This window comes from Salinimicrobium sp. TH3, from assembly GCF_026676115.1.
Classification (GTDB): Bacteria; Bacteroidota; Bacteroidia; order Flavobacteriales; family Flavobacteriaceae; genus Salinimicrobium.
The window spans coordinates 576,717-634,387 of the sequence record NZ_JAPONB010000001.1 but is presented as its reverse complement, the minus strand read 5'-3'; the positions used below and the strand labels follow the sequence as shown (position 1 = coordinate 634,387).

The following is a 57,671-nucleotide window of genomic DNA, read 5'->3' as shown; positions in this document are numbered from 1 at the left end:
ATTCTCCTTTTGGAAAAAAGCTGTTGTAGAATTAGCGATGACGGGCAGGTTGATCTCAAGGCCTTCTTTTTGCTGAAGTGATTCCCGGGCCTGCAAAATTTGATTTACAAGGATACTTCCTACGTTACCGGTTCCAAAGAGAACTATATTTATTTTCTTCATTTTGTGTTTTATTTTGATTAAAAATGGATTCTAAAATTTGTGATAACTGCTCGTATTCAATAAGAAAAGCATCATGGCCATGTATGGATTTGATCTCGTGGTAACTCACATTTTCCTTTACTTCGGAAAGTTCACCATAGGTTCCCCTTATTTCCTCCGGAAGAAAAAACAGATCGCTATCGATCCCCACCAAATGTATATTCCCGCTGATCTTTTTGGCAGCTGCTGAAGGTTCCCCGTTCCCTCCCGAAACATCTATGGTAGTAAGCAAATGGTTCATTAGTTTATAGGCTGCCAGATCAAATCTGTTCTCCAGTTTACGCCCGTGATAGCTTAGCCAGTTCGCCACTTCAAACTGGAAATTGAGTTCATTCTTTTTCCTGCGGAATTTTGCTGAAAAGGAAGCCGGAGTACGATAAAAAGTCATCGCGTGCATGCGGGCATCGTGAATGGGATCTACCGAATTGTTGAGGATCTGGTCCTGTACCTTGCACTGCCCCAGCACCCAGTCGGTGGCCTTAAGATCGGTCGCAATTGGAATTAGGTTTTGTATGAGGTTTGGCTTTAGCACTGCCAGATGCCAGGCAAGAGCTCCCCCGATTGACCCACCTATAGCTGCAAAAAGACTATCAATCTTCAGCTTCTCAAGAACAGTGGAAAAGATCCTGGCGACATCATGTACTGTAAATTCTGTGTAATTGTGCAACAGATGCTCCCTATTCCCACTTGCACCATTGCCGGGAACGTTGATCCCCAGGACGCAAAACCTGTTGGTGTCGATACATTTTTGGGGGCCAACAAGTTCCTTCCACCAGCCTTTCTCACCGGTAACATCGGCATCCCCGGTAAGAGAATGGTTTACCAGCACCACAGGTGCGGTTCCCGCTTCCCTCCCAAAAAAGCGAAAGAACACATGGATTTTCTGAAGGCTTCCGGCGGAATTCTCAAAGTCGGGAAGTATGATTTCCTGTAACATAAATTATTATTTTACCGGAACAGCAGACAATATTTCAGCTATTCCGGATTGGGTTCTTATGCTGTTTTAACTGCTTTCTTATTGGAAATTTGCGCCAGGGCCTGTTCCAGGTCTGCTTTAAGATCTTCCAGGTCTTCCAAACCAACAGAAAGTCTTACCAGGTCCTTTGTTACTCCGGTTGATTCCTGCTGCTGGTCATTTAGCTGCTGATGGGTAGTGCTGGCGGGGTGAATGATCAAAGATTTAGTATCCCCAATATTGGCAAGCAAAGAGAAAAGTTTTGTTTCGTCCACTAACACTTTTGCAGCTTCATAGCCGCCTTTCACTCCAAAAGTCACCACTCCGCTTTGCCCTTTTGGAAGATATTTTTGTGCCAGTTCATAATAAGCACTGCTCTCCAGCCCGGGATAGTTCACCCAGCTCACCTCTTCTTTTTGCTCCAGCCATTTTGCCAGGGCTAATGCATTTTCGCTGTGCTTTTTGATCCTTACCTCCAGAGTCTCCAGCCCCTGAATAATCTGAAAAGCATTGAACGGGCTTAGGGCAGCTCCCAGATCTCTTAAGCCTTCGATTCTTACTTTGGCTATAAAGGCTGCTTCTTTTAAAGCATCATGATAAACGAGTCCGTGGTAACCAGGAGACGGCTCGGTGAATTCCGGAAATTTGCCATTGGCCCAATCAAATCTTTCCGCGTCGATAATGACACCGCCGAGAGAAGTACCATTGCCGGCGATGTATTTTGTGAGGGAGTGGATCACCAGGTCGGCACCATGATCTATAGGTTTGACCAAAGCAGAAGTTGCTACTGTATTATCCACTATAAATGGCACTTTATGTTTCTTAGCCACTTTGGAAATCGCCTGCAGGTCCAGCACATCGAGCTTTGGGTTTCCAAGTGACTCAACAAAGACCGCACGTGTATTCTCTTTTACAGCATCAGAGAAATTTTTAGGATCTGTAGGATCTACAAAAGTGGTCGTGATGCCGAGCCTGGGTAAAGTAACGCCCAGTAGATTGTAAGTTCCGCCGTAAAGACTGCTGGAAGCGACGATATGATCTCCGGTTTTTAGCAGGGTGAGCAGCGTTGTGCTTATGGCCGCCGTTCCAGATGCTGTTACTACAGCAGCGATCCCGCCTTCCAGTGCTGCCAATCGCTGTTCCAGCACATCATTTGTCGGGTTGTTGAGTCGGGTGTAGATGAATCCGGGTTCTGCAAGAGAAAACAGGTTCGCCGCGTGATCTGAATTTTTGAAGACGTAAGAAGTTGTTTGGTAAATGGGAACTGCCCGGGTCCCGCCGTTTGCTGCTACGTCATGCCCCGCGTGAAGGGCGTTGGTCGAGAAATTGTTTGTTGTACTCATCTTTTCAAGGTTTAAGGTTTAAGGTTTAATTGTTTGTTGTTTCGGGCTTATGGTTACGGTTCTCAGTTCTCGGTTGTCGGTTGTCGGTTGTCGGCTGTCATCTCGACAGAGCATTTTCTTTCGGAGAAAGGAGATGCGACGAGAGATCTCATCCTGTTTTGTACTTCTACCATATTGCCTTTGTTTCTTGTCTAGTTTTAAATGTTTCCCTGTGCGGGTTGCGTGTTGCGTGTTAAAAAATTGTTCCGATTTCACAACTATTTTCAAAGTCTTCACTCTTTTCCCGAATTATTATTTGGTGCTTGATGCTTTTAATTTTTTGTTCTTGGTTAACGGTTATCAGTTGTCGGTTGTCTGATTTTTTATTGTCATCTCGACAGAGCATTTTCTTTCGGAGAAAGGAAATGCGCCGAGAGATCTCATCCGGGTTTCCTCTGTTGTTGTCTTTTACTCATTGGTGACTGATTATTGTTCATTGCTAATTGATAATTGTTGATTGTAAAAAAGGGTTGTCGTAAAAGAAAAAATCCCTTTGACTCGCTTGCCAAAGGGATTTTAGTAACTGAATATATAACTAACTTAGATCCTCATCTTTTGGCAATAGCGATTTCCTGCGCACATCATGCACATCATACAACACATCATCATTGCTGTTACCGGGTTAATTCTCATTTTTTCTGCTTTAGCTGTCATCAGCTTTAGTTTGTAAAGGGTCTTAAAAATGGCATTTTTGGCGCCTCTTGTTTTATACCTAAAAACAAAAAAGCCGCTGCGGTGGCAGCGGCTTTTTGCAAATTTATCTCCTCTGGATCATGCAATAGGACGCGCTGCGGACTTTCTCCACATCATGCACATCATATTACAAATTACCTGTTTCATTTCCTGTTTTGTATTAGGCAAAGTTAACGACAGAAAACTTTAAGGAACAAATAAACTTGAAAATAATTTGATTTTTTCAGGAAATTCAAATGTTTGCAGGGGATTTCTTTTAAATATTAACTTGAAGAACAACATTCTTCGTAAGAGTGTAGGAATTTGCGAATTCTCCTAATAAAAATTCGTGAATTGGCACTTAAAAAGTATTAAAAATTACCATTTAAACACTTGGTTGTTAGTAATTTATACATAATAACAATCCCCCCTAAACCTTAAAAATAACAGTTATGAAAAAAATTTTACTTCTATCGACTTTGATGATTTTTGGATTCACCCATATTTCCCATGGGCAATTGCAGGAAGGAAATTTTATGCTAGGGGCCGACATTGGAAGTGGTCTTAGCACTACTTCTACCAACGGACTCTTCGGAATTAACATTGGGTTAAATGAAGATTCGGGATACAACATCGGGATAAGTCCAAAGGCCGGATATTTCTTCACCGATACCTTTGTCGCAGGAGCAATTGTGAACCTGGGGTATAACAATTCTGAAGGACCCGATGATGAATCTGTCAATACCTTCGTGTATGGTGTCCAGGCCTTAGCAAGATTTTATGTGGCACCCTCAGACATCAATCTGGGCAATAAAATACCTACCGGTTATTTCTTTTTGGAAACTCATGCAGGTATTGCCGGTGTAAATGTGGAAGACGGTCCATCCACCAATGGTTTTGCCTTTGGATTTGGTCCGGGATATTCCCTGTTCCTCAACCAATACGTGGCTCTTGAGGCGAGCGTAAAATATAATGGTCTGGTGGGTGGAGGAAACACAGACTTCCAGCATTCTTTAGGTATTAACCTGGGGATACAGATTTTCCTGTCTCGTGCTGAGGCAGAAAATACTGCTGAAAAGTTCTAATATTCGGTCTTCAAATTTTAAAAAAGGCTTTTCACGGAATCTCCCCATGAAAAGCCTTTTTTTTCATAAAGGATATCCATTGTTGTAGTGCCTTGCGCTAAGGATAGAGCGGCTGTTGGAGCTCTCCCGCTGCCCGGAGGGAGCGGGAAGCGACCCGCGAAAGCCTGCCGGGACGGCCGGGAGGACGGGGCGGAGCGCCCAAACCATTCTAAAATTGAATATAGCATTCTCATTTAAATCAAATTCCATACATTTGCTGCTGAAAAATTACAGGGAAAAATTTGACTGATTGCAACCCTTAAAAATGCTAAAGCAGTGAAAACTCCTCTAGCGCTTCCACGTCAAATTTCTCCCGGAATAATAAAAACTACGAAGCATGCCATACTTATTTACTTCAGAAAGTGTATCTGAAGGCCACCCCGATAAAGTTGCAGACCAGATTAGTGATACCCTGTTAGATAATTTCCTTGCTTTTGATCCCGAATCTAAAGTTGCCTGTGAAACCCTCGTTACTACAGGGCAGGTGGTACTTGCCGGCGAGGTGAAAAGCGATACTTACCTCGATGTTCAAACCATTGCAAGAGAGGTGATCAACGACATTGGTTATACTAAGGGCGCGTATAAATTTAGCGGGGATTCCTGCGGGGTTATTTCCCTTATCCATGAACAGTCGCAGGACATCAACCAGGGCGTAGATCGCGGTAACAAGGAGGAACAAGGTGCAGGTGACCAGGGAATGATGTTTGGTTACGCGACCAAAGAAACTGAAAATTATATGCCCCTCGCGCTTGATATTTCTCACAAGATCCTTATCGAACTCGCAAAATTACGCCGGGAAAATGATGAGATCACTTACCTGCGCCCCGATTCCAAGAGCCAGGTCACAATTGAATACAGTGATGACAATGTACCGCAACGTATAGTTGCCATCGTAGTCTCTACACAGCATGACGAGTTTGACGAGAATGATAACCGCATGCTCGAAAAGATCAAAAAAGACATCCTTGAAATTCTTATTCCGCGGGTGCAGGCACAGCTGCCGGAATATGTTCAGAAATTATTCAATGATAAGATCAAATACCATATCAATCCTACCGGAAAGTTCGTCATTGGGGGACCTCATGGGGATACCGGGCTCACCGGAAGAAAAATTATTGTAGATACCTACGGCGGAAAAGGAGCTCACGGCGGGGGTGCATTTTCAGGAAAGGATCCAAGTAAAGTGGATCGCTCTGCTGCATATGCTGCACGACACATCGCCAAGAACCTTGTAGCTGCCGGTGTGGCCGACGAGGTCCTGGTGCAGGTATCTTACGCTATTGGAGTTGTGGAGCCTACGTCCATTCTCGTGGAAACTTACGGATCTAAGAAAGTTGATCTTTCTCAAGGGGAGATCGCGCAGAAGGTGCTCAAGATTTTTGACATGAGACCGTCGGCCATTGAAGAACGGTTGAGTCTTAGAAATCCTATTTACCGGGAGACTTCGGCGTACGGTCACTTCGGAAAAGAACCCCGTACCGAAAGAAAAGTATTCAAGAGTCCATACAATGGAGAAAAAACTTTGGAGGTAAAATTATTTACCTGGGAGGAACTTGATTATGTGGACAAAGTGAAAGAAGAGTTTGGAATATAACTTTTCAAAAACAGCAAAAAACGCTTCTCTTTCGGGAAGCGTTTTTTGTTTGATCAGGTTTTAACTGATACCCATCTTTCAAAACTTATAAATAAACCTCAGCAAAAATTCATCCTCGGAGCTCTTAAAGCTGAGCTGCATATGTTCCTGCTGATAAGGAGTGGTGAATAAAAAGCTACTTCCGATGCCTACCACTGCCCCTGCAAGAACATCATATCCATCATGACGTGTGGCATTTATGCGACTATAGCCGGTCCAGCCGGCAAGTAAATATCCCGGAATACTGTATTTAAAGCCATACCTCCTGTGGATAAAGGATGCTGCCTGAAATGTAATGGATGTATGTCCCGAGGGAAAGGCCTGCCCCCCATCATTGAAAGGCCTTCGCTTATTGATAGTATATTTTAATGCGCCTGTAATAGCAATATTAGTCGCAAAACTTTTGGTGAACTGCCAAAACCCCTTTTTGTCCTTCATTACTATAGTGCTAAGGGCAGCCGATGCAGGCAAAGCCAAAAGTATGATATCGCCGCTGGTTTCGACAGCTTCGCTGTTCGGCTCGATGAGTTGTGCCTGCAAAGTTGCAGGCATACTAAGTGTAAAGCTTAAAAACAGGATGAAAAAGATCCTGTAAAACCGGGAAAAGAAGACTTCCCCTTCAGTTGAACGGTCTGCGGTAAATCTGGACATTCCTTTAATTTGAAAAGTGCAAAAATAAACTAAATTGTTGGTCTTCCTCCCGTCACCTGGACGGTAGAGCCGATCATATAACTTGAACCTTCCGAGGCCAATAGTACAAAAGGCGCCGCAAATTCAGACGGTTGTCCCGGCCTGCCAAGGGGAGTATCTTTCCCGAAAGTTTCTACCTCATCCATGGGCATGGTAGACGGGATCAATGGCGTCCAAACCGGACCCGGAGCTACACAGTTTGCACGAATTCCTTTTGGTGCTAAAATTTGCCCGAGATTGGCTGTAAAGTTTTGAATAGCCCCTTTTGTGGCAGCATAGGCCAGCAGTTGCGGATGTGGCTTATATGCGTTGATAGAAGTAGTATTAATTATTGTACTCCCGGGTTTCATGTGAGGTTCGGCAGCTTTCACCAGGTAGAACATGGAATAGATATTGGTTTTAAAAGTCTTATCCCACTCATCGCTCGGAATGTCCTGTATCTTTTCTCTTGCCATTTGAAAGGCTGCATTATTAACAAGTATATCGATCTGCCCAAACTCATCTACAGCCTTTTGGACGATCTTGCTGCAATGCTCTTCTTCACTTACATCTCCTGGCACCAAAACTGCCTTTTTCCCAGCCTTTATTACCCATTTGGCAGTTTCTTTGGCATCATCGTGTTCTTCCAGGTAAGAAATCAGGACATTCGCTCCTTCTCTTGCAAAGGCTATGGCCACCGCGCGACCAATTCCGGAATCACCTCCTGTAATGATGGCATTCTTCCCTTCCAGCTTACCCGAGCCTTTATAAGATTCCTCGCCGTGATCGACTCTGGGATGCATTTTCTTTTCTTTACCCGGCGTAGCCTGCTGCCGTTCCTGATTTTCAAAAGGGGGTTGTGCTTCTTTCTTTTGTGGGTCCTTCATTTCTTTGTTGTCATCTTTCATAGCTCAAACTTTTTTTTGAAGAGGTTCCAAAAATGCCATTTTTGACACCTCAGGATTTCCCATTAATTTAAATAAAGTGAAGCCGACGAAGGAAAGAAAGCAACTAAAGTTTTGCTAAAAGTCTACCTTAAAACATGTTGTGCCAGGATTTTCTGCACTTCATACACGTTCACAGATTTATTAAACTTCCTGCTTATACTTGGTTGCTGTTCAGCCGAAATCCATATTTTCAATTCCGCATCAAGATCAAAAGTTCCTGCTGTTTCTACACTAAAGCGGGAAATACTTTTATAGCTTACCGAGAGATATTGTGTCTTGCTTCCGGTCAATCCCTGCTTATCCACCAAAATCAATCTTCTATTGGTGAAAATAAAGGTGTCTCTAAAAATTTTAAAACCTGCTTCAATAGTTTCAGATTCAAAAAGCAACTGCCCGTAATCATTCTGTAAGTTTTGATTGTCAACTGCACCGGCATTGCCCATTAATGATGAAAAAATTCCCATAAATATTGTTTTACAGGTAATTTATAACATTTTATTGGATCAACCGGCAGCACCTGGAGTTGTGGGTTTGAGAAAGCTTTAACAAGATGCTTCTTCTTTAATCCCTATTTTTAGAAAAACCTAAACCTATGGCCTTTTTCGGAAAAGTTAGAAACACCATCAATCTTTTAAAGAACATCGATCTTGATCAACTGGCGAAGATCAATAAACAGATCGATCTTTCGGAAGCTATGCAAACCCTTGGTCAGCTGGACGATAATCAACTTAAAGGGCTCATGAAAATGCTAAAGACCAAACGGCGCAAAGGTCAGCACGATCTTCCACCAATTGACGGGGATTTCTATAATCTTGACCTGAAATTGACCGAAGAACAGCGCGAACTGCAGTTAAGGGTGCGGAACTTTATGGAAGATGAAGTGCGGCCACTGGTCAACGATCACTGGAACCGTGCAAAATTCCCTCATGAGATCATCGATAAGTTTAAAAAACTCAATATTACAGGAGTGCCTTATGAAGGCTACGGCTGCCCTAATTTGCCATTTTTGATGGAAGGTATCATTGCGCAGGAGATCGCCAGGGTGGATGTTTCAATTTCCACCTTTTTTGGAGTCCATAGCGGGCTTGCAATGGGCTCTATTTATCTCTGCGGAAGCGAGGAACAAAAAGAAGAATGGCTTCCAAAAATGCAGCGCCTTGAGGCCATTGGGGCTTTTGGCCTCACCGAACCCAATGTGGGAAGCGGCGTTGCCGGCGGACTGGAAACTACCTGTAAGTTTGATGGCGAGCACTGGGTACTTAACGGACAGAAAAAATGGATTGGAAATGCCACTTTTGCCGATGTAATAGTGATATGGGCCAGGGATGAAGATTCCAATCAGGTAAAAGGTTTTTTAGTTAGAAAAGACAACCCCGGTTTTAAAGCTGAAAAAATGGAAGATAAGATGGCGCTGCGTATTGTACAAAACGCCCTTATCACCCTTACCGACTGCAAAATCGATGAGAAAGACAGGCTTCAAAAAGCGGAATCTTTTAAAGACACTGCAAAGGTACTGAGGATGACACGTGCCGGGGTAGCCTGGCAGGCCGTGGGCTGCGCCCGCGGGGCTTATGAAAGCGCATTGAAATACACCAAGAAAAGAGAACAATTTGGAAGGCCTATAGCTTCGTACCAATTGATCCAAAACCACCTGGTGGAGATGATCGCCAATCTCACCTCGATGCAAACGCTCTGTTTCAGGTTATCTGAACTACAGGATCAGGACCTGCTAAAAGATGAACATGCCTCCCTGGCAAAAGTCTATACGAGCATGAGGATGCGCGATGTTGTGAGCAGGGCTAGGGAAGTCATGGGCGGCAATGGAATTCTGCTGGAATACGACGTAGCACGATTTGTCGCAGATGCCGAAGCTATCTATAGTTACGAAGGAACCAAGGAGATCAACTCCCTTATTGTAGGAAGAGCGATCACGGGGTATAGTGCGTTTGTGAGTTAGAGGCTAGACCGCTCCGCTGCTAGAACCAAGAGCCAAGACGGAGTTGACAGTGGTAAGTGGTCAGTGGTCAGTGGTCATAAAATTATAGGAAAAGCAAATAAAAAATTCCAGGTTCTAGTTTCCAGCATCTAGTTTTTTAACCAGAAAATTAACTAACAAATGTCATTCCTTATCATCACTTCCCATAAAGATTCAAAACCCTGGGTGGAAGCTTTGAAAGAAAAAGCACCCGATCTTGATCTGGAGGTGTATCCCGAAGTTAGAGACCCTAAAAAGGTGGAATTTGCCCTGTCCTGGAAACATCCCCACGGAGCTTTTCGGGATTATCCAAATTTAAAAGTGATCGCGTCCATGGGAGCAGGAATAGATCATATCATAGGTGATAAGGAGATTCCGCAACACATTCGTATTACCCGTCTGGTAGATGAGCAGCTTACGAAAGATATGAGTGTCTTTGTCCTTTCTTTGGTTCTTGAACACCTGCGCAATCTCGCAGAACATCATTGCAGCAAGGAATGGAATCCCACCTCCTATTTACGACCCGAAGAAGTACAGGTAGGGATTATGGGCATGGGTGTTTTAGGTGTAGGGGTAGCCGAAAAACTTATTCAGAACAAATTCAATGTCACCGGCTGGTCCCGCACTAATAAAGAGATCCTGGGAGTGACCAAATATCACGGGGATGACCAGTTGCAGGATTTCCTGAAAGACAGCAGGGTGCTGGTGAATTTACTGCCTCTTACTTCCGAGACAAGAAACATATTAAATAAACACCTTTTTGAGAAGCTACCTAAGGGGGCGTATGTGATCAACGTGGCTCGGGGGGAGCATCTTGTAGAAGATGACCTGCTGGAAATGATTAACAATGGCCACCTTTCGGGCGCTGCATTGGATGTTTTCAGGAAAGAACCTTTGCCAGAAGGACATCCATTTTGGAACAATAAAAAGATCAGGATTTCCCCGCATATCGCCAGTACCACCAATATAGAGTCCGTAACTCCACAGATCCTGAAGAATTTTCGCTTAATGCAGGAAGGGAAAAACCTGGAGAATGAAGTAGACAGGAAGAAGGAGTACTAGTATTTAGTGATCAGTGGCAGTGGTCAATGGTCAGTGTGACCTTGTTAGTAATTGATCTTAAATACTGGCAACGGGTATCAGGTAACTCGCAACAGGCAACAGGCAACAGGCACCAGGCAACAGGCAACAGGCCACAGGCAACAGAAAATCGGAACAGAAAATCCTAAAAAAGCCAACATCATGAACGAACTAAAGAACATATTAGTAGCAGTAGATTTTAATGACGCCGTAGGAGATTTGCTCGGTTATGCCGATGGCCTGGCAGAAAAGTTCGGTGCCAAAGTCTGGGTGTTGCACGTGGCAGAACCCGATCCCGATTTTGTGGGTTATGAACCCGGGCCACAATACATCAGGGATTTTAAGGCCGAAGAGTTCAGAGAAGAACATCGTAACCTGCAAATGTACTGTGACAATTTTTTGGGTGGGGATATAGAAAAAGAAGCCCTGCTCATCCAGGGTTCTACTGTAGAAGCTGTTTTGGAAGAGGCACAAAAGCTAAATTGCGATCTTCTCATTGTAGGTACACATAAACACAGCTTTCTACACAACCTTTTGCAGGAAAGCGTTTCTCTGGAATTAGTGAAGAAAGCCAGCATTCCGATATTGGCTATACCCATTGAGGAGTAAATGAGACTGGCTCACATTTTTTAAGCAACAAATTGAGATGCAATCTTTGTAAGAAGATTGACAGATCGCCAGGTTATCCTTTATTTTTCACTCTTTTTTAAGCTCCTCCTTTAAAGTATTTTCGATCCTGTAGGCATGGCTGGAACCCATGCTTACAAATACCTTTTTCCCCTGCTCCATGAGTTCAAGAATGGCCGTGCACATGTGGATATTCCGCAGCTCATTGGAATACGCCGCCATTTCTGAAAGCTCCCCTTTTGGCCAACCGAATTGATCGGTCGAATCCCGCCAGTCCTTTTCCTGCGGATAATCTGCCGCCCATATACTGTCTACCTGTGCAACTGTGGTTATCTCTCCTCTTATACCATCATAGTCGGTCCTGCTGTCAATGTAACCCTGTAAATTCTTAGTCGGATTTGCAGGTCTACCATACCTATAGTTGCTCAGGTAAGGTCTTAGGGAATAAAAGAGTGCTACTTTTTCAGCAGGAAAACGCTTAAGCATCATATTCACCTCATCCTGCTTAAGAGGTTCCCAGGTATAGAATTTCACATTGTCCCGCCTGGCCAGGCTTATCACCCTGCCTCCTTCTCCATGTGTCTTTACAGGATCCTGGATTCCGCTAAACAAAAAACCCAATCGTCCTTCTACCAATACCACATTGGGTTTAAAATCTTCCCAGATCCTGTTTATAGTGTCGAGCTGCGGGTCGTTTGTATCTTTTGTATGCTCAATTCCCACGATATATGCTTCCCCTTCGCCTTTACTGAGGTGGAAAGTATAGGGTCGGCGATGGCCGGGTACGTTGCTGTACTCCTCCATGCTCATTACAGGTTGTTTAAAATCCTTTACGGCTGCAACAGAATAGTGCTCCGGCGACCTCCAGATCACTCCGGTATACATCAATAAAAGGATTACTGACAGAAAGCCCAGTAGAAATAATCCTATTATCTTTAAACCATTAATAAATACTCTATTCATTTCATAATATTTTATGGAAACATCAAATAATCTGTAAAATAAATAATTTTTAACATGATAACAAGTTAATTTTCAATATATAACCCTCTCCTGGCTGCCTCTGATGAAGAATTCCTGAGAATATTAAAAGCCCTACATCTCTGCAGGACTTTTATCCTTATTTGAAACTCTACTATACCTTCACGAAACGATCATTTTATTCTGGAGGTATTTATCACCACATCTGCTGTGGTCCAGGAATCCTTAAGGGCAGTTTCCATCTCCAGAACTTTTTCCCGGTCATTCATTTTTTCATAGGCCAGTTTCAGCCCGTGTTGTGCCCATCCGTTTTTTGGCAGGATCTCCAGGTCCTTTTTTAAAGTCTTAACCGCCTCCGGATATCTTCCGGCCTCTATTTGTACAGCTCCAAGGGTGTGGCGAACCGAGAAAAACCAATCCGGCGGTTCCTGAAAATTCAGACTGTCTTCCAAAGCTACAGCTTCCTCCAGCAAAATTATGCTCCTGTCAAATTGTTCTTCGCTGGCTAAAATTTCAGCCTCGAGTACTTTCCTGGCAATCTCTACAATGGTCTTCATGGAATTGATCTCCCATATCATCATTTCTGCCAGCCTTTCATCCTTTTCCAGGACTTTTAGCTTCTTTAGTTCTTCCTTCGCCTTCTGTAAATCTTTTTTACCCAGGTAAGCCATACCGCGAGCATAGCGGGAAATTGCTTCAGGATATAATAAAGTATCTATCACTTGCCTTGCAAGGATCTTATCCCATTTTGCAAACTTCACATCTACAAAATATGGGATCATGTAATAGTGTTGCAGGGTAGACCACCCCGGTTCTGTCATGATATCGGGATGAATTTTCTTAGCCAGTTTTTCGGAACCCATAAGGGCCCATTTGCTATTGCCTTCCAGAGTCGCGGTTGCAGCGAGAAAGTGGTAGTTATGCGGATAATAAACCAAAGGATATGCGCCCTGTGCATGACAGAGGGTAACATAAGCACTATCTCTTTCCACCGCTCTTAAATTAGCTAAACTACCCTTGTGATAATCTCCCGTCTGGATATAGGTATGTGAGGGCATATGAAGTAGATGGCCGGCACCCGGCACTAAGCCTTCATCAAACTTTTTTGCACTACCAAGCGCCCTCCCGGGAGTCTTTGAAGCCTCTGTAGCATGTATGTAAAAGTGATGGGCTCCCGGATGGTCGGGAAAATCCTTCATCACTTTTTCAAGCAGCATGATCACCTTTGGGGTCCACTCCCTGGCCTCTCCCTCTTTATCATATAAATTCCAGGGATACAGATCCATCACAGATTCGGCATAAAGGGCTGCTATTTCTGGATCGCCCTCATACCTGTTAAACAAATCTTCCATCGCAGCAGAATACCTTACATCCAGTTCCCGACGGTCTTCCACGGGTTCCGGAACATACCGCTGGGCAAGGGCATCGATAAGGGCTTTTTCTTTTTCTGTAACCTTATCTGAAAGAGTAACAGCCTGCTGAATGGCGTCATAAGCCCGCTCATAATTGTCGGGCTCCATTCCCGCGTTGTAATTTGGCCCCAAAACATAAGCGAAGCCCCAAAAGCACATAGCACATTCGGGATCCAGTCTGGTAGCATAGTAAAAAGACCTTGCAGCCTCGGCATGGTTAAAACCATAAGAAAGCACCAGACCCTGGTTAAAATATTCCTGGGCTTTAGGATCATTTGTGGTAATGGGATAATGCAGCACATCAAGCCCGTCCAGGAGCGGTGCAACATTATTCTTCCTATACCACTCACTATCCACTGTTGGGGGCGCACATCCATATGTAGAACCTACTTTGGATGTTTCCAGTAGCACTTCATCATTTTCAGTCGTTGTTGAATTCTTGCAGGAAAGAACTGCCAACGACAGGATCATTAAAATTAAACTTACCTTCTTCATAATCTCCTCCATTAGTCTAATAAGTAAATTTAACCTAATTAATTGATTATCAATAATTAGGTTAAATAAAAATAGTTTAATAAACAAAAAAAGCTCCGCGAATAGCGGAGCTTAAAAAATCCCTTTTGGAAATTCTTATGTTCTATGCATCCACGTCAAGGGCTGCATCTATTCTTGCAACAAGGTCATTCCAGTGGTAACGACTCAATTGATCGTTAATCCTGTTTTTTCTTGCCCTAAGGTCTCTTTTTAGTTGCTCCAGGTCTCCACGCATCAAAGCAACAATATCGGTGGAAGTAATATCGTTATTTTCTCCCTTTTTCAAACTCTGAACATATTCTGCGGCCGTATCAACATAAGCACGCTGTATGCTTCTTCTGTAAGCATCAACTTCCTTAGAATTGTACAGCTCTTCAAAAATGCCTTTTCTAAGGTCATTCATCATTTCTACTGCGGTGTAAGCGTCATTACCGTTCACCTGCTCATTTTCAATCATTCGTTGCAGGCGATCCTCATCCAGCAGATCATTCAAGGCCCTGCTTTGCAGGTTCTGTACCCGTTCAATGGCGCCAATAGGTTCAATACGCTCTAAAAGGTCCCGGTTTAGCAACCAATCTGGTTTGGAGAAAGCATGTTCATTTAAAAATGCCACTGCAGCCTTTTGTTTTTCTTCGGGAACCGGGTTGTATACTGTTCCTTCCTGATCTGAGGTTTTTCGGGTTTCATAGACACCGCCAACATTAGCTACTACGTGGGAAACATAGCCTCTCCACATATATGTAAGTTCGCGGTAAACTTCAGATAATTCAGAATAATCGGTGTTGTCTTTGGAGGTCCACTCGACAAGGTTAGGAACCACCTTTTTTAGGTTGGCAAGTCCGTACTCGCTGGCTTTGATCTGGTCGTCACCAAGACTTTCCCTCTGGGATTGCGGATCAATTCCGCCGTAACCGTTTCCAAATTCATAAACAGGGTCTCTTGCTTTCTCGAGGATCCACTGGCTTAGGATTGGTTTTTCTTCCTGCGGGGAGTCGGCTTCCGGGATATACCTGTAACCCCAGTTGATCGCGTAAAGATCGTATGGCCCCATCATTCTTATGTAACGTACATCTTCATCCCCTGGCTGTGCCACATAGTTCACGCGGGCGTAATCCATGATGGAAGGTGTAAGCCCGAATTCACGGGTAAACTCTGGAGAACGTAAAGAATCTGTTGCGTAGGCAGAGCTGGCTTTCATGTTGTGGGGCAAACCTAGCGCGTGGCCTACTTCATGTGCGATCACCATGCGCATCATCTCCCCTATCTCTTCTTCGGGCGTATTCAGAGTACGAGCCGAAGGATTTTGTGCCCCGGCCTCGATCATATAACGGTTCCTGTAAGAACGCAGGTGGTTGTGGTACCAAATAATATCACTCTCGATGATCTCACCAGTACGGGGATCGGTCACCGAAGGGCCCATAGCATTACGCGTCGTGCTCGCAACATATCGCACCACCGAGTATCGCACATCTTCGGGACTAAAATCGGGGTCTTCTTCTTTGGTAGGAGGATCTTTGGCGATCACTGCATTTTTAAAACCTGCAGCTTCAAAAGCCACATTCCAGTCTTCGATCCCCTGCCTGAAATAAGGCCGCCACTTTTCGGGTGTTGCAGGATCCAGGTACCATACAATAGGTTTCACCGGCTCTACCAGTTCTCCTTTCTTGTAGGCTTCAATATCTTTTGGAACTAGTTGCCACCGGTTGATGATCCTGTAATCGTCACTTTTTAGCTCCTCAGAATTATAATTATACTTACGGGTAGTAAACCACCCCACACGATGATCGGCCAGGCGAGGTTGCATTTTCTCTTCGGGAAGCAGGATCATCGACTGGTTCATCATCATGGTAATAGTCCCGGCCTGGTCTCTTTCGGGCGGTTCCTCGGCTTCATATGTCATCACGTGCTTCACCTCGATATTTTCGGGAAATGCATTGGCCGAAGTGATGAAAGAGCGGGATTTGTCAAGCTTTTTCACTTTGTAGCGCTTCCTTAGATCGGGGGAAACTCCGTTTATGGCGGCTACTTCTTCCTTGAAAAGATCACTCACTTTAATTACTGCGGAAGTTTTATCGTCATTATAAGCGGCAACCTTCGCACTGAAGAGTATTGGGAAAAAATTATTTGCAGCGACCGACTGATAAATAGGCGAGCCTTCCTCGCTTTCATTCTCGAAGCTTATCACTTTCATGTCGATATTATCGCCTCTCCTCGACCAGCGAACCACCTGCTCGTTTGCCTTGGAACCGGCGTTGACATAGCCGCCACCATAACCTGCAGGCACTCCGGCGATACGGCTCACCAGCAGCATGTCTTTCTCCAGCATATCAAATGGAATTTCAAAGTAGAGCTTATCGCCTACAAAATGGGTGGTAAAAAGACCTTCATCGCTCTCTGCTGCTGCGGTGATAACCTCGTTATAAGGCTTCGTATCCTGCTTTGTCTTTTTTTCAGCCGAAGCCTCACTTTTTTGTGCCGGCACTCCTTTTTGCGTCTGGCAACTCACACCAACCGCCAAAAGAAGTCCGTACATCGGTAACTTTTTTATCATGGATAAAAGGGATTTTAAGGTTCCCAAGATAAAGAATGAAGTTAGAATTCGGAAGTTAGATTTGAGAAATTAAAAGTACGAAGAGGGATGTTGGGATTAATAATTGAAAAATGGAAAGTTGAAGGCGTATGACAAAGAAAAGTCACCTCAAGTTAGCGGGAAAGTTGTGCCACAAATTCATTAATAATATTGACTGTCCTGAGTTTAGAACATCTTGCACTACTGAGGCTTCTAATGATTAAAAGCCTAAAACTTGGAAATATTTAATCCAAGTGTGGGGATTGATTTTTTTAAGTTGCTGCTCGCTCTTGGTCCGAAAATAATTTCTATAGCTGTAACTTTCCTTCAAAAGACTTCATTTGGCTATAGATGCCAATTCCACCGAATTTCCATTTTAAAAATCCTACGGCTGAAAAAGGAACCTGTCCATTTTCCTGAACTTTTCCCGCATGGAAAGAAACGTATTCATATTCATATCCTGGAATTAATCCGCTAACATTACTGAGAGATTTCACCAAAATTACCTCCCCGTCTTTAACATAATAATCTACACCAAGAGAAAAATCCAGACTTAAGTTATCTTCAACCACTATACTCTTATACTTCATCTCAATTTCGTCCTTGTTAGAGTCTGCAACCAACACCTCATTGTTTTTTACTTCCGGACCTGCCGCAGCCACTAAATTTATTAGCCCTAGAGCCAAAACCGGAACAGAAAGCCACCTGGCTTTTTTCCCTAAAACTTTCCTGCCTACTGCTATAAACCCAACAAATAGATAAATGAAATAAAGAGCTAAGGCAATGTTTAAAAGAGACCAAAGTAAATAGAGCATATTCTATAGGACTAGTGTTAGTGAATTATCAGAATATCATAAAAGTAAAATTAATTTTAACAAACCAGTTGTTTTTTGAAAATATTATTACTTAGTGTATATGAATTTACCTATAATCATATCTACATTCTAAAGATTAAAATTCTGAAATCTTCAAATTTCTCCCGGACCTGGTGCATGTAACCCACTCATTATTTCTTGCAACGGCTGCAAAGATTCTATAAAGGCCGCCGAGGTGCAGTAGAGAGATCAGCTCCAATTTTCAAACTTTCAAATCCTCACATTTTCAAATTATTAAAATTTGGTGCTTGTAATTGTCTATTGATCATTAATAGAGTGTGTAGAAAAATTTCAGGCCGGCAGAGGGTTGTATAAATCCTGACCCTATAAGATCAAGATCACCTGATACAGCATCTGTCCTTTCCTTCTTTGCTGTATTTTTGTCCATGAGCATTAGCATAATTCCCGCCTCCAGGGCTACTCCAAATTCGGGAGTCATATTGAATTCCCTTCCCAGCCTGGGCACCAGCAAGAGGTTCTGACGTATTTCCCAATCCCCTTCACTGTGCATATAGGTTAATCCCGATTTGATGTACCACGGGCGCAAAGAGGTATGTCCCGATCTTCCGCTGAAATGATAATAATAATCCCCGGACACGTTCATATTATCATTCTTATAAGCCAAATTAGTACCTATGGCTAAACCATATTGATTTTGATCTACCCGCATTCTCAGCCCAACATTGATCATTTCGGGTGATCCTGTTCCCCCGGTAAGATTGAATTCCTGCTGTGCCCGGGAAGTATTAGTGTAAAAAATAAAAAGGAAGCAAAAAACGAGGCTCGTCAAAAAACTATTTTTCATGATAAATTTTTATGCTTAAAAAAGGGATTGTTTCACCTTTTTTTGAAGGATTATCCTGTGAATTTAAATAAGTTGTTAAGTCAGAGATCGGTAAAAGCTATGGCAATGTATATTAATTTTTTTTATGCAGAGACAGGATGAAAAATTTGAGGGGGAAGAGGGCGGTTTTTACTGCGGAAATTCAGGCCTTCCAAAAATGGCATTTTCAGGATCATTTCCAGGTTCAGTTTAATCGCTGTTATTAGCCAGGATTTCCTCTATTGCTTCTGCATATTGCCGTGTATTTAAAAAATCGTTGTGGCCCAAGCCTTGGAGAGTAATTAAAGTATCCCCGGGTTTAAAATGCTGCTGAATTTTGAGGGAAGAGCCATAGTGAACGATCTCATCTTCATCTCCATGAAAGACCGCAACCGGAACATTGGCCTTTTTCACATATTTGCCCGTTTTTAGTTTGTATTCGATAAGGAACGACGGAAAAAGATTGAGCGGAAACATCTTTTTTGCCAGGTGAGGCAAAGAGTATGGAGGCGCTTGAAGGATAAGTAATTTTGGATCGTTTTTCGCAGCCAGCCTTGCCGCCATGCCCGAACCTATGGAATGCCCCAGCACGATAATCTCGTTTTCAGAATATTCTTTTTTCAGGTAATTATAGAGGGTTTGCATATCCCTGTGCAGCTGCGCCTCACTTTTTATTCTGCCTTCACTTTTGCCGTAGCCCCGGTAATCTGGAATAAAAACATCATACCCCAGGTTGGTGAAAATATCGGCTACAGTCCCCCAAACTTCCAGGGAACCTGCGTTACCGTGCAAATAAAGGATCACTCCATTTGGATCGGTGGTATTGAATAGCAGCGAATGTAATTTGATGCCATCTTTCATTGTAACATAGCGTTCTTCAAAATTTCCTTCAAACTCAAAATTGAAATTTTTATCAAGAGAATCGGGAAAGAATATTACTTTCTCCTGAAAAAAGGACAGCAAAGTGCATATAAGGAGGTACAGAACTAATATGACAGAGAAAAAAGTGATCAATTTAGTTTTCATTTTGTTAACCAGGAATACATAATAAAATAAAAAATTTTGGGGAAAGAGAGTTCGTTTTTTACTGCTTAAAATCAGATTTCTAAAAAATAGCATTTTTTAGATCCGGTCTTGCTTTCTGTTAATCCTTCAGGAGTTAACGCTCTGGATGGATTGTTTTTGCTGCATAATCATTGTTCTTCAGTGCCTTCCGCGTTATGCTCCCGGTAAATTTTCTCTCCCAGTTTTCCCCGGTCTCCCAGCGCCCGACCTTTAATCAACCAGGCCGCTCCAAAGAAAAACAGGGCAAGAGATTCGAGGATAAGTGTAGAATACCTGAACAATTTCAGCATTTCGGAAACAGGAACCAGGATCATGAGAATAATAATGGCAATCCCGCAAAACCTGTAAATATGATTTTCATTAATTGTGCTTACAGGAATATCTTCGGGCTCATTCTGCCCGATGGTAAAAACGTTGATCGCCAGCAACGCGAAGCTTCCGAAGAGTAGGGCAGCAAAACCGTAGTGGAACCAGCCCAACCAGGAAAAATCATAGGGAATAAGAGTAAGGATATTTTCAACTTCAAACTCCGGCGTCACAGGAATAAGAGCCACGCCCACTGCCATGATACCTGCAACATTGGTAAGCAGTTGGTCATTCTTCAAAAGTGACTCATTCCAATGTCCTTTATAAGAGATCATAAACAACCCGACCGCGGCTAAAGTCCCGGTAAAAATGTCCCGAAGATTAGTATAATAATAATCACTTATGGAAGTCTGCACCTCGGTTTTGAAAAAGGGAATAAAAGAAAATACCACCAGCAGCACCGGCAGAGCTATTCCCAGATATCCTATTGCCCGCCTGAGTCTCCTGTAGGTGAAAATATCGTTATTGCCCGGGTTTGCGGAAGGTTTCAATTTCAGGAACAGGTTTTGGTTTCCTACTAAGATATGAAAGTTAGATTGTAGAAAGCAGAAGTTACCAAATTTCGTCTTAGTTTTACAGCAGCGAGATAAGATTGATCAGGCAGATAATCCCATCCTAATATTCAGGATCATATTCTGAAAATCTTAGAGTCAGTTTCTTGAAAATGTACTCAGTTTCGGTTTCGGTGAATTCTATATCATCGACAAAAATTGTGTAAGAAACATTGCCGTCTGCGATTATGCGGAATCTTCCTGAAAAAGAAGTTCCCTCTTCCTGATAATCTTCATTGATCGAAACATCAAACCATTCCTGAAAAGAATTGATTTCCTTAAGACTATAGGCAATAGTTGCGGCAGGCACCGTTTGCTTCTGTTTTTTAGCTGATTCTATTTTTAGCAGTGTAAATGTCTTATCGGGCCATTCCTTAAGGTTGACACATTGACCGGGTTCCATGGTAAACGGCTCCATAAAAGATTTCTGAAAGCAGTCCATTTTGCCCTGAGTTGTCACCTCCTCTGTTGAGCATCCACAGATGCACAGGATCATCGCCAGGAAGAATATTTTTTTCATCATTCAGGATTGGTTTTAAGGCTTTTAGCCGCACGGAATTTATTCAAAAAAGGATCATCTTCCACAGAAATTATTTTACTTCACATGAAAATATTTACTCCTCGGAAAAGTGTGGGCCGGTGAGGTATTGCTTCGGCAAATTTTAAGTTAGAAAAAGTTTTGAAATATGGGCTTTCCCCCTCCTCCGTTCGAAGCTTTGGCGGGTAAGTTCCTGGAATTTTCGAAAATGAGTGTCTAAAATGACATTTTTGGAAGGTTAGGAAACAAAAAAAGGACCTGATTTTTACATCAGGCCCTTTCTTAGAATTCTAAGCTTATTTTTTACAATGTTTTGTTGCCGGCAAGAAGATCGATCACAACAGTACGGTTGTAAGAACGCTCTTCAGGAAGATTGTTTCCAAAAGGAGACTTTACTGTATCCTCACCAAAACCGTAAACTTCAAACGTAACATCTTTTCTGTTTGATCTAGAAAGTGCAGCCTCAAGTATCCTCTTCACATCATTGGCACGGGCCATAGACAGTTTCTGATTGTTCTCTGCATCTCCAATAACATCTGTATGTCCCTGGATAACCACTTTCCCATTCTTCGGAATTTTTGGCGCTACGATCTCAGTAAGATATTTTTCGTACATCGCGATCGCTTTGGCGTCGTCAAATTCATATATGATACTGAATCTTATACCTTCTTCCACTTCAGACGGAGTCCACAGTACGACATTTATGTTGGATTCTTTAGTCATGATCTCTCCGTCTTTGGCAGTACCAATCATTTTTACTTTGAAATCTCCTTTAGTATTGTTTCCTAAAATGGTCTTTCCGGGGATGCTCACTTCCTCTTCAGTATAAGGTCCGTAGTTCTTAACCGTTCCATTGTCATCTGTAAGTTCAAGTCTCCATGTAGAGAATGCTTCTTTTGCTCCATCAGTCTTAAATGTTACATAGCTTGAAGCAGGTGCTTCCTGGATACCTTTAAGTTGTACCGCCTTCATGGCAGCATTAGGCCCACTCTGGAATTCCATAAGCAACTCGGGAGAAGTACTTTCAACAGTTACTCTTCTATCCTCTTCACGTAAAAGATCCAGCTCCAGTTTCCCTCCAATTTTTTCTGAAGGAACTTTTGGTTTGGTTCTTCCTTCAACAGCAATTCTTGAAGAATTAATCGCAAATACATCTACTAAATAAGTCTTTACAGATCCTGCCATCACTTTTGCATCTTCGGGACCTTTTTCAGATGATCCAACCAGAGTTATGGTCGAGTTTGGATTTTTACCCATACGGTCACCAAGAATATTCAATACATGGTAATAAACTGCCATTTCACGTTTAGAACGTCCCGAAAGATCTTTTGGTGACTTTACCGCAACCTGATCTTCTTTGAAATCTTTCACTTCATCTTTATTCAACAACTTATATCTTCCCGGGATCTCGGTTGATCCTTTTTCAAAATATATGTAATTGCTTAGAGGAAAACTTTCAGAAATAATGCTTTTACCCGGCACATTTTGTGGAGAATCAACGGTAAATCCAAATTCTGGTTTTACAACTTCAGCTTCTTCAATTACTCTCTTACGTCCCATCCCAAATTTAATGGCTGCACCGGCTCTTATGGTGGTGATGTTCCACGATTCTACTGAACGTGGGTTCTGACCGAAATAAGGATGGAAGGCTACAAAGGGAGAAAACACGAACTGGGTTCTCTGCTTATTCGAAGAAAGAGGAATATCAAATCCCGCTCCCACCTGCATGGAGATAAGCCTGTCTTCAACCTCACTAAAATCGGCATTGACTTCAGGATCGGCTATTTGCTCAGGATACTCAGGATTGGTCCCTTTCTGATAAGTAAAGGACTTGTCCAGATTAAACGCAAGTCTTGGACCTGTAAAAAGGTAAAACGCGTTCTTAAAAGGTGCGATGCGCAGACTTGGTTCTATTGTGATATAGCTAAGGTCTGTAGAAAGGTCCATAGGACAGTCACATGGGGAGATCACCTGATCCCATTCACCCTGGCGATTGTCGTATCCTGCCTGTAGCATGATTCCCCAAACTGAATTAGGAAAACGATATTCTATAAGAGGTGCAGCAAAAAGACCTACTCCAGTCCCATCATGAAAAGCTGTGGGCACCATTAGATCGGCATTTATGCGCTGAGTGGTTCCGCGATAGAAATTGAAGTTAGCACCGGCAGCTACACCAAACAACCAGGTTGGCTTTTCGTACTGAGTCTCCTGTGCCAGTGCAGGCATCTGGAAACCTAATGCGATCATTATAATAAAAAGTATTTTTTTCATATTTGGGTTATAAGAGGACTGTGCAGAGCACAGTCCCATTTTATAATTGATTTTGATTTTATTGATCCCTAAGTGGATCATTATTTTTTAGCTGTATTAGAATCCAGACTTACAGATCCCGTTCTCGCCAGTGCTCTTCCATTAAGAACCGCACCGGTATTTAAGGTGATCGAAATATTAGCAAGGATATTTCCGTAGAAAACAGAAGTGGTTCCAATCGTTGCAGAAGTACCTACTATCCAGTAGATATTTTCAGCTTTTGCACCACCCGAAAGCACGATACTTGTCCCAGGATCTGTCACTAAAGTTGATCCCATTTTAAAGATCCATACCGCATTTGCATCACCATGTAATGTTAAGACTCCCTGTGGTCCTGTTCCTGAAATTCCGGTTGATGTTGAATTAACATACAATCCCGGAGCAAGAGTAAGACCTCCAAGTTGTCCCGGTAATGAAATAGCATTTAAAGACCTGGCCTGCCCATCATTATAGGCTGTGGTTAAATCTTTTTTCGCCTGGTCAACTAAAGGATCTGCCGTGGTATAAAGCTTTCCATTTACATTGGTCTGGTCTAAACCGTTTATTGTAGGGGTTGGGAATGAGCCAACATCACCTGTCAACCTGGTAGTAACACCGGTGTTAGTGATCCCTGCTCCCGAAAGAACAACAAAGTCTCCGGCAGATCTCAGGTTGATACCCTGAATATTAGGATTGTTCACCTGAGTGAAGTTAGCAATGATATTCTTGTTAGAATTCATGACAACGGTCAAAGGGTTGTTGGTTCCTGAAGCGTCACCACTCCATGATGAAAATTCATAACCATTTGCCGGGGTGGCTGTAAGGTTTACGGTACTTCCGCTGTTGTAGGTTTGCTGATTCGGATTCTTTGCAACAGTTCCGTTTATAGCAGTTACATTGAGCGTATAAGCATTAGCAGGAATTAAAGTAAAGTTCGCCGTAATATTCTTGTTAGCATTCATTGTGACTGTCAGCGGATTTGTAGATCCCGTAGCATCACCGCTCCATGAAGAAAACTGGTATCCTGTGGCCGGAGTGGCCGTAAGGGTTACTTTAGTTCCGCTGTTGTATTTCTGCTGATTCGGATTCTTGGCCACAGTACCGTTTTGGGCAGTTACATTCAATGTATAGGTACTAACCGCTTTTAAAGTGAAGTTCGCAGTGATATTCTTGTTAACGTTCATTGTAACTATCAGTGGATTTGTAGATCCGCTGGCACCACCGCTCCATGAAGAAAACTGGTAGCCTGTGGCAGGAGTGGCCGTAAGAGTTACCTTAGTTCCGCTGTTGTATTTCTGCTGATTTGGATTCTTTGTAACACTACCGTTTTGAGCAGTGATATTTAAAGTATAGGTATTAACAGGTACCAAAGTAAAGTTTGCAGTGATATTCTTGCTGGCGTTCATTGTGACTGACAATGGATTTGTAGATCCCGTAGCGTCACCACTCCAAGAAGAAAACTGATATCCCGCAGCCGGGGTAGCGGTAAGCTTTACCGTAGCTCCACTATTATAGCTTTGCTGGTTTGGATCTTTAGCAACAGTTCCGTTTTCAGCAGTTATGTTCAATGCGAACAGGACAGGAGTAAAGTTTGCAGTGATATTTTTATCGGCATTCACAGTAACTGTCAAAGGATTTGTAGATCCCGTGGCATCACCACTCCAGGAAGAAAACTCGTATCCCGCTGCAGCAGTGGCAGTAAGTTTTACCGCAGTTCCATGCTCGTAGGTCACCTGGATTGGATCTTTAGCAACAGTTCCATTTTCAGCAGTTACATTTAAAGTATAGGTCTTAAGCGCAAAATTGGCAACTAATGAAATGTTACCATTCATTTCAAACTCATAGTTAGGGTCTGTAGAAACTACTTTGTCACCCACAGTCCAGTTAGTGAATTTGAAACCTTCATTAGGCGTGGCATTAACAGTAACAGTAGATCCATTATTGAACATTCCCGCTCCCGAAATAGTTCCATCGGTCAAAGGTGAGGCAGCTAAGGTTATTTCAGGAATAGTAGTAAAGGTCCACTCATAGTTTTTCTGCAATGCATTACCCATAGGATCTTTAATCCCTGTAGTCACCATTGCGGTGTAGGTAACGTTTGGCAATAGATTAGCAGAGGGTGTAAAGAAAGCAGTGTTGTCTGCATAAGTAACGGTTCCGGCTATGGCAGAGCTTCCATTAACTTTAAAAGTTTCAGAATTTACTGTTTCAGGATTCAGTTCCTCGTTAAAGATTGCAGAGATCACCTGTGCAAGGGGCACATCGACATCACCATCCTGGGGTTCGGTCGTTACGACTATAGGGCATACTCCCACGACCTCGGTTACGTCGTCTTCGGAACATCCGGAAATCGAGAGTACCACTGCAAAAGCAAACGCAACCGCAGCAGATAATTGTAATTTTTTAAAACGCATATATTTATCTTGATAATTGTTATTGGCTTGGGGCCAGAGTGAAAAGATTTTCACGCTGCAAATGTGAGGGACAAGTCCTACGGAAATGTTATATAATTCACACTATTGGCTAGAGTTTAACTATTGATGCTCAAATGCCATCCCGGTAGGTTGGGAGTCCTTTTAATGAGCCTGTTGGGAGATTCTGCGGAAGTAAAAGAGTAGAAATGAGAATTATTTTCCGACAGGAAAAGCAATTATGCCTGAAGGAGTGCAGCCATATCTTCTCTTTTCCGCCTTATAAGTTTATAACATGTGGGAGAGAGGCCGGTAACTTTTTTAAATTGGCCGGATAAATGTGCAACGCTGCTGTAATGCAGGTTATAGGATATCTGGGACAAGCTGATATCGCCGATGAAAAGCAGTTCTTTCACCTTCTCAATTTTGCCGGAAATTATATATTGATGTATAGAAAACCCATATACTTCTGAAAAGATGTTGGCCAGATAAGTGTAATCGTATCCCAGTTTTGCACTTAGATGTTCGGAATAGCTAATTATAGGATTTCCGTCTGAATATTCTATCATTTCCAGGACAGCAGTTTGGATCTTTTCGACCAATATAACTTTTTTAATTTCGTGCAGTTTTAGTCCCAGCGGCAAAAGATTGATCTTTAGTTGTGCCCGCTGTTTTAAGCTTATCCCTACAGGAATTTCTACCACGCCAATCTCAATAAGACCAAAAGGTATTTTGAGCCTTTCAAGTTCTTCTTTCACAAGGGCTTTCCCTGGTGAACCGACCATGCTTTTGATGTATAACTTCATTGATTTAGCTAAAGCGAGGATAGCTTCTCGAATTGATTGGGGTTTTTAAAACAACCTCTAGCCGTTAAAAGAGAGGCGTTAAACCGAATAACAATAGTACGTATTTAAAAATCAGTAGGACTTGCATTACAGATTTAATAAAAATGAAAAAATCATATTGCCGGGAAAATTCAAGAGGGTTCAAAAATGGCATTTTCGGGGAGCTAGGTCTAGTTTTCGCTTGACCGGACACGGTTAAGAAAATTAATTTTTATCTAAAAATCTATCACCTCTCCATCTTTGGGAATGATCAATTTTTCTGAAAAGCCCCTTTCTTCGGCAAATTTCCTCAACTCCTTTCGGCTCAAAACACAGTGATTCAAAGCTTCCATATGAATGGCAATGATTGTGGCAGTCGGCAATAGTTCGTGAATCTTTTCCACATCTTCTTTTCCCGTAATGATCGCGCCAAAACGTGCCTCGGTCATCATTGCATAACCGGCATTTACCACGACTACATCGGGTTTCCAGCTTTTTAAATTGTTTTCTACCTCCTCAATCCAGATCGTATCTCCTAAAAAGTAAACTGACTTCTCCCCTTCCGCATTAAAATAGAACCCTGAGGATTTCCCCAGGAATTCGACCATTTCGGGTACTAAATAGGCAATATCGTTTCCGTGCTGGCAGTGGGTTTTTGAAAACTGTAGTCCATTAAAATCTGTCTTTTCCGGCAGGGCTTCAACATTAATAAAACCCTGTGAGCGAACTATTTTCGCATCATCTTCATCCTGGACAAGGATCTTCAGGTTTTTGGGCAGGATTTGTCTCGCAACCGGATCCCAGTGGTCTGTGTGCAAATGAGAAACCAGGACAGCGTCAACATCAAACAGACTTTCAGGGTCTACCGGCATCTCTACCAGCGGATTCCTAACTTCAGAATTTACGGTTCCGGGAAAGCCTGGATATTCGTTCTTTTTGGCAAACATGGGATCCATTAGGATCCTTTTACCTGCGTAATTAAGAACCAGAGTGGCATTCCTTATAAATTCAATTTGTGAGCCCATAAAATCTTTTATTTGAATTTTTAAAACGGGAAGATATCTTTTCCCTTAAATTAATTCAGCATTTCACCCTTCTCATTAAAAATTTTATAGCTTTCATAGGTCACAGAAAGAAAAGATTCCTTTGTTTTTGTGACCAAATCTTCAAAACTGTATTTAGGAAGACTGTAATCCCGAGGAATCTCCAGAACCATAAGATCATTATTTTCAAAAAGGATAAACCTCACATATCTTTTGTCGGGATACAAAATGTAAAAGGAAACAGCATTTTTAAAATCCCAATTTTCTTTAATTGCCCCGGGAACATCTTTGAGTACCTTATTACGAAAGTTATAAAATGATCTGTCTTCTGTAAATTTTAAATAAAGTTTACTCTTGGTATCAGCATCCAATAACCGTTTGATGAAGCTATGATCCTCAATTCTTCCGGTTAGCTCTGGCTTTTGTTTCAGAAAATTACTTAACGGGGTGATCTTTTCTTCAATAGGCATGGTAAGATCATAGATCAATCTCGGATTCCCAGCCTTCTCCTGAATCTCCGCCATCCAGCAATCTCCTCCGTAACTATAAGAATAAATATTTCCAATAGAAGAATCCAGAATGTTGAACTCCTCCAACTTTTCACTTTCCTGAAAAAGCAGATCTTTTAATTCCTTATGCGGTTCTTCCATTCTTGATCTAATTGAAACAGGCATAAAAGCTGACATTTTTTCCAGCTTTTGAGCCACGCGTTCTTTTCTGGGAGAATCCTCAAGAAAATAATGGTAATAGCTTAGAGTATTATAAAAATGCAGTTTGTTGAAGGCATCAACCTGCTCGTCCTTGATCAGGTTGTCAACAGTAGCCTCAAAAAAATCTTTATTGGTTTCGTTTAATGCAGTAAATGCTTTGGCCACCTTACTTCCATCAGAAAAATAATGGGTATTTGAGGTCTCAGCTATACGCATGTTCGAGCCCAACAACAAGGTTATTACATCAAGGTCCAATTTGGTAAGTTCTTCGATATAGGTTTTTCTCGACTCAGTTGCAATATTAGAGTTGGCAACTCTGGAAACATGATCATTCATGATATTTAGAAAAGAATGGATAAAAACATTCCAATCGGGAATTTCTGCGGCCAGCCGGGCCATCCGCTTCTGTTGCTCAAGGGGACCGTTATCAAAACTACAGGTTCCTATCTGCTGATTATTTCTCATTAAATTCAGCGCCCGTTCTTTTGAAATAAGTTGTGCAACAAAAACCTCCAGTTCGCCATTGGATTTTTGATTAGTCTCAGCAAAAACCAGGGCTTCAAAAAGCAGGTTCTTAAAACCGGGATCATTTCTGAATAAACTATCGGCACGTGCAGCTCTTTTCTCTTCCCATTGATCCATTAGTCTTATTCTTGATTGGAAATTTTCATTTCTGTCAAACACAGGTTTGTGGGTAACTTTAGCGAAGTAAGTAATCAGGGAATCTATAGGCGTAGTCACTGTGATATGTGAAAAAGGATCATTATCGCTCTTAGAAAACAGCCGGGTTGGTGGCACAAGATGACTGGTGTAATTAACCCATTTAGAATATTTCTTCGGAATCTCCTTCTGAAGAAAATCCCCATGTAAGTAAAACCCCCTGACTCTTCTAATGCCGGAAGCATAATCTGGCTGATTTAAATAATAAAGTCTATGATTTGCCTTCACTAAAGAATCTGATGCTTCCAGGGTGATCTTATGGTCACTATTAAATTTTATCTGGAAGGATTTTAGTTCCAGTTTCTCTTCGCCATTGGAAAGCACGTAGTTGTTCTTTATGATCAATAGATCCCGGTCGATCTGGAGATTTGGAAATTTCCCAATAAGTGAATCCAGCGGAATACCTGCTTTTAAAGCATTTATAAAATCATCAGGGAATTCAGTTTTCAAATAAAAATAATCTCCTGTAGTTTGCGGCAGAGACAGGAAAGTTGGTATTTCAGATCTCTTATAGTTGTTTTCTAAAGAATCAATTACCTTGTTCAGGGCAGGAATTGAATGGTCTTTAATAATTGTTTCCTGCGAAAAAGAAGTTTGATGTAAGACTAAAAATAAGACAGTGAGAATGATACCCTTCATAAAACAATTTTTATTAATAGTGTCTGCAATTAATGACCGGTGAGATACAATAGTCTTTATTATTTCTAATTTGAATTGCAGTATGGCAGGGAATTGGAAATTTAAGCAAATTCCTGGAATTAAAATTTTACTGGATCAGGGTTCGTTCTGCTCTAAGATAGTTTTTATCTGTACTTAAGATTTGCTGCACGATGAGGTGACAAAAAAGGCATTTTTGGAAGGCGGGGTCTTGACTATGCTTGACCGGACGCGGTTAAGGAAATTAATCTTGACACAAAACATTGGCAATTGTACCTGCCGGTGAAAATTGCATCTTCCCATCAATAATTTTACCGAAAAAATGCCCCCGGCCTTTTGTGCAAAGGGTGATAAAATATGCAGCATCCCATTTGTAATCCCATTTCTGCAATCGGGTGGATTCAATGCAATATTTATTCTGAAATTTTGCCGCCATAGCTAATTCTCCTTCCCGAACCACCTTTCCGGATGTTCTAAAAACTACAGTCGGTCACCACCACCGTATGTTCATCTATTAAAGTGGCGATCTGCTCATGTTCCTCGGGAATATCATCAATACAGATATATTTTACGAAAGGATAATTCCAGTAGTGCCCTCCCCAGGAACCAATATTTTGGACTAACAAAGTCTCTAAAACAGATGAATTTGAAAGGATAAGGGACTCGATCACGTTCTCACCGATGTTTAGCCATTCTAAACTTTCCAGACAATGAAAATCGAAAACCTCCGGCTCCCCTCCTTCCAAATAGAACATGTTGAGCTTTTTCAGAGATGGCACCTGACAGAAATCTATATTTAAAAAACTATTGGTAATATCCAGGTTAATCAAGCTACCCGTGCTTTCCAGATCCACATCCATAAAATTGACCGGTAGTACAATATTTTCATCAGTGAAAACTTCGTAAAAAGGACTGTTATTTATAAGTCTAACTTCAGCCAAATTGCCAAGACCGGAAAGATCGAGAGATTCACTCCAGTTGGTGACCAGGTTGTTAAATTCAAGATATTCTAAATTTACCAGACCTGTAAAATCATAACTCATCAACTTTTCCACTTCAATTTCTTCAGCAGGATAGTAACCAATTCCGGTAATCTTCAAGTACTCAAGATTGGTGAAATTACTGATCCCGGTGAAGCTAACAAGTCTTCCGATTTCATGATAATTATAATTCATGATCAGGCTTTTGGCCAATTCAGCTTCGCTGCGCTGGATCTCCCCGTCGTTGTTCAGGTCGATATTGCTGTCCCCTACATGATCTCCGTTGGTGTCGATAGAATTGGTGTTGACCAGGACATTTTTAAAGTACTCATCTGGAATTTCGATAATCTCTTCGGCGACAGGCGGGTCGGGATCTTTGTCTGCCGGACCTTCGGGTTCACAGGAAGATAAAAACGAAAAGATAAAGAGTGGCAGCAACCATAGTAATGTCTTTTTCATTATGGGTTTTATTATCGGGAGAAAATTTGAATAACATTGGTATTAACTTCTACTTCCATTCCCCATACTTCTGTGGTGCCACTATATTCATAAGTAAGGATCAACCTGTTTGGTGTAAGCTCCTTTATTACACCCTCACTAATTTCGGCAATCGTCTCCTGTCCCGGGTATTCCTGTTCATGGGTCGTAGTGATCTTGTTGCCATCAATATTGTAGGTCCCGGTGGTATTAATATCAGAATAGGTGAACTCCTCAACAGTAGTTTCTCCCTCGGCAGTTGAAGTAAGGATAATGGTGTAGGTGCCCACAGTTATATAAGTCCCATCCTTGAGAAAAACAGTTTCAAAATCTATTTCAACGGCTTCTCCCGTATAGGAAACCGAAGCAGTCTCATTACCGGCTGAATAAACATTGGTGCCCGAATAATTAAACTCTTCCAGGTGCCATTCCCCCAGGAGCATTTCCGTCTCTAATTCGGGATCGTTTTCTTCTTTTGAACAGGAAACAAAGCTTACCAGTGCTGCTAGGAACAGCATAATTTTTAATGCTCTCATAAAGTGCTTTTTTTGGTTGGTTTAAAAGCAGAAGATGAAGGTAGGGAGAGCCATTAATTAAAGCGGCAGCAGGATCTTCTATCACCAAATTAGTTAAAAAAATCCTTTATAGATTCTTTTTTTACAATTTTATTCAAAATAACATCTTTACCGCACTGCTGAAAACCAGAACTTTAGTCACTCTTCTTCAGGATAGTAAAACTTTCAGCAAAATTGAGATAGATTTTTATACCCGAAACTTTTTGCTTTTCAATGGCAGCAGCAATTCCCTATTTTTGGCAGATAATTTAAACACATGACCCCGGAACAACTCCAAAAAGCAAAGAAGGCCCGGAACATTCTCATTGCGGCTGCGGTCTTTGCATTTGTGTGCTATGGGTTTGCCATGATCTTTATTCCCTGGGGCTGGGCTATTTATTCGCTATTACTTTTAAGTGGAATTGTAATAGTTTATAACCTGATTAAAATACAGAAGCGAATCAAAGAAATAGAAGACAATCCAGATCTTTAAGATTTTATTCAGTGTGGCCCATGTTACTCAATGCGCCCCACTTTCGGCTCAATATATTCATTCAGTAGAATTCCGGTAACGATTATCCAGAATAAAACCTGATTGACATCCTTAAATAAGGAGGTGTGAAAATTGAAATGGATGAAGTATACGTTAATGATGATCAACGTTAACAGGATAATTTTCCAATAATCTAATTTATCATGGTTTTCCTTTTTTCTGAAGTAATCCAGATACATGGAATAAATCCCTGTAAATAAAAGCATAGGAAGGATTTTGATATAAAACACATGATATTTGCTAAATTCAAAAACATAAAATTCATTGAGTAAGCTGGTTCCCAACATCACTACAAACAGAAGCCCAATAATTTTTAATACGTCGTAAATCTTTTCCTTAACGAATTGGCTAACCGTCAGAATAAATAAGCAACCCATCAAAGCCGTTAATGAATATGTGATGTCATAGATGTTGAAATATCCCGCGGATAAGGAAAGCAATTTTAAAAGCATGTATCCAATGACGCATATGGCCATTCCAATTATAGTTCCGGTTTTGAGTAATCTGTTTATCATGTCTAAAGAGTAATGAGTATGCTAGTTACATGCATATTTCACCGGCACAAGATTAGCATTTCAAATACCGGCTTTCCTGTTAGGTGTTTCCAAATCTATTAAAAAAATGATAAAACCCGGGCTGAAAAATCCCGGATTTCACCCCTTCACAAGCTCATACCACACGCAGCTTTGAAGTTTGGGAAACTCCTGAAGTCGCGGATGATCAAACTCTCCCATTTTAACCATCCCTATCTTCTGCATTGTCCGTTCAGAACGATGATTTAATTTTGGGCAGGTGGAAATTATCTTATTCAGCTTCAGGTCTTCAAAAGCATATTGAATGCATCTTTTGGCGCCTTCGGTAGCATAGCCTTTCCCCCACGCTCTTCTTTTAAGCCGCCAGCCAATATCTGTGGCCGGCGTGAATTCTGAATCAAAAGTTTGATAAGCCAGGCCTGTGAAGCCAATAAATTCTCCAGTCTCCAGCAACTCCACAGCGAAGTAGCAGTAGCCATGCTTCGCATAATGATCGAATAACCTTTCAAGAAACTCAGCCGACTCCTCCCTGCGTAATGGCTTCGGAAAGAACTTCATCACCGCAGGATCAGCATTCAGTGCGGCGAATTCTTCCAGGTCATCCAAAGTCCATGGCCGGAAACCGAGCCGCCTGGAAGTGAAAAGGTAATTATTGAGTAGTGTCATTTTTTCAGCTTCAACTTCAGGACCGGGAGTGTTCATCAACAATATTGGTTGAAGCCGTCTCAAGATCCAACTCCTTCTTCATCGCTGTTATATCACTGTAATAGATCTCATTCAAATACTCGTTGTAGGAATCCTCTCTTTTATAAACCATGCTCTTCTCTGCTTCTAAAATGTGCTCCCGGGCCTTTTCCAGATCCCCGGTTTCCCGATAGACCTGCGCCAGGCCCATATGTGCTTCGGGTGTTGAAGCAGAATATTTTAAAGCCCTGTTGTATTCTACAATAGCCCGCTCATAATTACCCAGATTATGTTCTGCCGTTCCCAGGTATACGAATGTTTGAATATCTGCCCAATCCTCCCCCTGGTTTTCCAGGCTGCGGTTGAATACTTCTATCGCCTTCCGGTAGTTTTCTTTTCCAAACCAGGCTTCCCCTCTTAGAAAATCAATATCTTCTCCCCAGGGCGCATCGGTATGATTTGGAGTAAGACTATCGAGACGGTCAAGATCTGCCAGGGCAGCATCATAATCCCGAAGAAAACGCAGCTTCATGTACCCGCGATAGCCAAGGTGCATTTTTGGATCCAGCTCAACCGCCCTGTCCAGCAACCGAAATCCTTTGGCGTATTCCCCCCGTTTATTCAATGCGACCGACTGTTCGAAATAGGCCTTGGCATAGGTTGGATGCTGCCAGGTGAGCACATCAAACATCGTCTGTGACAAATAACTGCCCTGCATATGCCCTGCAAAATCAAACCGCCTTTCTTTAGGCATGACAAAAATGAAAAGCAGAAAGCACAGCGAATAGGCAAACAAAATCACGGTAAGGATAATCTTTAGAATGTTGAAAAACTTTCTCATAAGCTCTAGAAAATATCTGTGATCTTTCCGTCTTTGATCTTAAAATTGACCTGGTAATAGCTGTCAAATATCTTTTCTTCCCACCAGCCCGGTTCCCAATGCTCCAGTTGTGCTACGGAAGTTTTAAACATATGGATTTGCTCCTGAATAAATTCTTTTTCCTGTATTTCCCCGTCTATAGCCCATATCCTGAAGCGTCCTGTTTCCCCCTTGCAGTTCACGACAAACCTAAGGGTAATCAAGCCAGATCCTTCAAAAATTAACTTCTCCTGCAACCCTTCCAGGAGTTCTCTTTCGATAGCTTTTTTTCCGCCGCGATAATTGGCACCAACAGGAGAATAATCCTGTTGCACTCTATCTTCATCACAAAGTTCAAAGGCAGGATCATCCCGGCTGTCATCATAATTAATTTCCCCCACCTCATGATCAACCTGGTAATAGAACCAGCCGGTTAAACTTGCAGCCATTAAAAAGCTGAGGAGGAGAAAGAGATTTGTTTTAGTCAAAACGGATATATTTAAGTTACTTTGAAAACCATTTCAGGTCTATGGATAAATTCAAAGTTTCATTCCATTATTCACATTAATCTATGGAGAGATCAGTTAAGGCCATTTAATTTTTCCGATCAATAACATAATCACACCCGCTCCCATTGCTGCTCCAGCCCAGAAGCCGAAATCTTCAGTATCCACTAAAAAATGAACCGCTATTCCAATACAGAAGAGGACTGCACCAATTATCCTTATCTTATTCATTTTATATGGTGTTTTTTAAAACAAGGAATATCCAAATACCATTGAAACAGTTTCATAATCAGATCTCCAGTAAGCGTATCCAACTAATAGTTCCCGGCTGGTATGATATCGCATTTCAATGCTGTATTTATCCTTGATTTTATATCCAATACCCAGTGCTATAACTCCTTTTGGTTTAATGTCCAGTGAGGAGTGCATTGAGCCATCCTGTCTAAAGAATTCAAGTGTTGAATCGAGATTAAGATCAACAACGTAAGAAGCGTTTAAAAAAAGTTTCGAATTATCACTGAAGTATAAATAGTGCCGCACCCCTATTGGCAGTTCAATTGATTTGTAATCAACTTTTGAAACAAGGATCCCCCCTGAAACGCTACCCGATTCCTGCGACTGTTCAGATTTATAGTTACGATATGTTGGTTCAAGTATGATCGCCCATTTGTTTTTATTAAAGGGCATAATGAATTCTCCCTCTATTCCTAACCTAAACCCGAATTCCTTATCAAAATCGGTATCCTTGTAATCAGTAACCTTGTTGTGTATGGTAAGAGATGAATAATTAAAACCGGGCCGGATATTTAAATTGAATAGATCCTTTTTTTGCATTTCTTCAAAATTAACATAGTCCTCGTTATGGCACTTGTTATAATCTTCAAAAAAACTTACTAACTCATTTCTCCTGTAGTCTACATTTTCAACCTTTCTCCTTGTAAAAGTCAAACATTCCAAATCATTCCATAATTGTTGTTTGTACCCCTCATTTGTACCAATATTATTGTTGGGAGTCAAATATTTTTTAAATATCAATTGTTCAATTTTGGAATCATCTTTACTGTAAAAATATCTTGTAATATTACCGTCAGTATACAGGTATAGATTAGCTTTTCCCTCTATTAATACTTCTAAAAAAAGCTCTTCTTCCTTAAATTCAGGGCTACTGTCTTCACTCAAGAGATCTAAATTCCCACTGGATCGATCAATATTTACCTGGTGCCGGCTGAATTTTGAAACGTTGTATATTCCAAATTCCTTTACTGTTTTAATTGCGGCATTCCTGGATTCGTTATCCTCTGAAAGTTTAAATTCAAATTCGGTGGGATTATTTTTCCAGTCAATGTTTTTTATCAGGACATCTGTCTTTTGATCTTCATTATCAATGTAATATCCTTTTTCGAAATTGATCTGGGAATAGCAGTTGAAGCTAATAAATGCTGTTGCCAGGACTAGAAGTAATTGTTGTTTCATTTATTCTGAATTGTCAATGTGCTCGCGTATTGGAGTATTACTTTACAATAATTTTGTAAGGATTGTTAAAAATAGTATAAATTCCTACATAGCAGCATTTTCATTAGAGAAACTTTCTAAACATGCTTCATTGTCACCAACCAGAAATTGCTGTGGAAAAGGTTCTAAAAATGATATTTTGGGAAGGGGATTCTTGAAGTTAGATTGTAGAAGTACGGGTTAGATTTTGGTATCGGCATTTCGCAATTGGAACCTTTAAAACCTCAGCCTTTCCAATTGGGACAACATTAAATCTAGATTTTGCCTTTTACTTTAATGCCCCAAATAATCCTTCCATTATTCTTTGTTGCTCCGGTCTTTGCTGCTCCTTTTTTGACAGTATTAAATTTCCATTCTCAATGCTGGCGTTCAGTCCGGCCAGTGGCAAATAATTTTCGATCGGGATTTTGTTGGTGCCTAAAATATAGGAATTGAAAAAATCTGATTGATCAGTACCACTCAGGACAGACATCGAACGTTGAAGTTCTTCAAGGGTATAGGCATCGCTACTATTCCCATATTTAAAATATAAACTTCTCATTAGATCATCCATGCTTTTTTCATTGTTTGTAGCATTGCGAATGATCATATCCTGAGCGATTCCCGCGAGCATACCACCGCCATATACCAATCCCCAATGTTCATGCTTTTCTTCACCTTTTGACATCGACAAGGTCCCTACTCCGGGATCATTGATGTAACGGGCATAGAAGAAGTTACTTAAAAAATCCAAATAGGATTCATCATTTAAGAACTCAACCTGGTGTAATGCCTTTAAGGTATAATAGTTAGTAAGTCCTTCCCGGAACCATTCTGTATCTTCACCGGCCGGTCTAAAAGATTTGCCGTTCCACAGATGGAAGAATTCGTGAGCAAAAATGAATCTGGAAATGGTTTTTGAGAATTGATCAGCATCTTTCTCAATAAGAATACTAATATTATTTCCAATGACTTCACCATCTGTAATGGATGGATGGGAACTAATAACCACAACCATCTTTTTAAATGGATCCTCAGGCGCAGGTCTTGGGATTCCGCCCATAAGTGCTATATAATAATCTAACACACCTTCTGCCAGATTCCGGTAAGTGGCTTCATCATTGATAATTTCTGTACTGCCAAGTGCAAACACCAATTCAAAGTCATCCCTTTTTATAGAAAACTCTTTATGGGTTCCAGCAAATATCATTGCCTTCGCCAGGTCGTTATTGTCCCTTACCCGGTAGACAGAAGCAACATCGCTCTTTATAGACCAGAGTGTGGTGACCTGCCAATTTTGAGGTAGCTGGAAATCAACCTCAATATTTTTTCGATATTCTCCATTCATAATGAACAGGGTTCTTCCCGTGTAAAATACGCCCATTCCGGTAGCATATGCCACTCCGTCTATACCACCGTCCCATTCGTAATCTTCATGATCGAGATGCACATCATAGGTCAAAACGATCTTTTCATTAAGTGGGGCGTGGATTTTCCACTTAGCATCGGGAAGTTCTTCCATTGTAATTGGTTTCCCTTCCCCGTTCACCGCCTTAATATTATGAATAAAAGTTGCCCATCGTTTTTCGAGATGGTCTGCTCCATAATCCATAAACAGAATACTGTCCTTTGGTGTAAATTCAGCTTTTACTTTTGCAGTGTTGATATTATCCCTGTTAAATGCAATGGTATAGGTAATAGCCTCATCTTTTTGATGTGGTTTAAAAGATAAAAAGAGGAAACTGATAACTATTATTGTGAAGATCCTTTTCATTGTTCTTGTTTCAAATAATGACAAATCTTTATAAAGAATGTTACACTTAAAATGTCGAATCTATTTTAAAGCAAATTAGGCCCTGGGTTAAATAAAGAATTTAATGGGAGATTTTCTTTTCGGGGTTTTTCCCTTCTTATTTTTTCCTGGCGACAAAATACATCTCGATCTCACCTTTACCTTTTGCTACTATTTTACCCCGGCTTTGAAAATTGAATTCAGGATCATCTTTAAGTAGATCATAGGTAGTTTGACTTATGTTCACCAGTCCCACCTCCCCATGAGATTCCATTCGACTGGCGGTGTTGACCGTATCTCCCCACACATCATACTGAAACTTCTTTATGCCCACTATGCCTGCCACCACCGGGCCGGTATGAATGCCTACACGCATTTCAAAAGCCTGTTTTTCCAAAGCCTCCATTTTTGCTTTTCGTTTGCTTATGAATTCCTGCATTTCCAGTGCAGCCAAAACCGTTCTTTTTACTGAATCGCTTGAAGGAACCGGCAAACCACCGGCCGCCATGTAGGCATCACCAATAGTTTTGATCTTTTCAATTCCGTATTTCTCGATGATTGCATCAAAAGCCTCAAAGCAGTCATTGATATCATTCACCAGCTCTGTAGCAGTCAGTTTAGCGCCCTGCTCTGTAAAATTTTTGAAATCGGTGAAAAGAATACTTACCATATCGAATTCCCGCGCATCAGCTTTCCCTTTTTCCTTAAGCTCCCGGGCAATTTCTTCAGGAAGAATGTTCAGCAGCAGGTTTTCTGAACGATCTTTTTCAATTTGTAAAGAAGCCTTTGATTTACGCACATAATGCCAGCGCATGTAAAAGCTCCCGGCTAAAAGCAAGAAAAATATACCTGCTATGAAGCTTATGTTTCTTGTTCTTTCTTTCCGGCGCACTTCTTCTTCATGCGCTTCCTGAATCAAGCGGGCTTCTTCCTGAAACTCCATTTGCTGAAGTCTTTTTGCTGTTTCCCTGGTATTCAGACTATCCTCAACAGCCTTCAACAGCTCAAGATAGTAGAGGGCTTTGTCATCATTGCCAAGAGCTTTATGGGCATCATATAAGCAAGAGCAGCTCGCCCTTTTTCTAACCAGCGACTGGATATTTACAGAAATATCAAAACCTCTTTGACAATTTTCAAGTGCTTTGCCATAGTCTCCTAATTCCAGGTTAATTGCCCCCAGATTATTTAAAGATAGAGCAACACCATCCATATTTCCCAGTTGTTCGTAAACTGCTAAACTCTTTTTGTGGTACCTCAGCGCTTCTTGATATTCACCTTGCTTGTCGTACAAAACTCCTATATCACTATAAGTATCGGCAATTCCGTTTTGGTTGTTGATTTGCTTAAAGATCTTAAGGCTTCGGGAATAATAGTCGAGGGAACGAGCGTAATCCTCCTGCTCCCTATAGATGCCTCCAATCATGGAAAGGCTACTTGCCTGCTCGTGCTGATGCCCTTCTTTTTTATTCAGCTCCAAACTTTTCCTGTAATATTCAAGCGCCTTTGTCAAATTACCCTGGTTCTTATAGATGTTTCCAATATTAAGGAAGGTAGTACCCATCTTCATAGTTGGATTAGCCTCCAGACTTTTAAGGTAGTTATCCAGAGCTGCTGTTAAGTCACCTTTATCATGATAAACACTCCCCAGGTTACTGTATGCAATGGCAAGAGCAGCAGGATGATCCATCTCTTTGGCAATCTCCAGGGCCCGTATGTAATAGGATAGTGTCTTTTTATAATCACTCCTGTTCACCCATGATACTCCCTGAAGGGTATATCCCGCAAATTGTGCCCTCAAATAATTGTTATCCTTCCCGAAAGAAACCAATTCTTCTGCTAAAATAGCTGCCGAATCGGGTTGAGAAAAAAGATAACCATCCCAGATATAGTCAGAGAAGGCATTAGTTCTAATGGAATCTGGTTGGGTTTGGTCTTGCCAAACCGAATAGAGGGAGTCGAGGTTCACCTGAGCCTTCAAGGGGAATTCGCTTAATATGCATATAAGTATGATGATCTTTATACGCATGGCAGTGTGTTTAAATGGTTCACATGCCTGCGGTTGAAGCGAATGGTAGATTTGGGAATTCCCGCCATGGCCTTTCGGCTGTCGTCAGGTTATCTTTTAAAGATAATCAAAATCTCACTATGGGAACTTCCGATATTTGCCGGTTATCCAGGGGTAAGATTAATTACCTTAACAATTAGAACAGGATTTGAAATAGCAAAAGCAGGTTTTACTTTGAACAAATTATGATACCCAACAAGGTGAAGCTAAAAAAAAGGTAGTCTTTAGAAGCTTTCTGATAATTCCGGTAGAGCTATTACTTTAATTTATCTTCGGGAAATTAATGGCGTATCATTCTCTTTTTTGCTAACATTCAGATTCTTTTTCTTTTAAAAAAATAGAAACCTGGGCAACTAATTTTTATTTCACAGCCAATAAGCTTTTCCGGGGCAGTGGATTTAAAAAGAAAAAACCGGCCAATCGGCCGGTTTTGTAATTCTAGTAGTAAGAGTAGGTTACCGTTTCGAGCTGGCTCTTGCGCTCTGTGATCCGGTTCTCCTCGTTGAACTTATTGATGTAATAATGGACAATGTTTACGCCTTCTTTTATGAAAGTATAGTAAAGCGGCAAATGTTCCTGTACTTTAAGGGTGGGAATTATTTCAATGGAAGCCGGATTCATCCTGTCGGTATAGCTATCCAACGCAAGGCTGCTTTCAAACACCCAGGTATTATTGCTCCCGGCTTTAAAGATGCTTTCCTTTTTTAGGTTTCCATCGTCATAATATTCATATTCATGTTTTGAATATTGTTCAAAACTGCCACCCGTTTTTAATTTATAGGTCGTTTTAGTACTTATTCTTCCAGCGGTATTGTAATCGTAAAGACTGTAACCCACTTTTGCAAAGCCACTTATAACTTCAGACCGGACAACTTTGCCATTCTCCCAGAAAAAGTCCTCGCCATCACCTGGAAAGGAAGAAACACTTTCTATCAAACCATTGCTGGAATAATAGTAATTATTTGTTCCGGACGGTTGCGATGCAGTCTCATCCTCCCATAGAACCTTGTTTACTTTTCCGTCCACGCCATATTCGTAAGTTCTTTTATCTCTTTTGCCGTTGGTGGTAACCGTTTCAACAGATTTTATCTTTCCATAAATCTCGTCATCCTTGAGGGAAAGGTTTATTTCAGAAAGTGAACCTATGTTCACTCCCGCATTATTTGGGACCAGTCTAAGCTTCAAATCGTGGTGATTTTCAAGTAAGGAATTATCCCTGGGATAGATCTGGAAGGTGGTGTACAGAGTTCCTGAAGCGACAGGTATGGTGATCCTTTGGTTTTGGTCCATAGCCGGGTAGGAACTTATAAAGTAATTATCGGTATTGCCTTCTATTTCTACCAGCAGGGAGCTTTCGGGTACTGAAAATCCTGCCAAAAGAATTTTCACTTCTACGCCTCCAGGTTCGTTCTCCAAAAGGTTCAAAGAAGGAGTAACAAATGAAGCAGTAGCGGGTGTGTCGTCGTCCATAATTACGACATCTGCAGTTCGTTTAGTTCCGAAACTTATTCCCTCACTGCTTTCTTCCAGCTCGAATTTTACCGTACTGTTACCATCAACTAGATTATTATTTACAGGGCTAATCGTGAAAATTGAATAGCCGCTTCCTTTAGTTACTTCCAGTTCGATTTCGCCATTGATTACCGGAGGGTTTGTTTGAAATTCCTCATTATTTGTGCTGGTAACTTTCAAAACAATAGATCCGTCTACTGCTGAAGGCCTGTTAAAATCTACCTTGAATTCTATTTCAGAAGAATTTTCCATAATAGAAGTATCTTCAAACAGGTCGGCAATTAGCAGGGTAGGAGTCTCATGAATATCATCATCTTTAGAACAGGACAACAATAAACTGCAGAAGAGCAGTGCAAGAATGATGTTAGAAATTGTTTTCATAATGTTGATTATTTGATTAATTGAATGTTTTTTCTGTTTTCGGGTAGTCCCTTATTATTCGGTTTTTTATTCTTGTTTTTGATTAAATTCTACTAAGCAAAGATGGAAAAGGAATCGGGGATGGGAAATACCTGAACAGCAGGGTTTTTTATACCCGGGTAAGGGTATATTATAATGCAGTAGATACCATCCATCAGGTACTACTGGAAGAGATGGAGGAGTGCCGGGAATGCTTCTTAAAGAGAGAAGGCCCTAAAAGGGCCTTTTTTTTCATTCTTTCATGGCGGTGTTATTTATCAACTTTTACCTGAAGTAATTAAAACTTGTTTATTCGGGTTCAGGTCCCAGGAGGTATTGGTTACCCTGGTTCAGGTTCGATAATTCGATAATTACCGGGGAGCCATCTACCTCGCGGAAGTTAGATCTTAGAAGTACGAGGTTAGAAGTTTTGGAATTTCAGTTAAGTTTTCTTCTTCCTGATATTTCTCATGATTCTTAAAATACTGATTTTGTACCTTTTATAGAGGAATCCTTCAAGAGATGGTGACGACCAATGTACTGTGCTTCAAAAGACATTTTAGAAGACCACATTAAGAAGGCAAATCCCGCTCATTTAAACAAAAGGAAAGATGAAATTAAAACCGCTGTTCATTTTTAGCCTGTTGCTATTAATGGTTTCCTGTTCGGGAGTTTATGTCTCAGACCCACTACCCGTAGACTCAAAAAATATTTATTCATTTCCCGCTAAGTATAGAGGGGTTTGGGTTATTGAAGAGGACACTATCATTATTAAAAAAGACATTATCAGGAGCCTGGAGGCCGAGAAAAGTAAACTATCAACTAAGGAGCTCGATTCTTCCTATATCATCAAAGACAACAAAATTTACCTCATTGGTGATCCTAAAAAGGAAATAAGCAGGGGATTTCCTTTTAAAGTAATAGAGGACACGATTTACTTTTTAGAAAAATATGTGATGGAATACCCCCTGGGCACCAATACTTTTTTGCGAAAAATAAAAAATGATCACATTGTCAACATCAAAGAGCAAAATCAATGGTGGTCAACGGTCTACCTTAAAAAAGACAGCCATGGGACTATTCATTTCTGCCTGCTCGATATTGAAAAATTAGAATCTTTATCCAATCATAAAAAAATTTACAGTTATATGCACAAATATGGTCAGTACGATTATTTCGAATTAAAATGGACTAAAAAAGAATTACTGGACATGATACAAAAAGGGGTATTTTCGGACACTCTTATGGTACTTGAATTGCAAGATAGGATCGACCTATAATGATCTGCCTGCTGCCTAATTTTATTTATTCATTTTGATTTTTAATGTTTTACAAAGGTTGACATATGGCTTGTGGCAGTTTTGAGACACTTCCCTGTCCAACGAAACCATGGCTGGCTACGGAGCGAAAGCCTTTCTTTCATTCCTTCACCTGCCAAAAGCTATATGCGTTGTTGTGTGGTGTTCTTATTTTAAATTTTCGCTACTAACCATTGCTCTCCACACTATTTTCCAGTCATTATTCTCTTTAATCAGAGTCCAAAACTCCTTACCTTTTTCTCTGTATTTCTTGCCGTTCATAAGATATTCAATGTAATAATTCATTGAGATATTGGCAGTCTGGTGCCAAACATTGATTTTTTGTTTTTCAACTTCAAATAACAATGTATTTGCATTACTTGAATATGCTTTAATTGTTTCTAGACATGCTTTTTTTCCAACTATTTCAGTTGCTAAATCAGGCGCTATAAAAACGACATTTTCGTGAAGAACTGATTCAACTGCGTTAAATTCACCTTGGGTCCAACCTGTATTAAATGCTTCGATTAAATGTTCAATTGATTTATTCATTCTACTAGCTCTTTAATGCCCCACAACGGTCTCGGTTATCGCCAGTTGGCGGAGTAGGGGACACGAATTGGTCGGCTAGAGATATTATTGAACCATGAATTTAATTAATTTCTTTAATACTTAACCGTCTATTTGCGGTATACGTTGTTGGCAGCTGGCTTTTTATTGTTTCAATAATTCAATTAAATCAAAATATATCCTAAACCCAAGTCCTAAACCTTCTGCACTTCCTCCATTAGAATTTAGTCGACTTTGTGGTATTTCAATTTTCTCCAAAATTTTCGATGAATTCAAAAAATTATATTTTAAGAAAAGGCTAAAATGCAAAACTTCGGACTCAAAAAATTGCCCTTCTACGCCCGCAGCAATGCTCAAATAGGAAATAGATTCTGATATCTTTTGCTGGTCATCGAGCACATATTGTTTTCCGGTATCTTTTAATAAATCCCCCCGCACTTTTATTTCTCCGAAATTATATTGTGGAATGACAACCAAAGCGGCTTCTTTGTTTCCGAAAATTAACTTTGGCGCCAATGAAAGAGAATTGGTAGAATATCTTGTCTTTAATTTAGATGGAGCCCTTGCATTTGGGTCATTTGGATTCATTTCATTGTTCTCATTCACCAAACCATAATAATGCTCATATCCGATTTCAGGGGCAATAAAATTCCATTTAAATAATTGTGTTCCTATATTAAAATTTACGTAAGCATTTTCTTCAAAACCTTTATCTCTATAATAGTCGATTCCCCCATATAAAATAGGTTTTATCTGAGCTTGAACTTTAAAATTAAGTAGGGTAAAAAGTAACAGAAAAATTATATTTCTAATAGCCATCTAATTATACTCTTTTGATAGATTAAATGTGTGAGTTTTCAAAGTTGTTTTTTCTGTTCTTTGAACTTGAAATCAAAAAATGAATAATACTCAAAGTGTTTTTTAAGTCAGCTTGCTGCTAACGTTATGTACAAGGAACGTTGCGTTTGTGAGTGAGAGGATTTTCCGAAGGAAAATCAGATGCTAGCAAACAAAGAAACGACCAAAGAGCTAATCTAAATTAAGCAATGTTTATTACACGGTGTTGTAGCACGTATTTATTCTTTTTTAGTTCCAAGTAGATATAAAACGACACCTGGTCCTGATTTAACTTTGTTTATTTCCCAATCATAATTTTCTGTTCCGTTTAGGTTCTCAACAAGTTCATTCATTTCCTTAATGGAATAAGTCCGCAATGAGGAAACAATGCCATCCCACAAAACAAACAGAGGAACAACAGGAATTAGATATGTGAAAATAATCCGTCCAGGTTTGAACGGTCTTATAAATGGCGTTGTCAATAAAACACTTATTGGCGAAAATATCATTGCCAAAATACTAGGTATACTTCTTTCTTGTCCTTCAAATATTGCAATTGGGCTGTTTGTGTCAATGGCATTTTGAAGAATTTGCATTGCATCATTTTTTTTGAAATGATGCAATGATAAAAATTGAGTTCTCAACCCTTTTAATTCCTCGGGTACATTTCTTGCATCAACAGGCTTTTCCACATACTCAAAATTGTCCGCTTGCTCTTTTGTGAATTTAAATGCTGGAATGTTGGGGTAAAGGTCAGTCAGGATTATTTTCAGGTCAGGGATGTCATTTTTCAATTCAGAGTTCAACCAAATAAGTCCGCCACCACCTCCAGAACCAAGGTCAATTATTTGATTGGTTCCACTTTTATTCAAACCCTGTTTGATTATAGGAATAATAGGTTTGTAGATTTTAGCTTTGTTAGATAAATATTGCAAAAAATCAGTCATATAGTTTCTCAAAAAATCAGGAAACCATTTTTGGTCTTCAAATTCAAACAGGTGTAATCTTCCCATTTTGAGATATTTTGATCATATGTGCTACAACGTCCCGGCTATCAAAAGTGGCGTGTAGGGAAGAATGCACTTTCAGATGAACCGGCTGTTTCTAATGGAAATAAATGTAGGAAAATTGTTCTCAAAAAAGCCATTTTTGGATAGCCATTATTGTGAAATAGTGCCACCTGTTCGAGTCAGCAGGCTTTGCTTTTAAGTCAGCTGCATTTTTGCCTTTAAAGTTCAAATTTTCTTACTTCTTAAAAAAGACTCTTTAAGACCTGATGTTTTCACCACTCAACGATGCTGAACTACTTCCAATTAAACGATTTTGCCTCTGTAAACTGGCCGTACAGATTTGTGATGAATAGTTTTAATCCATTAATCCCAAAAATTTTCTGGCGTTCTCGTAAAGTATCATTCTCTTTTCCTCTTCGGTTAAAAAATCGAGTGAATTCAAGTAATTTATGGAAATTTTTATGCTTTCGGGCCATACCATCTGGTCTGAGCCAAACATCACCTTTTTGAGTATGCCATACTTTTTACACCTTTTGAGGAAATCCACGGCCATTTCCTGTGTCAGTGGACTTACCCATAATAGAACACCTAAGTCAGCATAAACATTTGGGTAATATGCCATTAACAACACAGCATTCTCCCAAAAACTCGCACCGGCGTGTTGCAGGCAAATCTTTAGGTCAGGATATGTTGCAATAACGTCTTCTATTAATGCAGGATCGCCTTTAAATACTCTTTTTGCCTTACTTTTGGAACCCGGATTGGGAGGGCCAGTATGGTACATAACCGGTAAACCATATTTGTTGCAAATTTCTAAGTATGGCTTGTAAATGGGATTGGCTAAAGTTACTCCTTCATAGGAAGATCCGATCTCCCCAAAGACCTTGATCTTTCCGTTTTTAATTAATTCCTCAAATTCATCTACTGGAATCATTTCTGTATTGGCACCATATCCAGGAATAAACCGGTCGTCTGCTTCCATCCATTTTTCATTGGCTTTTATACTGTTACTGATAACAGCATAATCAATATTTAAAGAATCCATTAACTCAATAGTTCTATCGAGATGTGCTTCAGCAGTAGGAGGTGACGGAATATTCCCTGCAGGATGTGGATGCCCTCCATGATATATATCATCAGTATACGAATGCAGGTGTACATCTATAACCTGGCCTACACAGAGATTGATAGAAATCATCAGGGTGAATAAAAGGGTTATTTTTTTCATTTTGTTGATATAAAATCAGGTCTCTAAGGAAGCACTTATTAGTTACTTTCCCGGGAGTTCTACACAAGCACCAAAAGTACCTTTAATGTATATTCTATAAATTTAATATTATTTTGTGTAAAACGAAAGATAACGTACTATATATCAGGTAGTTTGAGTCTTTGGTTTCAAGTTTTCTTACTCCAAAAACTTCATTTTAAAAATCCCTTGTTTATACCATCAGCTTTTTTTTCTCAGGTTTTTTTGTCAGTGGCATTTTTCACAACGTCCCGAATAACATAAGTTGTGGCTTGGGAACTCGAATTTGTCAGTTAAAAGGTCAATTTAAAAGATAGTCAAAAATGCCATTTTTGAGAGCTAACAGTGGAAGCTGGATTTTAGAAGTGCGAAGGCAGAAGTAATCTAACTTTTTAGCGGAAAGTATGCTGTGACTTTTAATGCTGCGGGAGCCAGGTCTACATAATACACATGCTGCCGGTCGTTATTATCGAATTGCCCGTCTCCATTGCTGTCTTCCCTGGTTCTAAAGTAGAGCCGGTTCATCTCATCAACTACCGTCAATTGCAGCAGATGTTCACCTTCGGGAGTTAATTTTCTGAAGTTTTCCCCGTTGATGTTGCTAATGTAAAGTGAGCTTGCATCTTTCTCACTCAGGTTCTCATCACCATTGGTATCCCGATCCCGCATTTCGTACAGCAGAAATTGCTTTCCGGTATTTTCAAAGATGCTGCGCAGAAATTGAACAGAATAGATCACCACCTGCTCATTTGTTAGCGGGACCAGTTCTTCGGAATTTAACTGCTGAAATTTAAGGTTGGTCATTCTCCCCCGAAGCACATCTGAAGACTGAAAAACATTATTCCCCGCCGAACTTCCAGAGCTGAAGTAACCTGATCTCTCCTCCCCCAGTTCCCCGATAGGATGCAACAGGTATTTTGTGCTATCAATATGTACCGGCAAATGGGCGACAGCTTTTATTTCTTCAAATTCTTTTTCCTGAGGCGCGCCTCCAGGAACAGGTCTCCTCATTTCATCATCCATGCAGCTTGTTGTCACTAGGCATAAGAACAGAAAGGATAGAAATTTTGTCATTTTTGGGAGGTTTAAGAAAATTTAAATAGGTATAGGAATTGTATTTTTGGAAGATATTATTTCTTTCTCTTTTCTGCTGCTGAAGGTTCGATTTTTTTGATATATTTGAATAATTCACTGTTTCTTAGACAAGAACAAAAAGAATTACTGCACTTTCCCTACAGCTGTGCGATCATTACCACGATAGAAGGAGGATAGTATTCGCACTACTTTCCATATGACGTTATTAAGCCGAACTAATTATTTAATAATATCATATTATGGAATTACACAACCAGCTGAAAGGACTCGCCGACAAAGTAGAAAAACTAAAAGACCAAATTGGAACAGAAGAATCAACAAAGCATGCTTTTGTTCTTCCATTTATAAACATTCTGGGGTATGATGCTTTCAACCCTACTGAAGTTGTCCCTGAATTCACTGCCGACCTGGGACTGAAAAAAGGTGAAAAAGTAGATTACGCTATTTATCAAAATGGTGCTCCTATTCTCATCATTGAATGTAAACATTGGGGTTCCGAATTGAATGTGCACAATTCGTCTCAGCTCTTCAGATACTTCCATGTCACAAAAACGCGTTTTGCACTCCTTACCAATGGGATCACTTATAAATTTTATACAGATCTGGAGGAGCCAAATAAGATGGATGAAAAACCATTTTTTGAATTTGATATTACAAAGCTGAAAGACGGAACAACTAAAGAAATAGAAAAGTTTCACAAGTCGAATTTTGATGTGAACAAGATCGTGGACAACGCTAGTACTCTCAAGTATACCAGAGAATTAAAACAAACAATAGATAGAGAAATACAAAGCCCTTCTACCGATTTTGTTAAGCTCTTGACCTGCCAGGTTTACAGTGGACGATTAACAGCCAATGTGGTAGAGGAATTCAGCGATTTGGTTAAAAAAGCATTTGGCCAGTTTATTAGTGAAAAAGTAAACGATCGACTGAATTCCGCACTCAACAATGAGGAAGAAAAACAGAAAGAAGAATTAATACAAGAAGAACCTACGAGTAAAATTGACACTACAGAAGAGGAAATGGAAGGCTTCAATATCGTCCTGGCCATCCTTAGAAGAAAACTTTCAAAAGATAGGGTCGTCCATCGTGATACCCAATCCTATTTTGGGATCTTATTGGATGACAATAACCGTAAACCCATTTGCCGTTTGCACCTTAATGGGGGAATAAAATACATAAGTCTTTTCGACAGCAATAAAAAGGAGGTTAAAGAAAGGATCGAGAGCGTAGATGATATCTACAATTTTGAAAAACAACTTTTAAAGGTGGTAGAGCATTACGAAAATCCGGAAATTGGAAAGATGGTTGGGTAAAACAATTCAAAAATAAATTTTCTAAAATACAATGAAAAAATATTGCACCAGGTCCCGAATAATGCCGGTAGCGGGATGGCAGATAAACCTGTTCGTTACACACAATTTTATGGATCCTCAAAAAATGACATTTTTGGAAGGTAATTGAGAAAGTTTGATTTTTGAGGTACAAGATTAGAAACTTTAGAAAAAGGATACTGGGTTTTGGTATAAATTCAGCTTTAATTTTACGATCTATTCTTGTTTTTGTTTCAAATAAAGATTGCTTTTTATCTGAAATGTTACAAATTAGAAGAGGAATTTTTTGAATGGAAGCCTCCGATATTTTTTAAACACGCAAAGTGAAGAGCTTTGAGAGGAGATAGTTAACCTTTGATGTACAAGGGTTTTGCACTAAGGTACTTTTTTAAATTCCTCTTTTGTAATTGAAGACATAATTTTTGTTTTAATAGTTCGCAATAGAGAAAATGTCAAGTCGTATAACTTATTAAAATCTGACTTCTCCAAACCTGATCTCGACTCTCCATGAGCAATTTTATTTCTAACGGAAAGCAATCTATTGATATCACTTTGCTCATCACTAAACATCTCATAGTCTAAGCCCAACATAAAAAGAATTTTTTTTAACACCACGGGCTTTAAATTGGATTCAGTATCTACCACGCTCTCAGGGATTGACACAGTTCGGGTCAGGTTCAATTGCAGATTGTCTAAAAATTCAACAGATCTCGCCAGAGAATGAAGTTTTCCATCATCTGGCAAGGCTCTAGAAAAAATTCTTGATTTACTAGAAGGATTTCTCAGATCTTTAAAAATATCGTTAAAAGCACTTACTAAGAGATGAGTATTTACCTCCCCACATGGAAGGTTCTTTTGATTAATTGTCTTGATATAAAGATGAAAAGAAAACTTAAAGAAACCTTCGAAGTGAGCATACATCATCAATAAGGTAGATCTTCGCAAAATCCTTTTGCTATCTTCATTATTTAATTGTTCAATTTGATTTCTCAGGATACGCAGTTCATCAATACGCCAAGTAAATTCTTCCTCAATTTCCGCCCAGATAGCTACTATCATAGTACTAAATGACTTTCAACATATTCTATCCGGTTGTTTAAAGGACCTTTGGAGTTTTTGCCGCCACCTGTTATTAAACTTATGAAATCATTCGACAATTTTATTTCAATAATCTTTTCGCCAAGGGCTTTCATCTGTCCTTGGTCATTAGGATCCAGATTATCCAAAAGTGGTAATATTCCTATTGCGAATGCCTCAAATTGGTATACCCCTACTGAGTTTGTTACCTTATCACGATTTTTATTAGCATATCCAAACGCTTTGGAACCAACAGCAGAAGCGAGTACCTTGAAAGTCTTCTCGAAAACTTTTTTATTGGTTTCATAATCAAAACCCAATTCTCCTGTTGTCACTTTTTCCATATAATCTGTTAAAAAGTCCGAGACATCATGTACAAATTCACTCTTATTATTTTTCAAAGCAAAATATCTCAATACCAATTCATGGTTGAAGGAGCTAAAATATTGATCAGTAGTGAGTGGTTGAGTAGTCAATTTATAATCTTCATTATTTTCTGCCAAATCAATAATAAAATCGTTAAACTGAGGATCCAGAAGTCGAATGGTGCAATTCCTCATTTGTTGATCCGTCAATAATACACCCCCAGTATTCAATCGCTTGAACATATGGTATTTGAACTTTGGATCACTCCCTTTACGAACAACTTCAACTCGTATAAACGATCTTTTTAATCTAATTTGTAAGGCCGTTGGCAATTCTGTGAATTTCAGACCATTCAACTCCGGTACTATATCGCAGTCTGACAATACTAAAAAATCCCCTAGTTTTACTGGTGGATCGAGATGACTAGCCTCCAGCTCACCTCGAAAATGCAGGTATGAAGAAATTCGTTGTAAACCGTCTATTAAAACATATTTTCCGTCATCCTCTTCCACAACGTAAATGGGTGGTACCGGCATTTCAAGAAGTAAAGATTCAATAAATCTAGATCTAGCTCCTTCACTCCACCGAAATAGTCTTTGATAATCTGGTGTAATGTTTAGCTCTCCATTTTTTTTCATGTCAAGCATCTCATTTAAAGAAATATCGAGGCTTTGGGTATGAGCTTTTTGAACCTTCGACTCAATGGCAGTGATAATATCAGGTGAAGTCATTTATTAGCTTTTTGTGAAACAAAGAACACTCTCCGTTGGAGAAATGAAATTTCTATACTTGTTACTTTTGGAATTAATACTAGACATACTTCTTTTAACTTTAAAGTCGATCCTATTCTGAAGATCCAAACCCGTTTTTGAAGCTAAATCAATTAAATTTTCTTGAAGATTGTTATGTATATCCTTGTAGAACGAATCCTGTACGACCAATACTAGACCTCCGCCGGGTTTAATTACGTCTTGAGAAAGATGGCATATAGATTTATACATTGATTGATAGTATTGGAAGTGTGACCTATAGTAATAGGTCTGAGAAGCCTTAGATGCGTGGTTATAAACTTGCTCCAAAAATAAATTAGTTTTTTCCCCCCACTCCTCACGACACTCAAAATCATCTGCATAGATTGTTGAGGTTCCTATCATTTGATCTCTTAGGTTTCTAATCTGTTCTGAATTGAACCTAAGGAGTGCCAATTCAATTTGAGTAGTTATTGCATAGTCAATTCTAGTGCAATAAGGTGGAGATGTTAAAACTAAATCAACAGAATTATCAGTTATTCCAGTATTTAAAGAGCTCTTTATTCTAATGTCAACGTTTTTTTCCGAGGCACCCTCACCATGAAATTCCGGAGTACATAGAATATTCTCAATTTCATTTTTAAAAATGGATAAAATTTTAGTCTTTGGAGGTCTTAATTTTTCTGTTTCTACTTTAGGTTTTTTGATCCACGTCGGATTTGAAGATTTAAAATCCTTTGCCAACGTTTGCAATGTTTTAAATATCCCCACATAAAAAAAACAGACAATGGAAGGATGTACTTCAATGCTGTTAGCGCTATCGTTGTGAACATCAGATAATAGAAGCCTTTTCAAATTAATTTCTATTTTTCTTAGGTTTTTAGTAGCACCTGGACTAAACCAATCCAACAACGGATCGTTTTTAATATCTACACCAACAGATTTTCTTTCCAGAACTTGGTTGACTATCTCATCTCTAATTGACAAAAGCATCTTTACATCTTCCTGTTTAAACAGCCTCGCTTTAGCATATAACCCCATTACAGGATTAATATCGCAGCCTATAGAACTGTAATTCTGAAAATTTGCATTTGTCGTAGTTGTACCAACACCATTCCAAGGATCTAGAATTTTCGATGAAGAATCAAGTTCTGAAGAAAGTAAGAATTGTTTGACGAATTCATCATTAAAACCAGCGTAGTATTTGCTAAAAGATTTTTCCTTTGCAACTATTTTTGGGTTTATGATGTTGATGTTTCTGAACATTGCTCTAATTAAGTAATCTCTACATCCAGCAAATCTACACAATAAAAAAAACACCCATCAACTAAATTGAGCTATGGAAATAATCGTTTTTTATTAGTCAAGACTGATATTAAATTTAGTTTTTAATAAGGTTCCTATTTAATTCATCAAAAAATTACTCTCAATTAGCTCTGCTATTGTCCGAGACTAGTTAAAGGTTTTTATAAAATAGTTGATTTGTTAAAAATAACATAATTTCCTACAGGAACCTCTTTTCCTGAAGAAACTTTTCAACGTCTTTTCCCTGTCTGTAGTTTCGGCAATAGAACCTTCAAAAAATCCCATTTAGCTCTCTTATAATTCTCAAAATTTTTATATGCTCCAAAGATCGCTACTGGCATTGCTGCTGCTAATGTCAACCTCCGTAGTATTTGTGGAGGAAGAAGAAATGTAGAAGGTTCATTTGGAATGAGTTTACTATACCCGTTTTTTCCTTCTGTTACGGTAATTATTAAGTTGCAAATGAATTTTTCACTGATAGCGGGATCGGCAAATTTATATGCTTTGCAATTTTAAAATTGTGTTTATAGTAATACAGCTCGTCTCCGGTGAGAAATCCTAATAATAACCAATAGGAATCCTTATCCCAATTGCAGCAGCTGCGGTGAACTGTTTCACACCGGTATGAAAATAAGAAGTCAATTTAACACTCATATTATGTCGCGGCCCCAGTTCCACACCCAAAGAGAAAGGAATGTGTGCAAAAAGTCCTTTTTTATCATTATTGATATTGGGGGTGACAGTTTGAAAAGATCCAAGTGACCCACCTAATCCTAATTCAGCAAAAGGCGCCACCCATTCAAACGGGTACCTCACGCGCGCTTTTCCTCCAAAGAGAACGGCGCTTGCAGTCGATTTAGTCCGCCCGGCATTAGACCCGGAAAGATCTCCCTTCATTTCGGCGAGCGTGTAACCGGCATATGCTCTCAAATCGATCCACTCGTTCACTCCAAATAAATACTCTCCCTGTGCATAAACACCTGCACCAAAATACCCCACCTCATCATAAGGTACACTTATTCCATAACCTACAGAAACATCAATGACTTCTTCCCAATATTGAGCCTGTGCCCGGGTTACAGCAAAAATCGTGAGGATTGTAAAAAGTACTTTTTTCATTCAGGTGATAAATATAGCAGAAAGCTTCTATTCTCAAGTTTCCGTTAACAAATTCCCTGACTCCCTAACGAAAATTGTTGTCGAGACAACTCAGGTTTGCCAAAACTAGCAACTTAAAGGGAGCGGCTTACCTCCTGGCATCCCCAAAAAACATAAAAACATTCCATATATTTAGCCCTCTTAAAATTCTCAAACTTTATATATGATCCAAAGATCGCTACTGGCATTGCTACTGCTAATGTCAACCTCCGTAGTATTTGCGCAGGAAGAAGAAAAGAAAGATGAAAAAAAATGGGATGTGAACGATCCCTATACAGATGACTGGAACATCAAGGAAGTGCCTCTCAATACCGATGAGGGAACCTGGATGAACCTCGATGTAAGCCCCGATGGAAAGCAGATCGTTTTTGACCTTTTAGGGGATCTGTATATCATGCCCATAAGCGGCGGAAAGGCTACCGCCCTTACCAGCGGGATGGCCTATGATGTGCAGCCACGGTTTAGTCCAGATGGAAAAAGCATCTCCTATACCAGCGACGCCGGTGGCGGGGATAACATCTGGATCATGGATGCAAACGGTAAGAATGTCAAACAACTAACTCATGAAAACTTCAGGCTGCTCAACAACGCCGAGTGGATGCCAGACGGCAACGCCATAGTGGCCCGTAAGCACTTTACCTCCGGCCGCTCCCTTGGTGCCGGCGAAATGTGGATGTACCATCTGGGTGCAGGAAAAGCAGGGATACAGCTCGTGGAAAAAAAGAACGAGCAGCAGGATATGAACGAGCCGAGTATTTCCTCCGATGGCCGTTATCTTTACTACAGCCAGGATGAGTATCCCGGAGGAGCTTTTCAATACAACAAAGATCCAAACAAGCAGATCTATGTGATCAATCGCTACGACTTTAAAACCGGAGAGATCGACCGGGTAACCGGAGGTCCCGGTGGTGCTGCAAGACCGCAGGTTTCTCCCGACGGAAAAAAACTTGCTTTTGTAAAGAGAGTGCGCACGAAATCTGTACTGTTCATCCACGACCTGGAAACGGGGGAGGAATGGCCGGTATACGACCAGCTGAGTAAAGACCAGCAGGAGGCATGGGCGATCTTCGGGGTATATCCCGGTTTCAGCTGGATGCCGAACAACAAAGACATTGTGATGTGGGCCGAAGGAAAGATCAAAAAAGTAAACATTGATAACACCAATGTTTCAGACATACCTTTCAACGTAGACACCACCATCAAAATAGCCGAAAGCCACCACACCGATCACCAGGTGCATACAGAAGAATTTAATCCCAAAGTGATCCGTCATGCGGTGACATCCCCCGACGGAAAAACTTTGGTCTTTAATGCCGTGGGTTACCTGTGGAAGAAAAACCTTCCTAACGGAACTCCGCAGCGCATCACCGATGCTGAAGAATTCGAATTTGAACCCAGCTTTTCTCCCGACGGAAAGAGCATCGTATATGTGACCTGGAGCGATAACAATATGGGCGCAGTAAGAACTATTGGCCTTAACGGAAGAAATGCCAAAAAACTGACTGCCGAAAAAGGCATTTTCAGGAACCCTTCATTTTCAAGCGACGGCAGCATGATCGTCTTCAACAAGGAAGGCGGAAACTCTGACCTGGGAAGGACCTTCACCAAGAACCCCGGAATTTACCTGATGAAGGCTTCTGGAGAAAATATGAAAAAGATCCACGATGAAGGCGAGTTTGCCATGTTCAACACCAATGATGACCGCATTCTGTTCCAAACAGGCGGGTATTTATTCGGAAACTTAACAAAATCCCTGAAGAGCATTGACCTCAATGGAAAAGACGAGCGCACCCACATCGAATCCAAATACGGCGGACGCCTTGTCCCAAGTCCCGACAATAAATGGGTAGCCTTTAGCAACCTGCACAAAGCTTACGTTGCTCCGCTTGTTATGACCGGAAAAGCTGTGGAAATAGGGCCAGACAGCAAAACCCTCCCGGTGAGTCAGCTGGCCAAAGACGCGGGGATCAACCTGCACTGGTCGAATGACAGCCAGAATGTACACTGGACATTGGGAGATGAATACTTTACCAATAAGATCACTCAGCGTTTCACCTTTTTAGAGAATTCTGTGGATTCCATTCCGCCAATCACCGAGGAGGGAACAAAGATCGGGCTGCAGGTGAAGACAGATGTTCCAAAGGGACAGATCGCTTTCACCAATGCGCGAATCATTACCATGGACGGCGATAAGGTGATCGAGAACGGAAGTATTGTGATCGAAGGTAACAAGATCGTGCAGATAGGAACAGCTGCTGAAGTGAATGTTCCGAAAAATGCAAAAGTTTATGATGTGACAGGAAAAACGATCATGCCCGGAATGGTGGATGCACATGCTCACATTGGAGCCTTTAGATATGGATTGACTCCGCAGCAGCACTGGCCGGCATTTGCCAACCTTGCTTACGGAGTGACTACTGCACATGATCCTTCGGCTTTAAGTGAAACCGTCTTTGGAATGGCCGAATTGATCAAGAGCGGCGAAATGGTTGGCCCACGACTCTACTCCACCGGGATCATCCTGTACGGGGCCGAAGGGGATTTTAAAGCAGAGATCAACAGCCTTGAAGATGCACGTTCGGCTTTGAGAAGGACCAAGGCTTTTGGGGCGACTTCGGTAAAAAGTTACAATCAGCCGCGCCGTGAGCAACGCCAACAGGTGATGCAGGCAGCAAAAGAACTCGATATGAACGTGGTGCCCGAAGGTGGAAGTACCTTTTTGCACAACATGAACATGATCGTGGACGGGCATACCGGGATTGAGCACAACATTCCTGTGGCGCCGATTTATAAAGATGTGCTTACCCTTTGGGGCAACAGCAACACCGGCTACACTCCCACGCTCATCGTCAACTACGGCGGAATCAACGGGGAGTATTATTTCTATGACAAGACCAATGTTTGGGAAAATGAAAAACTGCTGAATTTCACTCCGCGGTCGGTCATCGATTCCCGCTCAAGGCACCGCACGACTTTGCCGGAAGAAGAATATGAGCAGGGGCCTATTTTGGTTTCAGAAACTGCCAAACAACTTTCTGACGAAGGCGTGAAAGTGAATATGGGTGCCCATGGACAACTTCAGGGGCTTGGAGCACACTGGGAGCTTTGGTTGATACAGATGGGTGGCATGAGCAACATGGAAGCCCTAAAGACTGCTACCATCAACTCTGCAGAATACATAGGACTGGGCAGCGAGATAGGTTCCCTTGAAGAAGGAAAACTGGCCGATCTTATTGTGATGGAAGAGAATCCGCTGGAGGATATTAAGAATACCAACAGCATCATCTACACCATGGTTAACGGAAGGCTCTATGACGCTGAAACCATGAACGAGATTGGAAACGAGCCAAAGGAAAGGTTACCATTTTACTGGGAGAACAACCGCTACAATCCTTCTTTTGGATGGCATGAGGAGAGCACGGGGCATGGGTGTATGGCTCACTAATTAGACCGCTGGCGCTGTTGGATCTTAGATCGCTGCGCTGTGAGATGTGAGAGTTACTGATGATCTTTTAAGACGCAAGAAATAAGAGACAAGAAACTAGAAACTAGACTTTTTTAAACCTTAAAAGCCGGAATCCGTTGGAT

Annotated in this window: 48 protein-coding genes (1 of these 48 only partly in view); 9 read left to right on the top strand and 39 right to left on the bottom strand. The window is 40.7% G+C overall.

Annotation, left to right across the window (positions count from 1 at the left end; genetic code table 11):
- The 3 genes in view from OU683_RS02725 to OU683_RS02715 are tightly spaced (at most 56 nt apart) and all read right to left on the bottom strand, a layout consistent with a single transcriptional unit that may run on beyond the window.
- A protein-coding gene (locus OU683_RS02725; protein ID WP_268134880.1) for a homoserine dehydrogenase family protein crosses the window boundary here: on the bottom strand, positions 1-162 show its beginning. The gene continues 915 nt to the left of window position 1, outside the view; the window shows 162 of its 1,077 coding nt (coding positions 1-162); it begins with the start codon at positions 160-162; its stop codon lies off the left edge, out of view.
- On the bottom strand, positions 125-1,138 hold the full coding sequence (locus OU683_RS02720) for an alpha/beta fold hydrolase (RefSeq protein WP_268134878.1): 1,014 nt from the start codon (positions 1,136-1,138) through the stop codon (positions 125-127). Before OU683_RS02720 ends, OU683_RS02725 begins: the two co-directional genes overlap by 38 nt.
- A gap of 56 nt (positions 1,139-1,194) precedes the next feature.
- Positions 1,195-2,499: an O-acetylhomoserine aminocarboxypropyltransferase/cysteine synthase family protein gene (locus tag OU683_RS02715; protein WP_268134876.1), complete on the bottom strand. Its 1,305-nt coding sequence runs from the start codon at positions 2,497-2,499 to the stop codon at positions 1,195-1,197.
- A 1,163-nt stretch (positions 2,500-3,662) separates the two neighbouring features.
- Between OU683_RS02715 and OU683_RS02710 the strand changes: the two genes are divergently transcribed.
- Together OU683_RS02710 and metK are read left to right on the top strand one after the other, a co-directional pair.
- Complete coding sequence (locus tag OU683_RS02710; RefSeq protein ID WP_268134874.1) at positions 3,663-4,295, top strand: hypothetical protein; 633 nt, start codon at positions 3,663-3,665, stop codon at positions 4,293-4,295.
- A gap of 376 nt (positions 4,296-4,671) precedes the next feature.
- On the top strand, positions 4,672-5,928 hold the full coding sequence (gene metK / locus OU683_RS02705; RefSeq protein WP_268134872.1) for a methionine adenosyltransferase: 1,257 nt from the start codon (positions 4,672-4,674) through the stop codon (positions 5,926-5,928).
- A gap of 78 nt (positions 5,929-6,006) precedes the next feature.
- On the opposite strand, the gene OU683_RS02700 is transcribed toward metK, so the two are convergent.
- The 3 genes from OU683_RS02700 to OU683_RS02690 form a co-directional block, all read right to left on the bottom strand.
- Positions 6,007-6,618, bottom strand: coding sequence for a phosphatase PAP2 family protein (locus tag OU683_RS02700; RefSeq protein ID WP_268134870.1), 612 nt, complete (start codon positions 6,616-6,618; stop codon positions 6,007-6,009).
- 29 nt (positions 6,619-6,647) lie between these two features.
- Positions 6,648-7,544, bottom strand: a complete 897-nt coding sequence (locus tag OU683_RS02695; protein ID WP_268134868.1) for an SDR family oxidoreductase — start codon at positions 7,542-7,544, stop codon at positions 6,648-6,650.
- Between the two features lie 122 nt (positions 7,545-7,666).
- Positions 7,667-8,047 carry a PH domain-containing protein gene (locus OU683_RS02690; RefSeq protein WP_268134866.1) on the bottom strand — a complete coding sequence of 127 codons (381 nt, stop codon included), beginning with the start codon at positions 8,045-8,047 and terminating at the stop codon, positions 7,667-7,669.
- A gap of 128 nt (positions 8,048-8,175) precedes the next feature.
- On the opposite strand from OU683_RS02690, the gene OU683_RS02685 reads away from it, so the two are divergent.
- The 3 genes from OU683_RS02685 (at position 8,176) to OU683_RS02675 (ending at position 11,247) form a co-directional block, all read left to right on the top strand.
- The gene (locus tag OU683_RS02685; RefSeq protein ID WP_268134864.1) at positions 8,176-9,540 is read left to right on the top strand and encodes an acyl-CoA dehydrogenase family protein; all 1,365 of its coding nucleotides are present in this window, start codon (positions 8,176-8,178) and stop codon (positions 9,538-9,540) included.
- 159 nt (positions 9,541-9,699) lie between these two features.
- Positions 9,700-10,620: a 2-hydroxyacid dehydrogenase gene (locus tag OU683_RS02680; RefSeq protein WP_268134862.1), complete on the top strand. Its 921-nt coding sequence runs from the start codon at positions 9,700-9,702 to the stop codon at positions 10,618-10,620.
- Between the two features lie 51 nt (positions 10,621-10,671).
- The gene (locus OU683_RS02675) at positions 10,672-11,247 is read left to right on the top strand and encodes a universal stress protein (protein ID WP_268134860.1); all 576 of its coding nucleotides are present in this window, start codon (positions 10,672-10,674) and stop codon (positions 11,245-11,247) included.
- Positions 11,248-11,334: 87 nt separating this feature from the next.
- Here the strand turns inward: OU683_RS02675 and OU683_RS02670 are convergent, their stop codons facing one another.
- From OU683_RS02670 to OU683_RS02600, 15 genes are all read right to left on the bottom strand, one after another.
- Complete coding sequence (locus tag OU683_RS02670; RefSeq protein ID WP_268134858.1) at positions 11,335-12,228, bottom strand: hypothetical protein; 894 nt, start codon at positions 12,226-12,228, stop codon at positions 11,335-11,337.
- A gap of 191 nt (positions 12,229-12,419) precedes the next feature.
- Positions 12,420-14,153: a tetratricopeptide repeat protein gene (locus OU683_RS02665; RefSeq protein ID WP_268134856.1), complete on the bottom strand. Its 1,734-nt coding sequence runs from the start codon at positions 14,151-14,153 to the stop codon at positions 12,420-12,422.
- Between the two features lie 142 nt (positions 14,154-14,295).
- Positions 14,296-16,743, bottom strand: a complete 2,448-nt coding sequence (locus OU683_RS02660) for a zinc-dependent metalloprotease (protein WP_268134854.1) — start codon at positions 16,741-16,743, stop codon at positions 14,296-14,298.
- A 326-nt stretch (positions 16,744-17,069) separates the two neighbouring features.
- Complete coding sequence (locus OU683_RS02655) at positions 17,070-17,576, bottom strand: hypothetical protein (RefSeq protein ID WP_228914383.1); 507 nt, start codon at positions 17,574-17,576, stop codon at positions 17,070-17,072.
- A 328-nt stretch (positions 17,577-17,904) separates the two neighbouring features.
- The gene (locus OU683_RS02650; protein ID WP_268134852.1) at positions 17,905-18,441 is read right to left on the bottom strand and encodes a hypothetical protein; all 537 of its coding nucleotides are present in this window, start codon (positions 18,439-18,441) and stop codon (positions 17,905-17,907) included.
- 228 nt (positions 18,442-18,669) lie between these two features.
- Positions 18,670-19,485 carry an alpha/beta hydrolase gene (locus tag OU683_RS02645; RefSeq protein ID WP_268134851.1) on the bottom strand — a complete coding sequence of 272 codons (816 nt, stop codon included), beginning with the start codon at positions 19,483-19,485 and terminating at the stop codon, positions 18,670-18,672.
- Positions 19,486-19,652: 167 nt separating this feature from the next.
- Entirely contained in the window at positions 19,653-20,381 is a 729-nt protein-coding gene (locus OU683_RS02640; protein ID WP_268134849.1) for a hypothetical protein, read from the bottom strand.
- 124 nt (positions 20,382-20,505) lie between these two features.
- A complete protein-coding gene (locus OU683_RS02635; RefSeq protein WP_268134847.1) occupies positions 20,506-20,964 on the bottom strand; it encodes a hypothetical protein in 459 nt (152 codons plus the stop codon).
- A gap of 318 nt (positions 20,965-21,282) precedes the next feature.
- Positions 21,283-23,250: an OmpA family protein gene (locus OU683_RS02630; protein WP_268134845.1), complete on the bottom strand. Its 1,968-nt coding sequence runs from the start codon at positions 23,248-23,250 to the stop codon at positions 21,283-21,285.
- Between the two features lie 80 nt (positions 23,251-23,330).
- Positions 23,331-25,682, bottom strand: coding sequence for an InlB B-repeat-containing protein (locus OU683_RS02625; protein WP_268134843.1), 2,352 nt, complete (start codon positions 25,680-25,682; stop codon positions 23,331-23,333).
- A 236-nt stretch (positions 25,683-25,918) separates the two neighbouring features.
- Entirely contained in the window at positions 25,919-26,485 is a 567-nt protein-coding gene (locus OU683_RS02620) for a helix-turn-helix domain-containing protein (RefSeq protein WP_268134841.1), read from the bottom strand.
- 254 nt (positions 26,486-26,739) lie between these two features.
- Positions 26,740-27,528, bottom strand: coding sequence for an MBL fold metallo-hydrolase (locus tag OU683_RS02615; RefSeq protein WP_268134839.1), 789 nt, complete (start codon positions 27,526-27,528; stop codon positions 26,740-26,742).
- A 50-nt stretch (positions 27,529-27,578) separates the two neighbouring features.
- On the bottom strand, positions 27,579-29,615 hold the full coding sequence (locus OU683_RS02610; RefSeq protein WP_268134837.1) for a hypothetical protein: 2,037 nt from the start codon (positions 29,613-29,615) through the stop codon (positions 27,579-27,581).
- Positions 29,616-30,106: 491 nt separating this feature from the next.
- Positions 30,107-31,072 carry a hypothetical protein gene (locus OU683_RS02605; RefSeq protein ID WP_268134835.1) on the bottom strand — a complete coding sequence of 322 codons (966 nt, stop codon included), beginning with the start codon at positions 31,070-31,072 and terminating at the stop codon, positions 30,107-30,109.
- An 11-nt stretch (positions 31,073-31,083) separates the two neighbouring features.
- Positions 31,084-31,626 (bottom strand): lipocalin family protein, encoded by a 543-nt coding sequence (locus OU683_RS02600; RefSeq protein ID WP_268134834.1) that lies wholly within the window; start codon positions 31,624-31,626, stop codon positions 31,084-31,086.
- A 295-nt stretch (positions 31,627-31,921) separates the two neighbouring features.
- On the opposite strand from OU683_RS02600, the gene OU683_RS02595 reads away from it, so the two are divergent.
- Complete coding sequence (locus tag OU683_RS02595) at positions 31,922-32,137, top strand: hypothetical protein (RefSeq protein WP_268134833.1); 216 nt, start codon at positions 31,922-31,924, stop codon at positions 32,135-32,137.
- Between the two features lie 23 nt (positions 32,138-32,160).
- Here OU683_RS02595 and OU683_RS02590 read toward each other — a convergent pair whose 3' ends face one another.
- The 9 genes from OU683_RS02590 to OU683_RS02550 all read right to left on the bottom strand — a co-directional run bounded on the left by OU683_RS02590 (position 32,161) and on the right by OU683_RS02550 (position 42,020).
- Positions 32,161-32,712, bottom strand: a complete 552-nt coding sequence (locus tag OU683_RS02590) for a hypothetical protein (RefSeq protein ID WP_268134832.1) — start codon at positions 32,710-32,712, stop codon at positions 32,161-32,163.
- A gap of 138 nt (positions 32,713-32,850) precedes the next feature.
- Positions 32,851-33,432 (bottom strand): GNAT family N-acetyltransferase, encoded by a 582-nt coding sequence (locus OU683_RS02585; protein WP_268134831.1) that lies wholly within the window; start codon positions 33,430-33,432, stop codon positions 32,851-32,853.
- Entirely contained in the window at positions 33,413-34,255 is an 843-nt protein-coding gene (locus OU683_RS02580; RefSeq protein WP_268134830.1) for a tetratricopeptide repeat protein, read from the bottom strand. Before OU683_RS02580 ends, OU683_RS02585 begins: the two co-directional genes overlap by 20 nt.
- 5 nt (positions 34,256-34,260) lie before the next feature.
- Positions 34,261-34,761 carry a hypothetical protein gene (locus OU683_RS02575; RefSeq protein WP_268134829.1) on the bottom strand — a complete coding sequence of 167 codons (501 nt, stop codon included), beginning with the start codon at positions 34,759-34,761 and terminating at the stop codon, positions 34,261-34,263.
- Between the two features lie 96 nt (positions 34,762-34,857).
- Positions 34,858-35,010, bottom strand: a complete 153-nt coding sequence (locus tag OU683_RS02570) for a hypothetical protein (RefSeq protein WP_268134828.1) — start codon at positions 35,008-35,010, stop codon at positions 34,858-34,860.
- Positions 35,011-35,025: 15 nt separating this feature from the next.
- Entirely contained in the window at positions 35,026-36,252 is a 1,227-nt protein-coding gene (locus OU683_RS02565; RefSeq protein WP_268134827.1) for a porin family protein, read from the bottom strand.
- A 307-nt stretch (positions 36,253-36,559) separates the two neighbouring features.
- The gene (locus OU683_RS02560) at positions 36,560-38,044 is read right to left on the bottom strand and encodes a M61 family metallopeptidase (protein WP_268134826.1); all 1,485 of its coding nucleotides are present in this window, start codon (positions 38,042-38,044) and stop codon (positions 36,560-36,562) included.
- Positions 38,045-38,180: 136 nt separating this feature from the next.
- Positions 38,181-40,088 carry an adenylate/guanylate cyclase domain-containing protein gene (locus OU683_RS02555; protein WP_268134825.1) on the bottom strand — a complete coding sequence of 636 codons (1,908 nt, stop codon included), beginning with the start codon at positions 40,086-40,088 and terminating at the stop codon, positions 38,181-38,183.
- Between the two features lie 477 nt (positions 40,089-40,565).
- On the bottom strand, positions 40,566-42,020 hold the full coding sequence (locus tag OU683_RS02550; protein ID WP_268134824.1) for a toxin-antitoxin system YwqK family antitoxin: 1,455 nt from the start codon (positions 42,018-42,020) through the stop codon (positions 40,566-40,568).
- 629 nt (positions 42,021-42,649) lie between these two features.
- Here OU683_RS02550 and OU683_RS02545 point away from each other — a divergent pair.
- Positions 42,650-43,318, top strand: a complete 669-nt coding sequence (locus tag OU683_RS02545; protein ID WP_268134823.1) for a hypothetical protein — start codon at positions 42,650-42,652, stop codon at positions 43,316-43,318.
- 186 nt (positions 43,319-43,504) lie between these two features.
- On the opposite strand, the gene OU683_RS02540 is transcribed toward OU683_RS02545, so the two are convergent.
- The 5 genes from OU683_RS02540 to OU683_RS02520 form a co-directional block, all read right to left on the bottom strand.
- Positions 43,505-43,888 (bottom strand): nuclear transport factor 2 family protein, encoded by a 384-nt coding sequence (locus tag OU683_RS02540; RefSeq protein ID WP_268134822.1) that lies wholly within the window; start codon positions 43,886-43,888, stop codon positions 43,505-43,507.
- Between the two features lie 162 nt (positions 43,889-44,050).
- Complete coding sequence (locus OU683_RS02535; protein WP_268134821.1) at positions 44,051-44,725, bottom strand: hypothetical protein; 675 nt, start codon at positions 44,723-44,725, stop codon at positions 44,051-44,053.
- A gap of 257 nt (positions 44,726-44,982) precedes the next feature.
- A complete protein-coding gene (locus OU683_RS02530; protein WP_268134820.1) occupies positions 44,983-45,756 on the bottom strand; it encodes a hypothetical protein in 774 nt (257 codons plus the stop codon).
- A gap of 352 nt (positions 45,757-46,108) precedes the next feature.
- Complete coding sequence (locus tag OU683_RS02525) at positions 46,109-46,981, bottom strand: amidohydrolase family protein (RefSeq protein WP_268134819.1); 873 nt, start codon at positions 46,979-46,981, stop codon at positions 46,109-46,111.
- Positions 46,982-47,383: 402 nt separating this feature from the next.
- The gene (locus OU683_RS02520) at positions 47,384-48,073 is read right to left on the bottom strand and encodes a hypothetical protein (protein WP_268134818.1); all 690 of its coding nucleotides are present in this window, start codon (positions 48,071-48,073) and stop codon (positions 47,384-47,386) included.
- A 260-nt stretch (positions 48,074-48,333) separates the two neighbouring features.
- On the opposite strand from OU683_RS02520, the gene OU683_RS02515 reads away from it, so the two are divergent.
- A complete protein-coding gene (locus tag OU683_RS02515; protein WP_268134817.1) occupies positions 48,334-49,410 on the top strand; it encodes a type I restriction endonuclease in 1,077 nt (358 codons plus the stop codon).
- Positions 49,411-49,803: 393 nt separating this feature from the next.
- Here OU683_RS02515 and OU683_RS02510 read toward each other — a convergent pair whose 3' ends face one another.
- The 4 genes from OU683_RS02510 to OU683_RS02495 all read right to left on the bottom strand — a co-directional run bounded on the left by OU683_RS02510 (position 49,804) and on the right by OU683_RS02495 (position 54,044).
- Positions 49,804-50,487 (bottom strand): MAE_28990/MAE_18760 family HEPN-like nuclease, encoded by a 684-nt coding sequence (locus tag OU683_RS02510; protein ID WP_268134816.1) that lies wholly within the window; start codon positions 50,485-50,487, stop codon positions 49,804-49,806.
- Positions 50,484-51,602 (bottom strand): DUF262 domain-containing protein, encoded by a 1,119-nt coding sequence (locus OU683_RS02505; RefSeq protein ID WP_268134815.1) that lies wholly within the window; start codon positions 51,600-51,602, stop codon positions 50,484-50,486. Before OU683_RS02505 ends, OU683_RS02510 begins: the two co-directional genes overlap by 4 nt.
- 3 nt (positions 51,603-51,605) lie before the next feature.
- The gene (locus tag OU683_RS02500) at positions 51,606-52,886 is read right to left on the bottom strand and encodes a DNA methyltransferase (RefSeq protein ID WP_268134813.1); all 1,281 of its coding nucleotides are present in this window, start codon (positions 52,884-52,886) and stop codon (positions 51,606-51,608) included.
- Between the two features lie 597 nt (positions 52,887-53,483).
- Positions 53,484-54,044 carry a hypothetical protein gene (locus tag OU683_RS02495; RefSeq protein ID WP_268134811.1) on the bottom strand — a complete coding sequence of 187 codons (561 nt, stop codon included), beginning with the start codon at positions 54,042-54,044 and terminating at the stop codon, positions 53,484-53,486.
- Between the two features lie 202 nt (positions 54,045-54,246).
- Here OU683_RS02495 and OU683_RS02490 point away from each other — a divergent pair, with 202 nt between their 5' ends.
- Entirely contained in the window at positions 54,247-57,528 is a 3,282-nt protein-coding gene (locus tag OU683_RS02490; protein WP_268134809.1) for an amidohydrolase family protein, read from the top strand.
- Positions 57,529-57,671 lie beyond the last annotated feature (143 nt).

What these genes read in the sequence shown, in the direction of transcription:
- OU683_RS02720 (WP_268134878.1), bottom strand. Translation starts at nt 1,138, where the DNA reads ATGTTACAGGAAATCATACTTCCCGACTTTGAGAATTCCGCCGGAAGC.
- OU683_RS02715 (WP_268134876.1), bottom strand. Translation starts at nt 2,499, where the DNA reads ATGAGTACAACAAACAATTTCTCGACCAACGCCCTTCACGCGGGGCAT.
- OU683_RS02710 (WP_268134874.1), top strand. Translation starts at nt 3,663, where the DNA reads ATGAAAAAAATTTTACTTCTATCGACTTTGATGATTTTTGGATTCACC.
- metK (WP_268134872.1), top strand. Translation starts at nt 4,672, where the DNA reads ATGCCATACTTATTTACTTCAGAAAGTGTATCTGAAGGCCACCCCGAT.
- OU683_RS02700 (WP_268134870.1), bottom strand. Translation starts at nt 6,618, where the DNA reads ATGTCCAGATTTACCGCAGACCGTTCAACTGAAGGGGAAGTCTTCTTT.
- OU683_RS02695 (WP_268134868.1), bottom strand. Translation starts at nt 7,544, where the DNA reads ATGAAAGATGACAACAAAGAAATGAAGGACCCACAAAAGAAAGAAGCA.
- OU683_RS02690 (WP_268134866.1), bottom strand. Translation starts at nt 8,047, where the DNA reads ATGGGAATTTTTTCATCATTAATGGGCAATGCCGGTGCAGTTGACAAT.
- OU683_RS02685 (WP_268134864.1), top strand. Translation starts at nt 8,176, where the DNA reads ATGGCCTTTTTCGGAAAAGTTAGAAACACCATCAATCTTTTAAAGAAC.
- OU683_RS02680 (WP_268134862.1), top strand. Translation starts at nt 9,700, where the DNA reads ATGTCATTCCTTATCATCACTTCCCATAAAGATTCAAAACCCTGGGTG.
- OU683_RS02670 (WP_268134858.1), bottom strand. Translation starts at nt 12,228, where the DNA reads ATGAATAGAGTATTTATTAATGGTTTAAAGATAATAGGATTATTTCTA.
- OU683_RS02665 (WP_268134856.1), bottom strand. Translation starts at nt 14,153, where the DNA reads ATGAAGAAGGTAAGTTTAATTTTAATGATCCTGTCGTTGGCAGTTCTT.
- OU683_RS02660 (WP_268134854.1), bottom strand. Translation starts at nt 16,743, where the DNA reads ATGATAAAAAAGTTACCGATGTACGGACTTCTTTTGGCGGTTGGTGTG.
- OU683_RS02655 (WP_228914383.1), bottom strand. Translation starts at nt 17,576, where the DNA reads ATGCTCTATTTACTTTGGTCTCTTTTAAACATTGCCTTAGCTCTTTAT.
- OU683_RS02650 (WP_268134852.1), bottom strand. Translation starts at nt 18,441, where the DNA reads ATGAAAAATAGTTTTTTGACGAGCCTCGTTTTTTGCTTCCTTTTTATT.
- OU683_RS02645 (WP_268134851.1), bottom strand. Translation starts at nt 19,485, where the DNA reads ATGAAAACTAAATTGATCACTTTTTTCTCTGTCATATTAGTTCTGTAC.
- OU683_RS02635 (WP_268134847.1), bottom strand. Translation starts at nt 20,964, where the DNA reads ATGATGAAAAAAATATTCTTCCTGGCGATGATCCTGTGCATCTGTGGA.
- OU683_RS02630 (WP_268134845.1), bottom strand. Translation starts at nt 23,250, where the DNA reads ATGAAAAAAATACTTTTTATTATAATGATCGCATTAGGTTTCCAGATG.
- OU683_RS02625 (WP_268134843.1), bottom strand. Translation starts at nt 25,682, where the DNA reads ATGCGTTTTAAAAAATTACAATTATCTGCTGCGGTTGCGTTTGCTTTT.
- OU683_RS02620 (WP_268134841.1), bottom strand. Translation starts at nt 26,485, where the DNA reads ATGAAGTTATACATCAAAAGCATGGTCGGTTCACCAGGGAAAGCCCTT.
- OU683_RS02615 (WP_268134839.1), bottom strand. Translation starts at nt 27,528, where the DNA reads ATGGGCTCACAAATTGAATTTATAAGGAATGCCACTCTGGTTCTTAAT.
- OU683_RS02610 (WP_268134837.1), bottom strand. Translation starts at nt 29,615, where the DNA reads ATGAAGGGTATCATTCTCACTGTCTTATTTTTAGTCTTACATCAAACT.
- OU683_RS02605 (WP_268134835.1), bottom strand. Translation starts at nt 31,072, where the DNA reads ATGAAAAAGACATTACTATGGTTGCTGCCACTCTTTATCTTTTCGTTT.
- OU683_RS02600 (WP_268134834.1), bottom strand. Translation starts at nt 31,626, where the DNA reads ATGAGAGCATTAAAAATTATGCTGTTCCTAGCAGCACTGGTAAGCTTT.
- OU683_RS02595 (WP_268134833.1), top strand. Translation starts at nt 31,922, where the DNA reads ATGACCCCGGAACAACTCCAAAAAGCAAAGAAGGCCCGGAACATTCTC.
- OU683_RS02590 (WP_268134832.1), bottom strand. Translation starts at nt 32,712, where the DNA reads ATGATAAACAGATTACTCAAAACCGGAACTATAATTGGAATGGCCATA.
- OU683_RS02585 (WP_268134831.1), bottom strand. Translation starts at nt 33,432, where the DNA reads ATGAACACTCCCGGTCCTGAAGTTGAAGCTGAAAAAATGACACTACTC.
- OU683_RS02580 (WP_268134830.1), bottom strand. Translation starts at nt 34,255, where the DNA reads ATGAGAAAGTTTTTCAACATTCTAAAGATTATCCTTACCGTGATTTTG.
- OU683_RS02570 (WP_268134828.1), bottom strand. Translation starts at nt 35,010, where the DNA reads ATGAATAAGATAAGGATAATTGGTGCAGTCCTCTTCTGTATTGGAATA.
- OU683_RS02565 (WP_268134827.1), bottom strand. Translation starts at nt 36,252, where the DNA reads ATGAAACAACAATTACTTCTAGTCCTGGCAACAGCATTTATTAGCTTC.
- OU683_RS02560 (WP_268134826.1), bottom strand. Translation starts at nt 38,044, where the DNA reads ATGAAAAGGATCTTCACAATAATAGTTATCAGTTTCCTCTTTTTATCT.
- OU683_RS02555 (WP_268134825.1), bottom strand. Translation starts at nt 40,088, where the DNA reads ATGCGTATAAAGATCATCATACTTATATGCATATTAAGCGAATTCCCC.
- OU683_RS02550 (WP_268134824.1), bottom strand. Translation starts at nt 42,020, where the DNA reads ATGAAAACAATTTCTAACATCATTCTTGCACTGCTCTTCTGCAGTTTA.
- OU683_RS02545 (WP_268134823.1), top strand. Translation starts at nt 42,650, where the DNA reads ATGAAATTAAAACCGCTGTTCATTTTTAGCCTGTTGCTATTAATGGTT.
- OU683_RS02540 (WP_268134822.1), bottom strand. Translation starts at nt 43,888, where the DNA reads ATGAATAAATCAATTGAACATTTAATCGAAGCATTTAATACAGGTTGG.
- OU683_RS02535 (WP_268134821.1), bottom strand. Translation starts at nt 44,725, where the DNA reads ATGGCTATTAGAAATATAATTTTTCTGTTACTTTTTACCCTACTTAAT.
- OU683_RS02530 (WP_268134820.1), bottom strand. Translation starts at nt 45,756, where the DNA reads ATGGGAAGATTACACCTGTTTGAATTTGAAGACCAAAAATGGTTTCCT.
- OU683_RS02525 (WP_268134819.1), bottom strand. Translation starts at nt 46,981, where the DNA reads ATGAAAAAAATAACCCTTTTATTCACCCTGATGATTTCTATCAATCTC.
- OU683_RS02520 (WP_268134818.1), bottom strand. Translation starts at nt 48,073, where the DNA reads ATGACAAAATTTCTATCCTTTCTGTTCTTATGCCTAGTGACAACAAGC.
- OU683_RS02515 (WP_268134817.1), top strand. Translation starts at nt 48,334, where the DNA reads ATGGAATTACACAACCAGCTGAAAGGACTCGCCGACAAAGTAGAAAAA.
- OU683_RS02510 (WP_268134816.1), bottom strand. Translation starts at nt 50,487, where the DNA reads ATGATAGTAGCTATCTGGGCGGAAATTGAGGAAGAATTTACTTGGCGT.
- OU683_RS02505 (WP_268134815.1), bottom strand. Translation starts at nt 51,602, where the DNA reads ATGACTTCACCTGATATTATCACTGCCATTGAGTCGAAGGTTCAAAAA.
- OU683_RS02500 (WP_268134813.1), bottom strand. Translation starts at nt 52,886, where the DNA reads ATGTTCAGAAACATCAACATCATAAACCCAAAAATAGTTGCAAAGGAA.
- OU683_RS02495 (WP_268134811.1), bottom strand. Translation starts at nt 54,044, where the DNA reads ATGAAAAAAGTACTTTTTACAATCCTCACGATTTTTGCTGTAACCCGG.
- OU683_RS02490 (WP_268134809.1), top strand. Translation starts at nt 54,247, where the DNA reads ATGATCCAAAGATCGCTACTGGCATTGCTACTGCTAATGTCAACCTCC.